The 56,484-nt window shown below is 71.4% G+C and carries 52 protein-coding genes, 4 tRNA genes, 2 pseudogenes and 1 riboswitch (2 of these 59 only partly in view); of the genes and pseudogenes, 31 read left to right on the top strand and 27 right to left on the bottom strand.

From position 1 onward, the window contains the following. Positions 1-1,359, bottom strand: partial view of an LLM class flavin-dependent oxidoreductase gene (locus ABZ807_RS15715; RefSeq protein WP_357157328.1) — the 5' portion only. 210 nt of this gene lie to the left of the window's left edge; only the first 1,359 of its 1,569 coding nucleotides appear in the window; the start codon lies at positions 1,357-1,359; the stop codon falls past the left edge of the window. 361 nt (positions 1,360-1,720) lie between these two features. Here ABZ807_RS15715 and ABZ807_RS15710 point away from each other — a divergent pair, with 361 nt between their 5' ends. From ABZ807_RS15710 to ABZ807_RS15690, 5 genes are read left to right on the top strand one after another with little or no spacing between them, the layout of a single operon-like run. Next, positions 1,721-2,143 carry a transposase gene (locus tag ABZ807_RS15710; protein WP_357157406.1) on the top strand — a complete coding sequence of 141 codons (423 nt, stop codon included), beginning with the start codon at positions 1,721-1,723 and terminating at the stop codon, positions 2,141-2,143. A 9-nt stretch (positions 2,144-2,152) separates the two neighbouring features. Then, on the top strand, positions 2,153-2,575 hold the full coding sequence (locus ABZ807_RS15705) for a TOBE domain-containing protein (RefSeq protein WP_357157325.1): 423 nt from the start codon (positions 2,153-2,155) through the stop codon (positions 2,573-2,575). Then, on the top strand, positions 2,572-3,366 hold the full coding sequence (modA, locus tag ABZ807_RS15700) for a molybdate ABC transporter substrate-binding protein (protein ID WP_357157322.1): 795 nt from the start codon (positions 2,572-2,574) through the stop codon (positions 3,364-3,366). The genes ABZ807_RS15705 and modA overlap by 4 nt, the downstream gene beginning before the upstream one ends. Next, entirely contained in the window at positions 3,363-4,190 is an 828-nt protein-coding gene (locus ABZ807_RS15695; protein WP_357157319.1) for an ABC transporter permease, read from the top strand. Before modA ends, ABZ807_RS15695 begins: the two co-directional genes overlap by 4 nt. After that, a complete protein-coding gene (locus ABZ807_RS15690) occupies positions 4,172-5,257 on the top strand; it encodes an ABC transporter ATP-binding protein (protein WP_357157403.1) in 1,086 nt (361 codons plus the stop codon). The genes ABZ807_RS15695 and ABZ807_RS15690 overlap by 19 nt, the downstream gene beginning before the upstream one ends. A gap of 8 nt (positions 5,258-5,265) precedes the next feature. Here the strand turns inward: ABZ807_RS15690 and nhaA are convergent, their stop codons facing one another. Beyond that, positions 5,266-6,573: a Na+/H+ antiporter NhaA gene (gene nhaA / locus ABZ807_RS15685; protein WP_357157316.1), complete on the bottom strand. Its 1,308-nt coding sequence runs from the start codon at positions 6,571-6,573 to the stop codon at positions 5,266-5,268. A gap of 357 nt (positions 6,574-6,930) precedes the next feature. On the opposite strand from nhaA, the gene ABZ807_RS15680 reads away from it, so the two are divergent. Then, complete coding sequence (locus ABZ807_RS15680; protein WP_357157313.1) at positions 6,931-7,332, top strand: hypothetical protein; 402 nt, start codon at positions 6,931-6,933, stop codon at positions 7,330-7,332. Between the two features lie 94 nt (positions 7,333-7,426). On the opposite strand, the gene ABZ807_RS15675 is transcribed toward ABZ807_RS15680, so the two are convergent. After that, on the bottom strand, positions 7,427-8,203 hold the full coding sequence (locus ABZ807_RS15675; protein ID WP_357157310.1) for an alpha/beta hydrolase: 777 nt from the start codon (positions 8,201-8,203) through the stop codon (positions 7,427-7,429). A gap of 615 nt (positions 8,204-8,818) precedes the next feature. Between ABZ807_RS15675 and ABZ807_RS15670 the strand changes: the two genes are divergently transcribed. The 3 genes from ABZ807_RS15670 to ABZ807_RS15660 all read left to right on the top strand — a co-directional run bounded on the left by ABZ807_RS15670 (position 8,819) and on the right by ABZ807_RS15660 (position 11,793). Next, positions 8,819-9,655: an alpha/beta fold hydrolase gene (locus ABZ807_RS15670; protein ID WP_357157307.1), complete on the top strand. Its 837-nt coding sequence runs from the start codon at positions 8,819-8,821 to the stop codon at positions 9,653-9,655. Between the two features lie 126 nt (positions 9,656-9,781). Continuing rightward, complete coding sequence (locus ABZ807_RS15665; RefSeq protein ID WP_357157298.1) at positions 9,782-10,546, top strand: helix-turn-helix domain-containing protein; 765 nt, start codon at positions 9,782-9,784, stop codon at positions 10,544-10,546. Positions 10,547-10,863: 317 nt separating this feature from the next. Next, on the top strand, positions 10,864-11,793 hold the full coding sequence (locus ABZ807_RS15660) for an alpha/beta hydrolase (RefSeq protein WP_357157295.1): 930 nt from the start codon (positions 10,864-10,866) through the stop codon (positions 11,791-11,793). A gap of 417 nt (positions 11,794-12,210) precedes the next feature. On the opposite strand, the gene ABZ807_RS15655 is transcribed toward ABZ807_RS15660, so the two are convergent. Further along, positions 12,211-12,843: a hypothetical protein gene (locus tag ABZ807_RS15655; RefSeq protein WP_357157292.1), complete on the bottom strand. Its 633-nt coding sequence runs from the start codon at positions 12,841-12,843 to the stop codon at positions 12,211-12,213. 381 nt (positions 12,844-13,224) lie between these two features. Between ABZ807_RS15655 and ABZ807_RS15650 the strand changes: the two genes are divergently transcribed. Genes ABZ807_RS15650 through ABZ807_RS15640 form a run of 3 tightly spaced genes read left to right on the top strand, consistent with a single transcriptional unit; the run spans position 13,225 to position 15,442 of the window. Further along, positions 13,225-13,833, top strand: a complete 609-nt coding sequence (locus ABZ807_RS15650) for a dihydrofolate reductase family protein (protein WP_357157289.1) — start codon at positions 13,225-13,227, stop codon at positions 13,831-13,833. A gap of 53 nt (positions 13,834-13,886) precedes the next feature. Further along, a complete protein-coding gene (locus ABZ807_RS15645) occupies positions 13,887-14,210 on the top strand; it encodes a YciI family protein (protein WP_357157286.1) in 324 nt (107 codons plus the stop codon). After that, the gene (locus ABZ807_RS15640) at positions 14,207-15,442 is read left to right on the top strand and encodes a DUF6596 domain-containing protein (protein WP_357157283.1); all 1,236 of its coding nucleotides are present in this window, start codon (positions 14,207-14,209) and stop codon (positions 15,440-15,442) included. The genes ABZ807_RS15645 and ABZ807_RS15640 overlap by 4 nt, the downstream gene beginning before the upstream one ends. Before the next feature lie 585 nt (positions 15,443-16,027). Here the strand turns inward: ABZ807_RS15640 and ABZ807_RS15635 are convergent. After that, a complete protein-coding gene (locus ABZ807_RS15635; protein WP_357157280.1) occupies positions 16,028-16,705 on the bottom strand; it encodes a transglycosylase family protein in 678 nt (225 codons plus the stop codon). Next, positions 16,705-16,879: riboswitch (cyclic di-AMP (ydaO/yuaA leader) on the bottom strand. Its footprint overlaps the gene before it by 1 nt. A 454-nt stretch (positions 16,880-17,333) precedes the next feature. On the opposite strand from ABZ807_RS15635, the pseudogene ABZ807_RS15630 reads away from it, so the two are divergent. After that, a pseudogene (locus ABZ807_RS15630) lies at positions 17,334-17,513 on the top strand (peptidoglycan-binding domain-containing protein); the annotation flags it as partial. A gap of 84 nt (positions 17,514-17,597) precedes the next feature. On the opposite strand, the gene htpG reads toward ABZ807_RS15630, so the two are convergent. From htpG to ABZ807_RS15610, 4 genes are all read right to left on the bottom strand, one after another. Then, the gene (htpG, locus tag ABZ807_RS15625) at positions 17,598-19,484 is read right to left on the bottom strand and encodes a molecular chaperone HtpG (RefSeq protein WP_357157277.1); all 1,887 of its coding nucleotides are present in this window, start codon (positions 19,482-19,484) and stop codon (positions 17,598-17,600) included. 92 nt (positions 19,485-19,576) lie between these two features. Further along, complete coding sequence (locus tag ABZ807_RS15620; protein WP_357157274.1) at positions 19,577-19,852, bottom strand: (4Fe-4S)-binding protein; 276 nt, start codon at positions 19,850-19,852, stop codon at positions 19,577-19,579. Next, positions 19,852-20,580 (bottom strand): CE1759 family FMN reductase, encoded by a 729-nt coding sequence (locus ABZ807_RS15615; protein ID WP_357157272.1) that lies wholly within the window; start codon positions 20,578-20,580, stop codon positions 19,852-19,854. The genes ABZ807_RS15620 and ABZ807_RS15615 overlap by 1 nt, the downstream gene beginning before the upstream one ends. A 151-nt stretch (positions 20,581-20,731) precedes the next feature. Continuing rightward, positions 20,732-21,919: a CE1758 family FMN-dependent luciferase-like monooxygenase gene (locus ABZ807_RS15610; protein ID WP_357157269.1), complete on the bottom strand. Its 1,188-nt coding sequence runs from the start codon at positions 21,917-21,919 to the stop codon at positions 20,732-20,734. Positions 21,920-22,116: 197 nt separating this feature from the next. Here ABZ807_RS15610 and ABZ807_RS15605 point away from each other — a divergent pair, with 197 nt between their 5' ends. The 6 genes from ABZ807_RS15605 to ABZ807_RS15580 all read left to right on the top strand — a co-directional run bounded on the left by ABZ807_RS15605 (position 22,117) and on the right by ABZ807_RS15580 (position 27,046). After that, positions 22,117-22,620, top strand: coding sequence for a MarR family transcriptional regulator (locus ABZ807_RS15605; protein ID WP_357157265.1), 504 nt, complete (start codon positions 22,117-22,119; stop codon positions 22,618-22,620). Positions 22,621-22,831: 211 nt separating this feature from the next. Beyond that, positions 22,832-23,314 carry an SsrA-binding protein SmpB gene (gene smpB / locus ABZ807_RS15600; RefSeq protein ID WP_357157262.1) on the top strand — a complete coding sequence of 161 codons (483 nt, stop codon included), beginning with the start codon at positions 22,832-22,834 and terminating at the stop codon, positions 23,312-23,314. 78 nt (positions 23,315-23,392) lie between these two features. Beyond that, positions 23,393-23,968: a helix-turn-helix domain-containing protein gene (locus ABZ807_RS15595; protein ID WP_357157260.1), complete on the top strand. Its 576-nt coding sequence runs from the start codon at positions 23,393-23,395 to the stop codon at positions 23,966-23,968. Continuing rightward, complete coding sequence (locus ABZ807_RS15590; protein WP_357157258.1) at positions 23,965-25,236, top strand: MFS transporter; 1,272 nt, start codon at positions 23,965-23,967, stop codon at positions 25,234-25,236. The genes ABZ807_RS15595 and ABZ807_RS15590 overlap by 4 nt, the downstream gene beginning before the upstream one ends. A 257-nt stretch (positions 25,237-25,493) precedes the next feature. Beyond that, a complete protein-coding gene (locus ABZ807_RS15585) occupies positions 25,494-26,087 on the top strand; it encodes an MEDS domain-containing protein (RefSeq protein WP_357157255.1) in 594 nt (197 codons plus the stop codon). Then, positions 26,084-27,046 (top strand): sensor histidine kinase, encoded by a 963-nt coding sequence (locus ABZ807_RS15580; protein ID WP_357157252.1) that lies wholly within the window; start codon positions 26,084-26,086, stop codon positions 27,044-27,046. The genes ABZ807_RS15585 and ABZ807_RS15580 overlap by 4 nt, the downstream gene beginning before the upstream one ends. Before the next feature lie 29 nt (positions 27,047-27,075). On the opposite strand, the gene ABZ807_RS15575 is transcribed toward ABZ807_RS15580, so the two are convergent. After that, positions 27,076-27,489, bottom strand: coding sequence for a type II toxin-antitoxin system Phd/YefM family antitoxin (locus tag ABZ807_RS15575; protein ID WP_357157249.1), 414 nt, complete (start codon positions 27,487-27,489; stop codon positions 27,076-27,078). Positions 27,490-27,610: 121 nt separating this feature from the next. Beyond that, on the bottom strand, positions 27,611-29,341 hold the full coding sequence (locus tag ABZ807_RS15570) for a M28 family peptidase (protein ID WP_357157246.1): 1,731 nt from the start codon (positions 29,339-29,341) through the stop codon (positions 27,611-27,613). Between the two features lie 334 nt (positions 29,342-29,675). Here ABZ807_RS15570 and ABZ807_RS15565 point away from each other — a divergent pair, with 334 nt between their 5' ends. The 5 genes from ABZ807_RS15565 (at position 29,676) to ABZ807_RS15545 (ending at position 33,854) form a co-directional block, all read left to right on the top strand. Beyond that, positions 29,676-30,053: a hypothetical protein gene (locus tag ABZ807_RS15565; protein WP_357157243.1), complete on the top strand. Its 378-nt coding sequence runs from the start codon at positions 29,676-29,678 to the stop codon at positions 30,051-30,053. A 112-nt stretch (positions 30,054-30,165) separates the two neighbouring features. Continuing rightward, positions 30,166-30,756, top strand: a complete 591-nt coding sequence (locus ABZ807_RS15560; protein WP_357157240.1) for a hypothetical protein — start codon at positions 30,166-30,168, stop codon at positions 30,754-30,756. A gap of 99 nt (positions 30,757-30,855) precedes the next feature. Then, a complete protein-coding gene (locus ABZ807_RS15555) occupies positions 30,856-31,536 on the top strand; it encodes a response regulator transcription factor (RefSeq protein WP_357157237.1) in 681 nt (226 codons plus the stop codon). Positions 31,537-31,551: 15 nt separating this feature from the next. Further along, a complete protein-coding gene (locus ABZ807_RS15550; protein ID WP_357157234.1) occupies positions 31,552-32,955 on the top strand; it encodes an ATP-binding protein in 1,404 nt (467 codons plus the stop codon). Continuing rightward, positions 32,952-33,854 carry a Gmad2 immunoglobulin-like domain-containing protein gene (locus tag ABZ807_RS15545; protein ID WP_357157230.1) on the top strand — a complete coding sequence of 301 codons (903 nt, stop codon included), beginning with the start codon at positions 32,952-32,954 and terminating at the stop codon, positions 33,852-33,854. The genes ABZ807_RS15550 and ABZ807_RS15545 overlap by 4 nt, the downstream gene beginning before the upstream one ends. A 160-nt stretch (positions 33,855-34,014) precedes the next feature. Here ABZ807_RS15545 and ABZ807_RS15540 read toward each other — a convergent pair. The 9 genes from ABZ807_RS15540 to ABZ807_RS15500 form a co-directional block, all read right to left on the bottom strand. Further along, positions 34,015-34,087: transfer RNA gene (locus ABZ807_RS15540), tRNA-Arg, on the bottom strand. Positions 34,088-34,128: 41 nt separating this feature from the next. Then, the gene (locus tag ABZ807_RS15535; protein WP_357157228.1) at positions 34,129-35,328 is read right to left on the bottom strand and encodes an RtcB family protein; all 1,200 of its coding nucleotides are present in this window, start codon (positions 35,326-35,328) and stop codon (positions 34,129-34,131) included. A gap of 160 nt (positions 35,329-35,488) precedes the next feature. Continuing rightward, positions 35,489-35,560: transfer RNA gene (locus ABZ807_RS15530), tRNA-Gly, on the bottom strand. A gap of 74 nt (positions 35,561-35,634) precedes the next feature. Further along, a complete protein-coding gene (locus ABZ807_RS15525; RefSeq protein WP_357157225.1) occupies positions 35,635-36,786 on the bottom strand; it encodes a histidine kinase in 1,152 nt (383 codons plus the stop codon). A 71-nt stretch (positions 36,787-36,857) separates the two neighbouring features. Next, entirely contained in the window at positions 36,858-37,604 is a 747-nt protein-coding gene (locus tag ABZ807_RS15520; RefSeq protein WP_357157222.1) for an ABC transporter permease, read from the bottom strand. Beyond that, positions 37,604-38,554, bottom strand: coding sequence for an ABC transporter ATP-binding protein (locus ABZ807_RS15515; protein ID WP_357157219.1), 951 nt, complete (start codon positions 38,552-38,554; stop codon positions 37,604-37,606). The genes ABZ807_RS15520 and ABZ807_RS15515 overlap by 1 nt, the downstream gene beginning before the upstream one ends. Before the next feature lie 98 nt (positions 38,555-38,652). After that, positions 38,653-39,294 (bottom strand): response regulator transcription factor, encoded by a 642-nt coding sequence (locus tag ABZ807_RS15510; protein ID WP_357157216.1) that lies wholly within the window; start codon positions 39,292-39,294, stop codon positions 38,653-38,655. A gap of 83 nt (positions 39,295-39,377) precedes the next feature. Next, positions 39,378-39,454: transfer RNA gene (locus tag ABZ807_RS15505), tRNA-Glu, on the bottom strand. Between the two features lie 133 nt (positions 39,455-39,587). Further along, a tRNA-Trp gene (locus ABZ807_RS15500) sits at positions 39,588-39,660 on the bottom strand. A 463-nt stretch (positions 39,661-40,123) separates the two neighbouring features. On the opposite strand from ABZ807_RS15500, the gene ABZ807_RS15495 reads away from it, so the two are divergent. Both ABZ807_RS15495 and ABZ807_RS15490 read left to right on the top strand, forming a co-directional pair. After that, positions 40,124-40,279 (top strand): hypothetical protein, encoded by a 156-nt coding sequence (locus ABZ807_RS15495; protein ID WP_357157213.1) that lies wholly within the window; start codon positions 40,124-40,126, stop codon positions 40,277-40,279. After that, positions 40,279-41,244, top strand: a complete 966-nt coding sequence (locus ABZ807_RS15490) for an N-acetylmuramoyl-L-alanine amidase (protein WP_357157210.1) — start codon at positions 40,279-40,281, stop codon at positions 41,242-41,244. Before ABZ807_RS15495 ends, ABZ807_RS15490 begins: the two co-directional genes overlap by 1 nt. Before the next feature lie 177 nt (positions 41,245-41,421). Here the strand turns inward: ABZ807_RS15490 and ABZ807_RS15485 are convergent, their stop codons facing one another. The 3 genes from ABZ807_RS15485 to ABZ807_RS15475 form a co-directional block, all read right to left on the bottom strand. Then, entirely contained in the window at positions 41,422-42,006 is a 585-nt protein-coding gene (locus ABZ807_RS15485; RefSeq protein WP_357157207.1) for a TlpA disulfide reductase family protein, read from the bottom strand. Continuing rightward, positions 42,003-42,434 carry a hypothetical protein gene (locus ABZ807_RS15480; RefSeq protein WP_357104052.1) on the bottom strand — a complete coding sequence of 144 codons (432 nt, stop codon included), beginning with the start codon at positions 42,432-42,434 and terminating at the stop codon, positions 42,003-42,005. Before ABZ807_RS15480 ends, ABZ807_RS15485 begins: the two co-directional genes overlap by 4 nt. Positions 42,435-42,505: 71 nt before the next feature. Next, the gene (locus ABZ807_RS15475) at positions 42,506-44,563 is read right to left on the bottom strand and encodes a M6 family metalloprotease domain-containing protein (protein WP_357157204.1); all 2,058 of its coding nucleotides are present in this window, start codon (positions 44,561-44,563) and stop codon (positions 42,506-42,508) included. A gap of 297 nt (positions 44,564-44,860) precedes the next feature. Between ABZ807_RS15475 and ABZ807_RS15470 the strand changes: the two genes are divergently transcribed. After that, the gene (locus ABZ807_RS15470; protein WP_357157201.1) at positions 44,861-46,093 is read left to right on the top strand and encodes a helix-turn-helix domain-containing protein; all 1,233 of its coding nucleotides are present in this window, start codon (positions 44,861-44,863) and stop codon (positions 46,091-46,093) included. Between the two features lie 61 nt (positions 46,094-46,154). Here the strand turns inward: ABZ807_RS15470 and ABZ807_RS15465 are convergent, their stop codons facing one another. Beyond that, the gene (locus ABZ807_RS15465) at positions 46,155-48,074 is read right to left on the bottom strand and encodes a Xaa-Pro dipeptidyl-peptidase (RefSeq protein ID WP_357157198.1); all 1,920 of its coding nucleotides are present in this window, start codon (positions 48,072-48,074) and stop codon (positions 46,155-46,157) included. A 412-nt stretch (positions 48,075-48,486) separates the two neighbouring features. Here ABZ807_RS15465 and ABZ807_RS15460 point away from each other — a divergent pair, with 412 nt between their 5' ends. Beyond that, entirely contained in the window at positions 48,487-50,934 is a 2,448-nt protein-coding gene (locus ABZ807_RS15460) for a M14 family metallopeptidase (RefSeq protein WP_357157195.1), read from the top strand. A gap of 51 nt (positions 50,935-50,985) precedes the next feature. Here ABZ807_RS15460 and ABZ807_RS15455 read toward each other — a convergent pair whose 3' ends face one another. Further along, positions 50,986-51,936: an ion transporter gene (locus tag ABZ807_RS15455; protein ID WP_357157192.1), complete on the bottom strand. Its 951-nt coding sequence runs from the start codon at positions 51,934-51,936 to the stop codon at positions 50,986-50,988. 246 nt (positions 51,937-52,182) lie between these two features. On the opposite strand from ABZ807_RS15455, the pseudogene ABZ807_RS15450 reads away from it, so the two are divergent. Beyond that, positions 52,183-52,342 (top strand): annotated as a pseudogene (locus ABZ807_RS15450) (IS630 family transposase); the annotation flags it as partial. Between the two features lie 113 nt (positions 52,343-52,455). Here the strand turns inward: ABZ807_RS15450 and ABZ807_RS15445 are convergent. Together ABZ807_RS15445 and ABZ807_RS15440 are read right to left on the bottom strand one after the other, a co-directional pair. Next, positions 52,456-53,127, bottom strand: coding sequence for a response regulator transcription factor (locus ABZ807_RS15445; protein WP_357157189.1), 672 nt, complete (start codon positions 53,125-53,127; stop codon positions 52,456-52,458). Between the two features lie 47 nt (positions 53,128-53,174). Then, positions 53,175-53,990, bottom strand: coding sequence for a histidine kinase (locus tag ABZ807_RS15440; protein ID WP_357157186.1), 816 nt, complete (start codon positions 53,988-53,990; stop codon positions 53,175-53,177). Between the two features lie 136 nt (positions 53,991-54,126). On the opposite strand from ABZ807_RS15440, the gene ABZ807_RS15435 reads away from it, so the two are divergent. Continuing rightward, positions 54,127-54,819, top strand: coding sequence for an ABC transporter ATP-binding protein (locus tag ABZ807_RS15435; RefSeq protein WP_357157183.1), 693 nt, complete (start codon positions 54,127-54,129; stop codon positions 54,817-54,819). Further along, on the top strand, positions 54,816-56,484 hold the 5' portion of the coding sequence (locus ABZ807_RS15430; RefSeq protein WP_357157180.1) for an ABC transporter permease. Its footprint extends 701 nt past the window's final position; only the first 1,669 of its 2,370 coding nucleotides appear in the window; it begins with the start codon at positions 54,816-54,818; its stop codon lies beyond the right edge, outside the window. Before ABZ807_RS15435 ends, ABZ807_RS15430 begins: the two co-directional genes overlap by 4 nt.

Genomic DNA, 56,484 nt, shown 5'->3' with positions numbered 1-56,484 from the left:
GTCGAGCACGGGCCCCAGCCCGGCGTCCGAGCGCCGCAGATGCGGGAAGATCGAATTGTCCTCGAGCCCGTGGTGCTGCGTCACCACGGTGCAGTACGCGGCGCAGTACGCCCCGAGCGTCCAGTTGTTCTGCCGCATGGTCATCTCGTTGAGCGCCGCTCGGGCGGCACCGGCCGATACGACGCCCCGCCGGACCTGCTGGAGCAGGTCGCGCACCTGCCCGAGTTCCTGCCGCAGGTGGTCGTGCACGTCGACGAGGTGCGCGCCGACGGCCTGGGCATGCGGGGTGTAGACGTGCCCGGCCGGCGCCGGCGGGGCGACCGGGCGGGTGGACTCGTCCCACAGTCGGTGGCCGGTCAGCCGTACCGCCGGATCGGGGGTGGGGGCGACGGCGAGCGTGGTCGCAGCGCCGGCCTCGACCACCTCGCGCTGTTCCTCGACGGCCTTGGCGCGGGTGCCCGGCTCAGCGCGTTCGGAGGCGACGAGTTCCCGCACCGCGGGCGCGACCTCCTGGGCGAAGATCTGGATCGCGGTGGGGTCGTCGGTGCCGAGGATGAACCCGGACGTGCCGTGCTCCAGGGCCAGACCGGCCACCTCCTCGACCCACTGCTCCGGTGGCCCGGCCAGGAAGCCGGAACGGGCCCGGGTGAACCGTCCGGAGAGGTTGAGCAGCCGTCGCACCGACCGGGGATCCCGCCCGGCCGCCGCGGCCCCCTCGTCGACGAGCGCGTTGAGGTCGACCAGCTCCGCCGGCCCCTTGGGCAGGTACGCCAGCGACGGCAGCCAACCGTCCGCGGCCCGACCGACGAGCCGCAGCATCCGTGGCTTGTACGCGCCGACCCAGATCCCGACCTGGTGCGCGGGCGCGGGTCCCCGCTTCGCGCCGACCACCCGGTAGTGCTCGCCGTCGACGCGGACCATGCCGCGCCGGTCGGCGGCCCACACCTCCCGGATGACCCGGATCGCCTCGTCCAGCGCGTCCACGGCCTGAGCGGGGGTGAGCCGCCGGCCCCCGGACGCCTCGATCGCGTCCCAGAACGCGCCGGCGCCGAGGCCCACCTCGACCCGGCCGCCGGTGAGCCGGTCCAGGCTGGCGACACTGCGCGCCAACACCACCGGCTGGCGCAGCGGCAGGTTCAGCACGTTGCCGGCCAGGCGGATGCGGCTGGTCGCCGCAGCCAGGAACGACATCAGCGTCCAGGTGTCCAGGTAACTCGGCTGGTAGGGGTGGTCCTGGAAGGTGGCGAGGTCGAGGCCCACCTGCTCACAGAGCTTGGCGAGGGCCACCACCTGCTCCGGTCGGTCCGCGGCGGGGGTGAGGAAACTGCCGAAGAGGAGCTCATGCCCGTAGTCGGTCATCTTCGCCCCGCCCCTTCCGCCCGATACCGGGCCGCGTGCCGATGGGCTCACCACCGGACCCCGCCACGCTAGCCCGGGGCGGAAGGGCACGAGCGACGGTCCCGGCGAATCGGCGGCGCTCGTCACAGCTGTACGCCCGCAAACGGGATACGGCCGGGCGCGAAAGCCGTTTGCCGGTGGATCCGGGTCGCTGTCAGGATCGCCCTCAGCGGTAGAGCCGCCGGCCAGGGACCGGCAGGACGCCGGTTCGAGCCCGGTCGACGGATCTCCGCCCTTTCCACCGCCCGACGGGCCTGACCGGTGCTGGCCACGATGGACACCTGCCAGCCGGAACCGGGCCGTTCCGGCCAGGTGAACGGGTATCGACCTCGGCCTGGCGCACTTCGCGGTCCTCTCCGACGGCACTCAGGTGGCCGCGCCGAACTTCCTGCCTCGCGCGGCCCGCGAGCTGCGCCGGCTGCAGCAGGACCTGTCCCGCAAGACAAAGGGATCGGACAACCGCAAGAAAGCCGTCGTCAGGGTGACCCGCGACCATCCTGGTCAGCGGGGTGGAGGACAGCTCGCTGCAGACGTCCCTCGTGGTGGACGACACCTCGCTCACCCTGAGCGGATCCGACCCGTACCACCGGCGGTCGATCGTCGCGTCCCGCGGCGGCCGACCGCCGTCTGCCGGCGACCACCGCCGGGCTCCCGGCCCGTGCCGCAGATGCGGCCGATTCCTCGCCATCCCCCTCTGGTACGCGAGGGAAGCCGTCGCTTTCGCCATGCATCCGCGAAGCGCTAGGGTGACCGGGTGACCGTGTTCCGGATCAGTGAGGCCGCCGAGCTGCTGGGCGTCAGCACCGACACGGTGCGGCGCTGGGTGGACGCCGGGCGGCTGGCGGCGACCCGCGACGAGCACGGCCACCGGCTGGTCGACGGCGTCGAGCTGGCCGGCTTCGTCCGGGCCCAGGCCGCCGAGCCGGACGGGCGGGCCGAGTTCTCCTCGGCCCGCAACCGGCTGCGCGGGATCGTCACCGCCGTCATCCGGGACACGGTGATGGCCCAGGTCGACATCCAGGCCGGCCCGTTCCGGGTGGTCTCGCTGATGAGCCGGGAGGCGGTCGACGAGTTGGGCCTGGAGGTCGGCTCGATCGCCGTCGCCGTGATCAAGTCGACCACCGTCGTGGTGGAGCGGGCCGCGCCAGGCGGCCCCCGAGAAAGGAACAGCCGATGACGAGGATCCGCGCCGCCCTGACCGTCCTGCCGATGGTGGCCGCCCTCGGCCTCGCCGGCTGCGGCAGCAGCACCGACGACGGCGGCAAGGGCGAGACCGGCGGGATCACCGGCACGGTGACCGTCTTCGCCGCCGCGTCCCTGACCGAGTCCTTCACCACCCTCGGCCGGCAGTTCGAAGCCGCGCACCCGGGCGTCCGGGTCACCTTCAACTTCGCCGGCAGCTCCGCCCTGGCCACCCAGATCACCCAGGGCGCCCCGGCGGACGTGTTCGCCTCGGCCGCCCCGAAGAACATGGCCACCGTCACCGACGCGGGCGCCGCCGACGGCTCCCCCACCGTCTTCGCCCGCAACCAACTCGTCATCGCCGTGCCGAAGGGCAACCCCGGCCGGATCACCGGGTTGACCGACCTGACCAGGCCCGGCGCCAAGGTGGCGCTCTGCGCCGAGCAGGTGCCCTGCGGAGCGGCCGCGACCAAGGCTCTCGACGCGGCGGGCGTGAAGCTGACCCCGGTGACCCTGGAGCAGGACGTCAAGGGCGCGCTGTCCAAGGTGACGCTCGGCGAGGTCGACGCCGCGCTGGTCTACCGCACCGACGTCCGGTCCGCCGCCGCCCAGGTCGACGGAGTCGAGTTCCCCGAGTCGGCCGGCGCAATCAACGACTACCCGGTCGTGGTGCTGAAGGACGCGCCGAACCCGACCGCCGCCCGCGCCTTCGTCGAGCACGTCCGCTCCGACCAGGGCCGCGCGGTGCTCACCGGTGCCGGCTTCCAACCGCCGACGGGGTCGTGACCGCCGTACGGGACGCCCCGGCGCCGCGCACCCGGCGGCGGCCCGGTCGGCGGGTGCCGGTCGCGCTGCTCGTACCGGCCGCGCTGGGGCTGCTCTTCCTGGTGCTGCCGCTGGCCGGGCTGCTGGCGCGTACCCCCTGGGCGACGCTGCCGCAGCGGCTGACCGCGCCGGGTCTGCTCACCGCGCTGTGGCTGTCGGTGCAGTGCGCCACCCTGGCCACCCTGCTCTGCCTGGCCTGCGGCGTACCCCTGGCCTGGCTGCTGGCCCGGGTGGAGTTCCCCGGCCGGCGGGTGGTGCGGGCCCTGGTCACCGTCCCGCTGGTGCTGCCCCCGGTGGTCGGCGGCGTGGCGTTGCTGCTGGTCTTCGGCCGTAACGGCCTGCTCGGGCAGTGGCTGGACAGCACCGTCGGCCTCACCCTGCCGTTCACCACCACTGGCGTGGTCCTCGCCGAGGCATTCGTGGCGATGCCGTTCCTCGTCATCGCCGTCGAGGGCGCGCTACGCGGCGCGGACAGCCGCTACGAGGAGGCCGCCGCCACCCTCGGCGCCGGCCGGTGGACCACCTTCACCCACGTCACCCTCCCGCTGATCGCCCCCGGCGTCGCCGCCGGCGCGGTGCTCTGCTGGGCCCGGGCGCTCGGCGAGTTCGGCGCGACCATCACCTTCGCCGGCAACTATCCCGGCCGCACCCAGACCATGCCGCTGGCGGTCTACCTGGCCCTGGAAACCGACCTGGACACGGCGATCGTGCTCAGCCTGATCCTGCTCACCGTCTCGGTGGCGATCCTCGCCGGGCTGCGCGACCGCTGGATCGGCAGCCCGTGAGCGGCCCGCTGCTGGACGGCCACCTGGTCGTCGACCGGGGCGCCTTCCACCTCGACGTCCGGGTACGCGTCGCCGCCGGTGAGGTCGTCGCGCTGCTCGGCCCGAACGGGGCCGGCAAGACCACCGCCCTGCGCGCCCTCGCCGGGCTGCAACCGCTCACCGCCGGACACGTCCTGCTCGACGGCGCCGACCTGGACCGGCCCGACCGGGGACGCTGGGTCCCGCCGGAGCGTCGCCGCGTGGGCGTGGTGTTCCAGGACTACCTGCTCTTCCCCCACCTGAGCGCGCTGGACAACGTCGCGTTCGGCCCGCGCCGGCAGGGCCTCGACCGGCGGGCCGCCCGCGAACAGGCGGCCGGCTGGCTGGACCGGGTCGGGCTGTCCGAGCACGTCCGACGCAGGCCGCGGCAGCTCTCCGGCGGCCAGGCCCAGCGGGTCGCGCTGGCCCGCGCGCTCGCCGTACGCCCGAGGCTGCTCCTGCTCGACGAGCCGCTCGCGGCGCTCGACGCCCGCACCCGGCTGGACACCCGGGCGCACCTGCACCGGCACCTGGCCGACCACGACGGCGCGACCCTGCTGGTCACCCACGATCCGCTGGACGCGCTCGCCCTGGCCGACCGGCTCGTCATCGTCGAGGACGGCCGGGTGGTGCAGGAGGGGGACGCGGCCACCGTCACCGCCCGGCCGCGCACCGACTACGTCGCCCGGCTGGTCGGGCTGAACCTCTACCGGGGCCGCGCCGACGGGCACCGGATCCGCCTCGGTGACGGCTTCGCCCTGGCCACCGCGGACCGGCTCGACGGCGACGCCTTCGTGGTCTTCCCGCCTGCCGCGGTCGCCCTGCACCCGCAGCGGCCCGAGGGCAGCCCCCGCAACACCTGGCCGGCCACGGTCGCCGGGGTGCAGCGGCACGGGGACAACCTGCGGGTGCAGCTCGCCGGCGCGGTCGCGGCCGCCGCCGACGTCACCCCGGCCGCCGCCGCCCAGCTGCGCCTGGTACCCGGGCAGCGGGTGTGGGCGGCGGTCAAGGCCAGCGAGACCCGGGCGTACCCGGCCGGGCCCGCGTAGCCGGGCAGCTATCGGTCCGTTTCCGGCTGGTAGATGTCGGGGACGCCGTCGTGGTCCCGGTCGACGGTCTCGATCTCGTGCACCCGCCGGTAGAGACGGGTCCGCGCCCGCAGGATCACCGTCGCCAGCAGCGCGGAGAGCAGCGAGCCGGTGAGCACGGCGACCTTGACGTGGCCGTCGCGCTCGCTGCCCAGGCCAAAGGCCAGCTCGCCGATCAGCAGCGACACGGTGAAGCCGATCCCGCCGAGCAGCGCCAGGCCGAGCACGTCGAGCCAGCTCAGCCCCTCGTCGAGGTTGGCGCGGGTGAACCGGGACACCAGCCAGGTGGCGGCCAGGATGCCGACCGGCTTGCCGAGCACCAGGCCCACCACGATGCCGACCGCCACCCGATCGGTCAGCGCGGTGGCCAGCCCGGCCAGGCCACCGACGGTGACCCCGGCGGAGAGGAACGCGAAGATCGGCACCGCGACCCCGGCGGAGATCGGCCGGAACCGGTGCTCGAAGTGCTCGGCCAGGCCCGGCCCCGCGTCCGGCCCACCGGCGGCCCTGCTGCGCAGCACCGGGACGGCGAAGGCCAGCAGGACGCCCGCCACCGTGGCGTGCACCCCGGAGGCGTGCACCAGCGCCCAGGTCAGGGCGGCCAGCGGCAGCAGCAGCCACCAGAACCGGACCCGACGCTGCACCAGCACGGCGAAGAGTGCCAGCGGCACCAGCGCGCCCAGCAGCGGCAGCACCGAGAGGCTGGAGGTGTAGAAGACGGCGATGATGATGATGGCGAGCAGGTCGTCGACGACCGCCAGGGTGAGCAGGAAGGTACGCAGCGCCGACGGCAGCAGCCGTCCCACCACCGCGAGCACCGCCAGGGCGAACGCGATGTCGGTGGCGGTGGGGATCGCCCATCCCCGGGCCCCGCCGGCTCCGGCGATCAGGGTGAACAGCACGGCGGGTACGACCACCCCGCCGACCGCCGCCGCCACCGGCACCGCGGCGCGGCGGGGGTCGCGCAGGTCCCCGGCGACGAACTCGCGCTTGAGTTCCAGCCCGGCGACGAAGAAGAAGACTGCAAGCAGCCCGTCGGCGGCCCAGGTCGCGACGCTGAGGTCGAGGTGCAGCGACGCCGGGCCGAAGGTGAAGTCGCGCAGCGAGCGGTAGCTGTCCGCCCAGGGTGAGTTCGACCAGACCAGCGCGAGCAACGCCCCGACGAGCAGCAGCGCCCCACCCACGGTCTCCTTGCGCAGGATGGCGGAGATGCGGCTGGTCTCGCCCCACGAGCGGCGGGCGAACAGGCTGGTACGGCGCCGGGCGGCGTCGGTCACGGGGTCTCCTCGTCGGCAGGAATCGCGTCGTCCATCGCCGACCAGACTTCCCGGCACACCAGGGTCAACCTTATCCTGCTCCCAGGACGGCGGCCCGGTCACCGCGGCGAACGCCCCGGTGAGCTCGGCCTTTCTGCCCCGATCCCGGAATCTGACACATTTTGCAGTCAGGGCCGGACGGCATGCCGGTCGGCTACCCGGGGCATACCCCATGTCCCCCAAACAACCGACATCCACAGGACAGCGTTCGGATCTTGGTGCCCGCGAAGCGTCAGCCGGCCCGACCGCGCACGGTCGGCGGCAGATCCGGATGCCGGCTCGGTTCATTGACTGACCACCGATGGGAGGATCGGCGGTGTGATTGAACTGCCTGGGGGATCTTGGTGGGACTGGGACGTACTGCACTTCGACGGCTCCCAGCTTCGGTTGGCCGCGGGACACGACCTGACCTACCACCACGGTCTCGAGGTGGTGTTCACCGACGTCGCATACCTGGCCTGCCCGACCCCGTTCTGGGATCCTCGGTTCCGAGAACCCACCCTCGAGGAGCGCGCACTGGTGCGTCGGCATGTCGGTGAAGAATCACCAGTGGTCGCTGCCTTCGACGTCGATGCACCGGCCGGAGGCGATCTTCTTTCCTGTCTCGTCGCAGCAGGGTCAGTTGAGGTGATACACGGCCTGGTCTACCGCTACTGGCGTGACAACCTCGCTGCTGGAGAACGATTTGCTCCGCATGTGCGGCCGCCGGAGCCATCCTGAAGTCCGCACTTTGCCGGAGCCGCTGCTGCTACTGACAGCGACGCCCAGCGCGGCGTAGACCGCACGCGCGGCGGCAATAGCGGATGGGCGTCGATCACTCGGTGAGGAATGCGATCAGGGTCTTGAGGTACTCGTCTGGAACGGTCTCGTGAACCAGGTGGCCGGCCGCGATCGTCGTCAGCCGGGCGTCGACCAAGCGATCGGCGAGTTCGGCGAGGTGCTCCTGGGGGATCGGACTCGCTGCCCCGCCCCCGATGAGCAGCGTGGGTGCCGTGATCCGGGCGACGATGTCGGCCCATCCTGGATCTGGATCGTCGATCTCGGGCCGGACCTGCTCCACCATGTGCCAGTCGAAGGGCAGATCCCCCGCGGGACGGTCGGGAAGTCCCGGCGGTCGAGGGTGCGGGTAACCGATGTCCTCAAGCACGAGCTTGCGGACGTGTCCCTGCCGTTCGGCGGCCACCCCGCAGGCCACCAGACCGCCGAGGGAATGGCCGACCAGGTCCACCGCGCCGATGTCCAGCTGGTCCAGGATGCCGATGACGTCTTGCGTGAACAGTTTCAGGCTGTACGTGCCGGGCCAGTCACTGGCACCGTGGCCGCGCAGGTCGACGGCGTACACCGTGCGCTCAGCACGAAGGCCCGAGGCGATCACGCCCCAGTCACGTGCGGTCTTTCCGGTGGCATGGAGCAGCACGGTGGGCGTCTCGCCCTTGTCGACGGCTTGCCATACCCGCAGGGAGAAGTGAAGATCCCCGACCGCGATGTCCATCAGCTCAGGCACACCCGGAGCCTCGCCAACCATCGCCTCCGAATTCAAGACATTCTGCCGTGGGCAGACCCACACGCTGCATCCGGCAGGTCCGCGCACCGGCTGCCCCGCTCGCTACCGTCAGGGTCGAGGGTGCCCGCGGGCGCACCGATCTCGGCACGACAGCGGCTCGGACGTGACCTCCCGACAGCGACGGCACCTCCACGGACGGTGACGGAGCCTCGTCCGCACGGTCCACCCGCTCGGCAGCAGAAGAGGATGTGATGGCGCCGTTGATCTGCTCAGCCTTCCTATATGGCGACCGGGAGCGTCTCGATCCAACAGAGTGCGACCTTTGGAGCCAGCAGAGATTGGGCCTCCTCGGCGTCCGCCCGAGTCAGGAACACTCCGGCGCCGGAACTCTCCGGCCGGTTTTCGCTCGCCCCTCCGAAGGGACGCCGACCATACCAAGATCCGGCACTGCCGCGGTTCCTTCCGGCACGGGAGGGAAAGCATCCTCATCTCGGCAGATCCGCACCGCGAGCCGCGAGCGGTCACGTAACCCTGCGTAGCGCGCGGTTCGCGGCAGATGAGGACGGCGATGGCTTGGGTGGGTGGCCAGCTGGGCCGTAGCGCCTCGCACCAGGTTGCGTTCAGCTCAGGGTCGGCCCCAGCCCACTCCACGACGACATTTGTCCAAGACTGACGGTCGGCAGCCCATGCATCATCCCCTGCATGAGTGAGTACGACGTTGAGCACCCGCATGGGATGCACGTGGTCCACGACGGCCCGCGGCAGGCGCCGCCGCTGTTACTCATCCACGGATCGGGGGCCTCGGGCGCTTCCTGGAGCCCGGTGGTCCCGGCACTGGCCGCCCACCATCACGTCATCCGGGTCGACCTTCCGGGCTGCGGCCAGTCCCCGTCCGCGCTGTCATACGACGTGCCCGTGCAGGCGGGCCGGGTGGCGGCGGTGCTCGACGACCTCGGCCTTCGTCCGGTCACAGCGGTCGGGCACTCCAGCGGCGGCTACGTCGCCACCGCGCTCGCCGAACAGCGCCCCGACCTGGTGAGGTCGCTCGCGTTGATCAGCACCGGCCCGGGCACCGATGCGCTCCTTCCGCAGCCGGTCCTTCTTCGGGTCCTGTTGGCCCCGCCTTTCGGCCCGCTGCTCTGGTCGACGCGTTCGGACGCGATGATCCGCAGGGGGATAAGCGTGACGTGCGCCCGCCCGGTGGAGGTCCCGGACGACTTGGTCGCCGATCTACGGGGCACCACGTACCGCGCGATGAGGACGGTGCTGCGCCGTAACACCGCGTACATCGCCGAGCGGCGGGTGCCCGAGCGTCTCACCGCCCTCGATGTCCCCGTGCTGGTGATCTTCGGCGCTGCCGACCGCCGCTGGGAGCCGTCGTCGGCGCACCAGTACGACGCGGTGCCGAACGCACGGGTCGAGCTGCTGCCCGGCGTCGGGCACATACCCATGCTCGAAGCGCCCGAGACGACCAGCAAACTGCTGCTGGGCTTCACGGCAACAGCCGCTGACACCTTGCCCGTGATCCCTCAGGCATAGACTGGTCACGTGCTGTCGACCGGGACACCACCCGACTGGGCGTCGGTGGAGATCGCAGTCCCGCGCCCGTCAGGTCGGCTGCCGGGGATCAGCATGGCCGGGTTCCGCCACCGTGCCCCCGCACTCGTGGACATCGCCATGGTCGCGCACCCATCCGTCACCCTGCTCGTCGACCTGAGCGAGGGAGAAGGCGCCGCCTACGACACCCATGGCCGGCAGGAACGCGGCAGTGTCGTCGTCGGGCTCCTCCCCGGCGATCTTCGGGCAACTGGCCGGAGGGGCGAGTGCCTCCAGATCCGGCTGGAACCGGTCGCGGCGGTAGCGGTGCTCGGCGCATCGACCGAACTCAGCGGTGCGGTCGTATCCCTCGAAGACGTCTGGGGCCGCGACGCCGGACGAGCCGAGGACAGGCTGCGCGCCGCCGCGTCATGGGACGAACGGTTCACGATCGCGCAGGAAATCCTCGGCCGACGGCTGGGCGCCCGCCCACCGGTCGATCCGGAGGTCGCCTACACCTGGCGGCGGACGCTCACCAGCCGGGGGCGGGTGCGGGTCGACGGCCTGGCGGACGAGGTCGGCTGGAGCCGCAAGCGCCTGTGGTCCCGCTTCCGGTCCCAGCTCGGCATCACCCCCAAACGCGCCGCCCAACTGATGCGGTTCGACCACGCCGCCCACCTTCTCGCCGCGGGCCACGCCGCCGCCAGCGTTGCCACCGAGAGCGGCTACGTCGACCAGTCCCACCTCCACCGCGAGGTCAAGGCGTTCACCGGGCTTACGCCCCCGGCCGTGGCCGTCGCACCATGGCTCGCGATTGACGACGTTGCGTGGCCGGCCTCATCGCCAACCCGGAACCCCGTGACGGGTGGCGAACGCATCCCCGACCTTCGTTGAACAGCCTGCCTGCCACGATCCGGCTCCCACGCGCGCAGATTGAGAAAACCCGCCGCGTCAGGGCGGACTTCGTCCGCGGCCGCTGCAATAGCGACCGCAAGGCGCACTCTCATCGGCCAGTTGCGGATGCCCGCTCGGCTCAGAGGCCATCTACCGATCGTGACCGCTCTTGATCGGTCAGCACGCGCACGGACGGCGGCATGACCGCGCGTCGCGCCGAGCTTGCACCGGCGACCGCGCATCGAGTCGTCCGCGCGGACCCGGGGGCCAGCGTGCTGTGGCGGTCAGACCATGCTCCTCCCGTAGGCTGAGTCGCCGTGGAGTTCGGGCTAGTCCATCTCACTGATCCCCGCCTCGCGGGGTTCGTCGCGGAATCGCGCGCCTTCTACGCTCGGCGGGTCGCGGGTCGTGGTCCGAGCAGTCCCGAGGAGCTGCGGGCGATGCGGGCCATGGCAACCGCTCCCGCCCCGTCGTACCCGCCCGCTGTCGTCGAGGTTGTGTGCACCGGCGGCCGCAGCGCCCCGGTGCGCATCCACATGCCAGCGAGCGGCGAGGTGGCCGGCGTCTTCTTGGAGATCCACGGCGGGGGGTTCTACCTGGGTTCGGCCGCAGGGAGCGACGTCCGCAACCGGAACCTCGCCGATGCTCTCGGGCTCGCGGTCGTCAGCGTGGACTACAGGCTGGCTCCCGAACACCCCTGGCCTGCCGCACCCGATGATTGCGAAACCGCGGCGCTCTGGCTCGCTGACCACGCCGAACACCGCTTCGGCACGACGAAACTCTCCATCGGGGGCTTCTCGGCCGGCGCGACCCTGGCGATGACCGCGCTGCTGCGGCTGCGTGATCGGGGAATCACGGCGTACGGCTCCGCCGTGTTGCAGTTCGGGACCTATGACCTCAGCGCGCAGACTCCGGCTGGGCGCCTGATCGCCGACGAGTACTTCCTCGACGCCTACGCCGGGTCCGTCGAGGACCGCACCCACCCCGACCTCTCGCCGATCTACGCCGACGTCACGGGTCTACCGCCGGTCCTCGTCGTCGTCGGGGCCGACGACGTCCTGCTTGAAGACAACCTGGCGATGGCCGTGCGGCTCTCGGCGGCCGGCGTCGACGTCAACCTCCGCATCTACCCCGCCTCACCTCACGGGTTCACCGGCCATGCGACGCCCATGGCGAGAGCCGCGATGGACGACATCGAGAGCTGGCTTCATCGGCACCTGCAGCTCCAATGCGGATCCACTGGATGATCCGTGCCTCTTTCACGGACCGTCCACATCTCGGCAGATCCGCACCCGCGAGCCCCGAGCGGTCACGTAACCCTCCGTAGCGCGCGGATCGCCAGATGCGTGCACCTGATCTTGGTCCGGCGCGCGGCCATCGGCCAATTGTGCGCCTCCTGGCCTGTGCTTCAACAGATCCAGCAGTAGAGCGAACTCTTCGTTCGTGCTGCGTTCGCTGCCAAAGCAGCGACCTCACCAGGCTGCCCCGTATGACAAGCCCTGTCCACATGCACGCTCATCGGCAACGTCGCCTGTTTGCGGAAGCCATTACCAGCCAGCGGTATCGGCCAGTGCGGGCCTGCCCGGAGGGCATCTTGATCGCTAGGCTTGCGTTGCGCAGAGGCCCACGACGCGCGCCCGGCGAGCCGGAAACGACGGGTAAGCCTAGGCCGGTCGGCCGAAGTCGACGGCTTCGCGGACGAGCCGAGGGGCCTTCTCAGCGAGTTGCTGATCCGGCCGTGCTCCCAGCGCGTCGTTGACTGTGGAGAACGCCAGCCGCAACGCGATGTAGGTTGTCGCCTCGAAGATCTCCAAGTCGTTGAGACCCGCGTCGCGCAAGCGGTCAACGTCGGCGTCGGTCGTGGCGTTCGGATCCTGAACGACCTGACGAGACCAGCCGGCCAGTGCCGCCTCCCGCTCGGACAGCCCACCGTCCAAGCCGTGCAGCACGCCCGCAGCGGTCGCCTCGTCACTAAGTTCGGCCAGCCTCGAGCCCCAGGCCAGCGCACAGTAGGCGTCGCCGCGAGCGGCGGCGGTCGCGACCACCATCACGGCGGCTTCCCGGCCTGACAGGCCCGACCCGACAAGGAGATCCTGGCGCAGCGCCTGAAACGCCGTCAGCACGTCTGGGCGCCAGCACCAGGCCCGAGTCAGGTTGTTGACGTACCCGTCCGCGGTGACATCAGCCTCGTATTCGGCAGCCACCTCCGCACTGAGCGGCGGATCGGCGAGGAACGAACCCGGAGATTCCATGGAATCAGTGTGCGCCACCTGACGACCAGCCAACCCGCCGGTCATCGGACCGATCATGGACACCTCAGGGTCACGGTTGCCAGGCGATGACATGCCGGAGCGAACATCCTGTAATCGGCAGATCCGCACCGCGAGCCGCGAGCGGTCACGTAACCCTGCGTAGCGCGCGGTTCGCGGCATGTGCGGACGACTAGTCAGGATCTTCGTGATCGGTCGATCTGGTCCAGGAGCTTGTCCGCGCTGGGCGTGCTTGAGGAGGCGGAGCGCAGTCGCTGCGAAACTGTCGTGCTGTCGGCGCGATGACGACCGGCGTCCCGGAAAATTCTTCGAAGAAGTCCGGGAGGGGTGTCGGATCGGGGCGGTGGTGTTCGTAGCAGGGGTGAGGCCGCCCACAAGGGGCGGCGCCAAGGCAAAGGAACCGCGATCATGAAGCTGACGACCATGACCCAGATCTCCATTGATGGAGTGATGCAGAACAACGGAGCCCCCACCGACGACCACCCGAATGGGTTCGAGCGCGGCGGATGGGCCCGGGGGGCGGGTGACGACGGGACCAGGACGTTCATCACGCAGACCTACCAGCGCGCCGAGGCGTTCCTGTTCGGCCGGCGGACCTACGAGTTATTCGCCGGCTCCTGGGGATCGATCGACCAGATGCGCGCACATCCCATCGGCGTGGCCTTGAACGTGGCCCCCAAGTACGTTGCCTCGACCACGCTCACCGCGCCGCGTTGGGAGGACACGACTGTTCTCCGCGGTGACCTCGCGGCGGCCATCAGTGAGCTGAAGGCCAAGCCCGGGGGCGAGCTGCAGGTGCACGGGAGCGGCGCCCTGGTCCGGTGGCTGCTGGCCAACGATCTGGTCGACGAGATGACTCTGATCGTGATCCCGGTGATCGTCGGCCTTGGCGCGAGACTGTTCCCGGAGACCGGCCCCGATCTCGCGCTCGACCTGGTCGAGTCGCGGGTCGACTCGAAGGGCGTATCGATCCAGGTCTACCGGCCGGCCGGGCGTCCGCAGTATGCAACGGCCTGAAGTCCCTGACCGCCGAACCACGCTTTCTTGACACCACAGGAGATGATCTTCAGATGCAGTACCTGGTTTCCGTGATCGATGACAAGAGCAATCCCGGCAGCACGGACAGAGGGCCTGCCATCAGCGCGTTCAACGAACGACTGATCGCCGAGGGCTACTGGTTTTTCGCGGGCGGACTCGCGGACACCGACGCGGCCACGGTCATCGACAACCGAGGCGAGCAGGCGGTATTCAGCGACGGGCCTTTCGTGGAGTCGAAGGAGTACCTCGCCGGCGTCTGGGTGTGGGAGGCCCCCGATCTGGATGTGGCGCTCAAGCTCGCCGCTGAGGCGTCGAAGGTCTGCGATCGGAAGATCGAGGTGCGGCCGTTCCAGTGAGCGACGTCGAGGAGGCGGTCACCCGGGCCCACCACGACGAGTGGGCCCGGGTGGTCGCCGCCCTGACCCGGCGTTTCGGTGACCTCGACGTCGCCGAGGAGGCGGCGGCCGAGGCGTTCGCGACCGCCGTCGAGCGGTGGCCGGTGGACGGCGTTCCCCCCAACCCCGGCGCGTGGCTGACCACCACCGCCAACCGCAAGGCCATCGACCGGATCCGGCGCGAGAACAAGCGCGGCGACAAGCAGAAGGAGGCTCAGATGGTGTACGACAACACCCCACCCGAGCCTGTCGGTGCCATCGACGACGACCGGCTGCGGCTGATCTTCACCTGCTGTCACCCGGCGCTGGCGATGGAAGCCCGCGTGGCGCTGACGCTGCGCATGGTCGGCGGTCTGACCGTGCCCGAGATCGCCCGCGCCTTCCTGGTGCGGGAGACCACCTTGGAGCAGCGGATCACCCGCGCGAAGGCCAAGATCAAGGCGGCTCGGATCCCGTATCGGGTGCCGGCCGCGGAGGATCTCCCGGCACGCGTCTCCGGCGTACTCGCCGTGCTGTATCTCGTCTTCAACGAGGGCTACCTGGCGACCGGCCCCGACACCGATCCGATACGTCATGACCTGACCGCCGAGGCGATCCGGCTCACCCGCCTGATCCGCGCTCTGCTGCCGGAGGACGGTGAGGTGGCCGGGCTGCTGGCGCTGATGCTGCTCACCGAGGCCCGCCGCACCGCTCGGGTTTCGGCCAGCGGCGAACTGGTCACCCTCGACGAGCAGGACCGTGGGGCCTGGGACAAGGCGCTGATCGCCGAGGGTCACCGGCTCGTGCGCGAGCGCCTCGCCGCTGCCGCCGCCGGGGTGGCTCCGGGCCGCTACCAGATCCTCGCCGCGATCAACGCCGTGCACACCTCCGCCCGCGACATCCGCGACACCGACTGGTCGCAGGTCGTCGCCCTCTACGACCAACTCGTCCACCTCGACCCCTCCCCGATCATCGCCCTCAACCGGGCCATCGCGGTCGCCGAGCTCGACGGACCGGAGGTGGCGCTGGCGGCCGTCGACCGTCTTGAGGACAAGCTGGCCGGCTATCACGCCTACCACGCCACCCGCGCCGACCTGCTGCGCCGGCTGGGCCAAAGTCAGCAGTCACGCGCGGCCTACGACCGGGCCATCGAGCTGGCCGGCAACACCGCCCAGACCGCCAACCTGATCCGCCGCCGCGACCAACTGCGGTAGCGCCCACGAATCCCGATCGAAACCCCGCGCGCAGCGGCGGCCGGCCCCGACGCAATCAGATCGGCCCGATACCCGCATGAGATCGTCAACGTCTACGGTCGGCACTGCACTGTCATCGGCTAGAAGAGTGAGCGTCCGCGGTGAATCGGCTGTATGACCACGGCCGCGCCGGTCGGATCCGGCGCGGCCGTGGTGCGACCCTGTCGGCCTGGACAAAGCCGCCGGCCACCGGGGTTCCCTTACGGACGGAGCGGGTTCGGCGACCCGACATCGCGTCAGGTTCGCCGTCCAAGGCTGAGCATCGAGCGCCGACCGCGTGGAGGTTGGCCGGCCAGAGGGGATGAATCCGAAGGGACCCCATGCTCGCCGGTCAATTTCTCAAGAGCGCACAAACCCGTCGACACGCCACCTTGACCAGAAAGAGTGCCGGGCATCGTTCGATGATCCTCGATGAAATGCGAAGTAGGCGCAAGCAGTGATACGGCGGTGCGGGCAACTCCATCCCGGGCGGCCCCGAAGGGTCGACCACGCCGGGAAGGCGGCGACGCCCGGCCGGCGGGCCGGCCGGGCGTCGCCGGTGGTACGTCAGAGGCTGAGCTTCTGACCCGGAAAGATCAGACCCGGGTCGGCGCCGACCACGCGCTTGTTGCGCTCGTACAGCGCATGCCAGCCACCGACGAGGTCCCTGGCATCGGCGATCTGCGACAGGGTGTCACCCGGCCGCACCACGTACACCTTGCCGGTGGAGGCCGGCGCGCTGCGCCGCTGGCTGCGGCTGGTGTGCTGCTCGCCGCGCGAGGACCACTGCGGGGAGGTGACCTTCGACGACTTGCGCGACCCGGAGCGCCGCTCCGACTGCTGCGACTTCTCGGACTTGCTGGCGTGGCTCTTGGTGGAGCCGCCCTTCTTGCCGCAGGTCGGCCACGCGCCGATGCCCTGACCGTCGAGCACCTTCTGGGCGATCGCGATCTGCTCGCCCCGGCTGGCCAGGTCGGCGCGGGCGGCGTACTTCTTGCCGCCGTAGCCGGACCAGGTGCTCTGCGAGAACTGCAGGCCACCGTAGTAGCCGTTGCCGGTGTTGATATGCCAGTTGCCGCCGGACTCGCACTGGGCGATCGCGTCCCAGTTGACGCTGGCGGCGCTCGCCGGCGACGCCGGCGCCAGGACGGCGGCGACCCCGGTGACCGCGCCGACGGCGAGCGTGCCGACGGCGACACGGCGCGAGCTGACCCGTCGGTGACGGGCGGTGTATTCAGTTGCCATGGTGGATTCCTCCACGCCGACGAGGTGAGCTGTCGGGTTCGGGCCGAGGAGCCCGGCCGCCGTGGGCGGCTTCACCCCGAGGTGACGTGCACCGAGGAACGTGTGGGTCCCCCGCTCCATGCCCGGGTGACAAGGTCCCACCAGCCGGCGGCATGGATTAGGCGTTACCGGCCGTGGTGTCCGCGATCGCGAACACGGACGACGTTAGGAACTGTTTCGGATGATTGCCCACTTTTTGTGAAGTTCTTCACCCGGCTGAGCGACGGCTTCGTCCTTCGAGTTGCGGACCGGCCGGCGGTGCTCTACAAGGGCCCGTCAGAAACCCGTCACGGCTGGGCCGAAAGCCTGCCCCGAGCGGCGGATCGGGTGCCATCGCATCGCCGTCCCCGCTGGTCGGCGGCCCCGATCGGCGGCGAGCGCCAGCGGACGGCCAGCGTTGCCGCTGATTCGCGACTCATGTCTGGGCAGCCCGGCCGCCGGCTCGGACGGTGGAGCGGAGCGCGGCCCGCGATACCGACGCGGCGAACCTGCCGACCGTCGGGGCCGGGCACCGGCGCTCCTGGCCAGCGCGGTCCGCCGCGGGCCGTGGGGCATCGCCACCGCCAAGTCGGCGCGGCTCGGCGACCGGGTGTTGCGCGACGGCTGCCGGGGCGGCAGCGGCGCGGACGTGGCCTTCGTCCAGCGGTTCGTGGGCGCGAAGCGGTCCGGGCCGGCGAGCGGCACCTTCGACGCGAAGACCGAGGCGGGAGTCCGCTGGTACCAGGGCATGCGGGGGCTCGCCGTGGACGGGATCGTCGGCCCGGCCACCTGGGGCGCGATGGGCGTGGCGGGCCAGCTCCTGAGCCGGCGGCCCCGACCGGGTGCTCCCCACCCGGCCGGGGCCGTCGTCGCGTCAGAGGGTACGGGCCAGCCGGTCGGCGAGAACCCGGGCGAACCGGGCCGGATCGGCCAGGTCGCCGCCCTCGGCGAGCAGCGCCATGCCGTACAGCAGCTCGGCGGTCTCGGTGAGGGCGGCCTCGTCGCCGCCGCGCTCGTGCGCGGCGCGCAGGCCGGTGACCAGCGGGTTGGTCGGGTTGAGTTCGAGGATGCGCAAGACCTTCGGCACCTCCTGCCCCATCGCGCGGTACATCTTCTCCAGCGTCGGGGTGATGTCGTGCGCGTCGCCGACGATGCAGGCCGGCGAGGTGGTCAGGCGGGAGGAGAGCCGCACCTCCTTGACGCTGTCGGCCAGCGCGCCGCCGAGGAAGGCGAGCAGGGCGGCGTACTCCTTGGCCTGCCGCTCCCGCTCCGTCCCGGCCTCTTCGCGCTCCTGCTCGGTGTCCAGGTCCACCTGTCCCTTGGCGATCGAGCGCAGCGGCCGGCCGTCGAACTGCGCGACCCGCTCCACCCAGACCTCGTCGACCGGGTCGGTCAGCAGCAGCACCTCGTAGCCCCTGGCGCGGAACGCCTCCATGTGCGGCGAGTTCTCCAGCATGGCCCGGGTCTCGCCGGTGGCGTAGTAGATCTCCTCCTGGCCATCCTTCATCCGCTCGACGTACTCGCGCAGGGTGGTGAGCTCGGCGGCGTCGTGGGTGGAGGCGACGGAGACGAAGTCGAGGATCGCCTGCTGGTTGTCCGGGTCCTCCAGCAGCCCCTCCTTGACCACCCGGCCAAATTCCGACCAGAACGTCCGGTACCGCTCGGCGTGCTCGGCGCGCATCTCCTTGACGGTGGCGAGGACCTTGCGCACCAGCCGGCGGCGGACGATCTGGATCTGCCGGTCCTGCTGGAGGATCTCCCGGGAGATGTTCAGCGACAGGTCGTGGGCGTCCACCACGCCCTTGACGAATCGCAGGTAGTTGGGCATGAGGGCGGCGCAGTCGTCCATCACGAAGACCCGCTTGACGTACAGCTGCACCCCGCGCCGGCCGTCGGCCAGGTACAGGTCGAACGGGGCGTGCGTGGGGATGAAGAGCAGCGCCTCGTACTCGAAGACGCCCTCGCCCCGCATGTGGATGGTCTCCAGCGGGTCGGTCCAGTCGTGGCTGACGTGCCGGTAGAAGTCGCGGTACTCCTCCTCGGCGACCTCGTCACGCGGCCGGGCCCAGAGCGCCTTCATCGAGTTCAGCGTCGTCGGCTCGGCGTCCGGCGCGACGAGCCGGATCGGCCAGGCGATGAAGTCGGAGTACCGCTTGACGATCTCGCGGATCTTGCCGTGGTCGGTGTAGTCGGCGAGGTTGTCCTCGCTGTCGGCCGGCTTCAGGTGCACGGTGACCGAGGTGCCCTGCGGGGCGTCGTCGACCGTCTCGACGACGTAGGTGCCCTCGCCGGTTGACTCCCAACGGGTACCCTCAGCCTGGCCGGCGCGGCGGGTCAGCAGGGTGACCGTCTCGGCCACCATGAACGTGGCGTAGAAACCGACCCCGAATTGGCCGATCAGGTCCTGGGAGGCGGCCTCCCTGGACTCCTTCAGCTTGCGCAGCAGCTCGGCGGTGCCGGAGCGGGCGATGGTGCCGATCAGCGAGACGACGTCCTCCCGGGACATGCCGATGCCGTTGTCCCGCACGGTCAGGGTGCGGGCCACCGGGTCGGCCTCGATCTCAATGTGCAGGTCGGAGGTGTCGACCTCGAGGTCGGAGTCGACCAGGGACTCCAGCCGCAGCTTGTCCAGCGCGTCAGAGGCGTTGGAGACGAGCTCCCGCAGGAAGACGTCCTTGTGGGAGTAGATCGAGTGCACCATCAACTGCAACAGTTGACGCGTCTCGGCCTGGAACTCCAGCGTCTCGGTCCGGCTGCTCACACCAACCTCCTCGTCGGGTCGTTCACGGGTCCCCGGGACGGGATCCGTGGGACAGGATACGAGCGCGGTGGCCGCCAGGTCACCACCGGTCGTCACGCCGGACGACGGGCCAGCAGGTATGCCTGCGGGGTGCGCTCCGGCCGGCCGTCGTTGGCGCGGTAGCCCAGGGCGTAACTGGGGCAGCGGTCGACCACGTCGATGACGTCGTCCACGGCGGCAGCCTCGGGCGTGATCCAGGGTCGGCGGGTGGGGCCGAAGACCAGCGGCAGTCCGCGGACGCACTGGGTGGCGTGTTGGCAGCGGCTGGCTTCCCAGGTGACGGTGATGCCGGGCGCTGAGTACTCACGCGAGTCGTTCTCGGAAGACATCAGCCGCTCCTGTTGTCATGGGCGTCTTGTGCGTTCCGGGCCGGTTGGCCGCCGGCGGCCAGTCGCATCAGGTCCGTGTCGAAGTCCAAGTCTGCGATGGACCGCTCGGCCCGGGTCGCGTTGCCGTTGAACTGATGCTGGTAGGCACGCCAGTTGTCGTCGGCGATCTCGCGAGGTGCGCCGCTGCGCAAGAGCAGCACGAGTTCGGTGGCTGCTCGGGTGATCCGGTTGCCGAGCTCTGGGGAGGCCCAGTCCTCGGGTGCGGCGTACAAGGAGGTGGGGACCGGGATGGCGCGCAGGAACGCGAACAGCGGGCGCAGCTGCTCGTCGACGACCATGGCGTGGCGATCGGTGCCGCCGGTGGCACCGAGGATGACGGGCTTGGCGATCAGCAGGTCGTTGTCGATGAGGTCGGCGAAGGACTTGAACAGGCCGCTGATCCCGGCCTTGTAGACCGGTGTGCTCGCGATGACCGCCTCGGCGGACGCCAGCCGGTCGATGGCGGCTTGGACGGGTTCGGTGGGGTAGCCGCCGACGATCGATCGGGCAATGTCGATGGCGATCGGCGCCAGGTCGATGATCGTCACCGTGGCCTGGGTGCCCTCGGCACGGAACAGGTCGAGAGTGCGCTGTGCGGCACGCTCGGCAAGCAGCCGGGTCGATGACGGGTCACTGACGCCCGCGCTGACGACGGCGATGGTGACGGCCGAGGTTTGCGGAGTGCTCATGTCAGGCTCCTGCGTGAGCTGGTGTGGTGGTCAGCTGGGCGTCCTCGCTGGCTGCGATCAGTGCCCTCGCGCTCGCGCTCGCGGCTGAGCGTGGCGGAGGTCCGCAGCAGCGCCTCCCAGGCGACGTTGGCCGGCCGGGTGTCGGCGTTCATCAGAACGCCACCGGGAAGCTCGCCTGGACGCTTGGGTCGCTGTCCTGGTACGGCGAGGTGCCGGACAGGTTGTCACCTCGGTTCGGGTTCGGCCGAGGCTGCCGCGGCTCGGCGTCGCCGTACTTCGCGGCAACCAGCGACGCGTGCGTGGGCACGTCGGGAACGCCCGGAGCCCGCCGGGCTTGCATCTCATTGCGTAGCACCGGCACCACTTCGGTGCCTAGTAGCTCGACCTGCTCCAGCGCCACCTCGATCGGCAGGGCCAAGCCGTCGACCGCGAACAGCTGACGCTGGTAGTCGCCGAACCCCTCCTGGAAGGTGAGCACCTTGTCGATCACCTGCTGCGGGCTGCCGACCGTGATCGGGGTGCGTTCCATCTGGTCTTCGAGCCGGGAGCCTCGGAACACCGGGTAGTTCTCGAAGTACGGCCGAAACGCGTCGACCGCGTCCTGGGAGCGCCTGGCGATGAACGACATGCCGCCCAGCCCGACGATCGCCTGCTCGGCGGTGCCGTGGCCGTAGTGCTCGAACCGCTGCCGGTACAAGTCGACCAACGGCTTGAAGTGCAGGTTGGGCGCCAAGATGTGGTTGGCGAAAAAGCCGTTGCCGTAGAAGGCTGCCTGTTCGGCGATCTCCGGTGATCGGATCGACCCATGCCATACGAACGGCGGTACGTCGTCCAGCGGCCGCGGCGTCGAGGTGAACCCCTGCAGCGGAGTCCGGAAACGGCCCTCCCAGTCGACGACGTCCTCGCGCCACAGCCGGTGCAGCAGGTTGTAGTTCTCCAACGCCAGCGCGATCCCCTGGCGGATGTCCTTGCCGAACCACGGGTAGACCGGCACCGTGTTGCCCCGGCCCACCATCAGGTCCAGTCGGCCGCCCGCTACATGCTGGAGCATCGCGTAGTCCTCGGCCAGCTTCACGGGGTCGTTGGTGGTCATCAGCGTGACCGACGTACTCAGGACGATGTTGCGGGTGACCGCCGCGATGTAGCCCAGCAACGTCGTCGGCGACGACGGCACGAACGGTGGGTTGTGGTGCTCACCGAGCGCGAACACGTCGAGCCCGACCTCGTCGGCACGCCGCGCCACCCGGATCATGTTCTGGATCCGCTCGGCCTCGCTGTAGGTGTAGCCCGTCATCGGATCGGGAGCGATGTCTCCGACGGTGAAAATTCCGAACTGCACGACGACCTCCTACGAACCCGTGACGGCCACATCCATGACCCACTGCGCCACCTTGGCCCCGATGCGACCCGGACGAGTACTCCCGAGAACGACACCGATCTTGACGGACATGCTCAACCCCCACCCTGACTTGAACGTTCAAGCGAGAACACTAGCGGTCCGCACTTGAACTTTCAACCCAGTGGTAGGGTGAGCTCGTGGGGCGAACATCTCCGCAGCCGAAGGGTCCAACGCTGACCACCGAACCCCGCTGGCTGGACGATGACCAGCTGGCGTCCTGGCGCGCGCTGGCGACCCTGACCGTCCGGCTGCCATGGGCGTTGGAACGACAACTGCAGCACGATGCCGAACTGAGCTTCATGGAGTACCACGTGCTCGCCCGGCTCTCCGAAGAACCCGACCGCCAACTCCGGATGAGCGTGCTCGCCGAGCTGACCAACTCCTCGCTCTCGCGCCTCTCCCACATGGTCAAGCGCCTGGAGGCGCGGGGCTACGTACACCGCGCACCCGACCAGACCAACGGCCGCTTCACCGTCGCGACGCTCACCGACCTCGGCCACACCAAGCTTGCCGCGACCGCTCCCAGCCATGTGGACGAAGTACGCCGGCTCATCGTCGACCGGCTCAGCGCCGACGAGCTCCGATTGCTCGGCGACCTCGCCGATCGGCTGGTCGAAGGGATCGAGCGGGCTGACCCCTAGCTAGGGCGGTGTCACCGATCCGGGGAAGTCGGGCGCGAATGGGGTGGGACGGGACCTCCTCGTCCGCCTCGCCGGCGCCCCGCCGCCGCACCAGCGGCCCGGGGGCCCCGGGGTGCGGGCCGAGCCCGCCCGACATCCGCCGGCGCCGCCGTCCCGGGCGGCGCGGGCGGGTATTCTGCACCGGGTCCGCAGCTCACCGCAGGAGGTCGTCGTGTCCAGGGACACGGAGCGCAGGCTCATCGCCTCCAACAAGAAGGCCCGGCACGACTACACCGTCCTCAAGACGTACGAGGCGGGGATCGTGCTGGCCGGTACCGAGGTGAAGTCACTGCGTGAGGGGCGGGTGTCGCTGGTCGACGCCTTCGCCCAGGAACGCGACGGCGAGATCATGCTCTACGGCCTGCACATCGCCGAGTACGGCTACGGCACCTGGACCAACCACCAGCCCCGCCGGACGCGCAAGCTGCTGCTGCGCCGGGTGGAGATCGCCCGGATCCTGGAGAAGGTGCGCGACGGGGGCGTGACGCTGGTGCCGCTGTCCATGTACTTCAGCAACGGCTGGGCCAAGGTCGAACTGGGCCTGGCACGCGGCCGCAGGTCGTACGACAAGCGGCAGGCGCTCGCCGAGCGCGACGCCAACCGGGAGATCGCCCGTGAGCTGGGCCGCCGCCTCAAGGGCCGCCGCCCCGCCTGAGCCACCCGTTTGCACCCGCCGCGTCGCCGATCGACAAGACATCTTGTACATCATGTCTTGTGCATCTAGTCTGTCGCCATGCCCGAGGACGAGTCGACACTGCACCTGACCGACCCCCGCGCCATGCGCGCCCTGGCCCACCCCACCCGCCTGCGGCTCCTCGGCGAGCTGCGGGTCCGCGGCCCGCAGAGTGTCGGCATGCTCAGCGAAATCGTCGACGAGGCGGTCGGCTCGGTCAGCTACCACCTGGGCAAGCTCGCCGAGCACGGCTTCATCCGGGAGGCGCCCGAACACGCCCGTAATCGCCGGGAACGCTGGTGGCGGGCGGCGCACACCCGTACCGCCTGGGAGCCGGTCGCGGTGCTGGCCGACCCGGAGCTCAAGCTCGCCTCGGACCTGCTGCGCCGGGCCGCACTCCAGCGGTACGTGGAGAAGTTCCAGGACTACCTTGATGCCGAGGCCACCCTCGACCCCGCCTGGGTACGCGGCACCGCCAGCAGCGACCACTTCCTCCACCTGACACCGGATGAGCTCGTGGAGCTGCGCGGCGACCTGGAGGCACTGTCGGCGCGCTGGGTGGCGCGCAGCGACCCCGGCCGGCCCGACGCCCGCACCGTCACACTGATCTACCAGGCCTTCCGGGGGCCACAGTGAGCGCGGCACCGCGCCGCTGGGGACCGCTGCTCGGCCTGCTCGTCGGCCACACGGTCTCGCTCACCGGCAACATGCTCACCTACATCGCCCTGCCCCTCTACGTGTTGGCCGAGACCGGCTCACCCGCGGCCACCGGCCTGACTGGTGCGTTCGCCACCGCGCCGGTGGTGCTCGGCGGCGCCCTCGGCGGCGTGCTGGTCGACCGGATCGGCTACCGCCGGGCCAGCGTCCTGGCCGACCTGGTGTCCTGCGCGACCGTCGCCGCCGTCCCGCTGCTCGACGCCACCGTCGGCCTGCCGTTCTGGGCGCTGCTGGCGCTGGTCTTCGCCAGCGGGCTGCTCGACACGCCCGGCCAGACCGCGCGGACCGCGCTGCTGCCGGAGGCGGCGACCGCCGCCCGGGTGCCCATCGAGCGGGCGATCGGCTGGTTCGAGGCCACCGAACGCGGCTCCCGGCTGCTCGGCGCACCCGTCGCCGGGCTGCTGGTCGCCGCCATCGGCGCGCTGCCGGTGCTGGCCGTGGACGCCGCCACCTTCGCCGTCTCCGCGCTGGTGGTCGCGCTGCTGGTGCCCCGGAGCATGCGCCCCACCGACCAGGCGCAGGAGGAATCCGGCGGCTACTGGCGCAACTTCGCCACCGGGGTCCGGTTCCTGACCCGGGAGCCACTGCTGCGCGCGGTGGTGCTGCTGGTCCTCGTCACCAACTTCTTCGACGCGGCCAAGAGCAGCGTCCTGCTGCCCGTGGTCGCCGAACGCGACCTCGGCGGGGCCACCGCGTTCGGGCTGCTGGTCGGCGCGATGGGCGGCGGCGCGCTGGTCGGCTCGCTGGTGTTCAGCGCCGTCGGCCACCGGCTACCGCGCCGCGCCACCTTCGTCACCGCCTTCGCGGTGGCCAGCGGCCCGACGTTCTGGGCCCTGGCCGCCGCACCGCCGCTGCCGGTGCTGGTGGCGGTCTTCGCGGTCTCCGGTCTCGCCGCGGGCGCGATCAACCCGCTGATCGGCGCGGTCAAGCTGGAACGGGTGCCCGCGCACATGCGGGCCCGCGTCTACGGGGTCGTCGGCGCCGGCGCCTGGGCCGCCATGCCGCTCGGCGCCCTCGGCGCCGGTCTGGCCGCGGACCGGTTCGGCACCACCGCCACCCTGCTCACGATCGGCACCGCCTACGTCCTGGTCGTGCTCACCCCATTGCTGGGCGGCCCGTGGCGGCGAATGGGCCGACCGGCGGCCGTGGACGAGCAGCACCCGGACCTGGCCGCCACGCCCACCTGAGCTCCGCCGGCCTCGGGCCGGCCGGGCGGGCGGCCAGCGCGGTCAGGCGGCCAGCGCGGCGCTGATCGCGCGCACCTGCTGCGATGGAAGCCCAGAACCGGCCGGCCACCGCGACCCGGCCGGTACGCAGCCCGCGCGACGCCAGCAGGGGCAGGAACTCGTGCCGGCGCGGCCCGGACGCGGGGCACCCGCCGGGGTCGGTCGGACTGCGCCGACCGGCCCGGCCGGGCATAGACTCCCGGCATGAGGCGTCGAGCGTGACCAGCGGATCAGTGGGGTCCGTGCCGCCGGGGCACGTCTGCTGGACCTACGACGACCCAGCGGTCTTCGACGCCCGGGCGCAGCGGTTCCTCCTCGCCGGCCTCGACGCCGGCGAGCGGGTCCGCTACGTCACCGCCGAGCCGGAGGGCATCGCCGCCGCACGGTGGCGGAACGTCCCGCGACTGCGCGAGGCGCTGCGCAGCGGCGCCGCCTGCGGGTACGACCGGCGGGTGCTGGACGACCGGACGATCGAGGAGCTGGCCTGCCTGCACCCGGCGGCCGACCCGGACGCCACCCTGTTCCACCTGTACGTCGGGCCCGCTGATCTGGTCCTCGCCGGCGAGCTCGACAGCTCCAACCACGAGACCTTCGGCGCTGCGCTCACCCGTGCCCACCTCGACGACGCCACCGGCGAACTGGTGGTCCGCGCCGACGAGCTGCGCTTCATCGACTACCGGAGCCTGGTGCACCTGCACCGGCCCGCCAAGCGGCGCGGCGGGACCGTGGTCCTGCGCACCGCGCTGGCGCCCGCTGCCCGGCTAGTCGAGCTGCTGGGACTGTCCCGCATCCGGGTGGCGGTGGCCCGATGAGGACCGGCGCGGCCGCGGGGCACCGCGGGTACTTCCACGAGGCCGTCTGCTACGGCTCCGAGGACGAGCTCCTCGCCGTCGTGCTGCCCTTCCTCGCCGGCGGGGTCGCCGCCGGTGAGCCGACGCTGGTCGCCTTCGGCGAGCGCAACACCGCGCTGGTGCGCGCGGCGCTCGGACCGGACTCCGGGGTGTCGTACCTCGGTGGCGGCGACGTGTACGGCCGGCCGACGGTGGCGATCAGGTCCTACCGGCAGCTGCTGGCCGACCACGTCACCGCCGGGGCGGGGCAGATCCGCATCATCGGTGAGCTGCCTGCGTCCGCGTTCGGCCCGACCTGGGACTGGTGGGCCCGCTACGAGTCGGCGATCAACCACGCCTACGATGACTTTCCACTGTGGAGCATGTGCGCGTACGACACCCGGACCGCCCCGGCCGCGATGCTGGCGGACGTGGCCCGCACCCACCCGCGTACGGCCACGCCGGACGGGCGGCACATGCCGAACGAGGGCTACACCGAGCCCGAGGCGTACCTGCGGGAGAACCGGCCGATGGCGCCCGACCCGTTGCAGGCGGGCACTCCGGCCGTCGAGCTGGGCGACCCGACACCGGCGCGGGCCCGCGAGGCGGTGCAGGAGGCCGGTCGTGGCCGGCTGAAGGTCGACGACGTCGACGACCTGGCGGTGGCGGTGAGCGAGGTGGTGACCAACGCGCTGCGGCACGGTCGGCCGCCGGTGCGGTTCCGGCTCTGGGCCGCCGAGAATCGGATCGTGGTGACCGTCGACGACCGCGGTGACGGGCCGAGCGATCCGTACGCTGGTCTGCTGCCCGCCCAGGGCGCGACGGCGGGCGGTCTCGGGCTGTGGATCACCCACCAGTCCTGCAACCACGTCGCGATGCACCGCGGGGCGGACGCTTTCACGCTGCGCCTGACCGCCGGCAATCCGCACGTCACGCGCTGACGCGCGGCGGGCGGCCCTGCGGGGGCGGGTCAGTCGCGCAGCAGATCGGCGTGCACGGCGCGCAGCCGGTCGAGGGCCCGGTCGCCGCCCGGCGAGACCCGCCGGTCCAGCTCGGCCCAGGCCTCGGCGAGGGCAGCGGTGACCGCGCGCAGCTCGGCGGCGTGCCGGCGGGCGCCCTGCCGGTGCGCCTCCTCCAGGCGGCGGGCCCAGCCGGCGGTGACGGCGGCGAGGCGCTCACCGTCGGCCCGCGCCTGGGCGGCGGTGCGGGCCGCTGCGGCGGGCACGATCGCGGCGACCGGGCGGGTATCACCGTCGCGGGTGACCAGGGTGACGGTGTCGGTCAGCTCGGCCATGGCGATCAGCTGGGTCAGTCGGGTGCGCAGCTCGCGCAGCGGCAGGGAACGGGGTCGACCACTGTGGTGGGTCAGCGCGGGGGCAGCCATGCTCCCATGCTGGGACCGGGGTACGACATTTACCGACGTGACGGTCCGGCGGGGTCGGCACCGCCGGCCGGATGGCACCGTGGGGGGCGGGGTGGGCGGGGGCCCACCCCGCCCCGGCCAATCAGCTCGCCTGCAGGGTCACGTCGTCGATGACGAAGCTGGTCTGCAGGGACACGTCCTCGGTCCCGGTGAACTTGAGGGTGACGGTCTGACCGGCGTACGCGCCCACGTTGAACGAGCGCAGCATGTAGCCGCTGGCGGCGTTGAGGTTGGAGTATGTCGCCAGGGTGGTGGTGCCGACCTGGACGGTCAGCTTGTCGTACGCGGTGCTTGTGGTGGTCTCGGCGGTGTCGATGTGCAGGTAGAAGGCGAGGGTGTACGTCGCGCACCCAGCCGGCACGGTCACCGTCTGCGACAGCGTGTCGGTGTGGGTGCTGCCGTAGCCGTCGAGCCACGCCTTGTACGAACCGGTCCGGGCCGGCTGGCTGGCCGAGTTGGTGATCACGCCCGAGCTGGCGGTCCACGGGGTGGTGCCGGACTCGAAGCCGCCGTTGCCGATCACCTGGGCGCCGGCGCACCCGCCGGTGCCGGTCACGGTGAGACTGTAGGTGGCGGTGCGGGTGACCGACCCGGTGCCGGTGACCGTGATGGTGAAGGTGCCGGTGGTGGCGGTCGACGAGGCGGTGACAGTCATCGTGGCGGAACCGCCGGAGGTGACCGACGACGGGCTGAACGACACGGTCACGCCGCTGGGCGCGCCGGAGGCGGTGAGCGTCACTGTCTGCGCGCTGCCGGCGGTGGTGGCGGTGGCGACGGTGGCGGTGGTGGCGCTGCCCTGGGCCACGCTGCCGGAGGTCGGGCTCACCGAGACCGAGAAGTCGTTGGTCGGGGTGCCGCCGACCGCGAGCTGCCAGATGGCGTACGCGACGCCGTCGGCGCTGCGGTTGAGCACGGTCGCGTTGACGTTGCTGGTGGTGTCGCAGGAACGGTGGTAGCAGCCGTCGTACGCCGCGCCGGCAGTGCCGCCCCACTTGCTGGCCTGCGCGGAGGTCTTGGTGGCGCTGGCGCCGGCGGCGTAGCCGGAGGTGGGGATGCCGGCCTGCTGGAAGGAGTAGTCGTCGGAGCGGCCCTGGCCCTCGACGTTCTCCTCGGGCAGGAGGTTGAGCGAGTCCCAGTAGGCCTTGAGCGGCGCGGCGGTGGTGGAGGTGACCCGGTTGATGAAGTAGCCGCCGTTGGGCGAGCCGACCATGTCGAAGTTGTAGTAGCCCTTGAGGTAGCCCTTCTGGGTGGCGGTGAGCGAGTTGACGTAGAACTTCGAGCCCTGCAGGCCCTGCTCCTCGCCGTTCCACCAGGCGAAGCGGACCCGCTTGGTCATGGACGGGTTCTGCTCGGCCAGCACCAGCGCGTTCTCCAGCAGGGTGGCCGAGCCGGAGCCGTTGTCGTTGATGCCCGGGCCGGCGGAGACGCTGTCCAGGTGCGCGCCGAACATGACGACCTGGTCGGCGGGGCCCTGCGGCCACTCGGCGATCAGGTTGTTGCCGGGGTAGGTGCAGTTCGAGCAGTACTGCTCGCTGACCGTGTAGCCGGCGGCCTGGAGCTTGGTCTTGAGGTAGCTGACCGACGCGGTGTAGCCGGCCGAGCCGGCTCGCCGGGTGCCGCCGTTGTTGGTGGCGATGGTGTTGAGCTGGGTCAGGTGGGCCTGGACGTTGGTCACCGAGATGTCCGGCGCCGCGAGGGCGGCGAGCGGGGCGGCGGCCGGCGGGGCCGCCGTGGCCGGTTGCGCGGACAGGGTCATCGTCACGGCGGCGAACACGGCGAGGGCGAGGCCCTTCGTCGGCGTGCTACGTCTCATGCGAACTCCTCGTGGGGGTCTGCGGGCGTGGCCGGATCCCTGGCGGGGTCAGGTCGGGGTGGACGGGATCTCGTGGCCCGGGGGTCAGGCCACGGCGGTCACACCAGGGAATGAAACACTGACATGTATCGATCTCACGGTCAACCGGCCGAACGGTGTCACAATCCCGCCGTCCTGCATCCGGACGCGGTGCCCGCCCCGCCCGCCGGCACGGTGGCCCGGGTGGCCTGACGGGCCCGGCGAGCCCGCCGCGCCGGCCGCCCGGTCAGCCCGCCCCGGCGAGCAGCGCCTCCGCCGAGGTAGTCCGCGCGTAGAGCAGGAACCGGCCGACCCGGTGCGTGCCCACCCGGCGCTCTGGCTGGCCGGGTTCGGCTGGCTGGCCATGGCCTGGCGCACCGGTATCGGCAACGTCATCGGGGTGAGCCTGCGCCAGCGCGCCACCCCGGACGCGCTGCTCGGGCGGATGAACGCGGTGTTCCGCTTCCTGCTGTTCGGCGCGACCGCGGTCGGCGCCGCGCTCTCCGGCCTGCTCGGCCAGTACGCGAGCGTCCACACCGCGCTCTGGATCGGCGCCGCGGGCGCCGCGCTGACCTGGCTGCCGATCTTCTGCTCCCCGCTGCGCGCCCTCGCCGAGCCGCCGACGGTGTCGCCACCGCGGGAGGCGGCGACGGTCGCGGACGCCTCCGGACCAGCGGCCCGCACCTCCCGCTGAGGACTGTTACTCCGCTGTTACGCCCCGGTGGGACGGCTGTGGCGTACCCGCCCGACCGTCGAACTCCACCGGCCCACCGAACGGGCCGGACGGAATCGGCAGGGAGGACCCGATGCGATCGAAGAGGACACTGGGGGCGGTGGCGGCGGTCATGCTCGCCGTCCTGCTCACCGCCACCACGGCGGCCACCGCGGCAGCGCGGCCCACGACGCCCGGCGCGCAGGCCGCGCCGCGAGCGGTCACCGGCGCGCCATACTGCGGGATCACCTGGGGCAGCACCGAGAAGTCGGGCGGCGACCTGCGCACCGCCTCGCTGCTGAGCACCCGCACCGGCCAGCACGACTGCTGGGACCGGCTGGTGTTCGAGTTCGACGGCCCGGCCGACGGCTTCTCCGTCGCGTACGGCGAGACCTGGACCGAGGGGCAGGGGCTGGCGCTGTCGCCGTACACGGCGGGCGGGGCGCTGCTGCGGGTGCAGCTGCGCGAGCCGGCGATCGGCTACCCGTACCGGGCCGGCGACCACGTGGCGACCGTGCTGGGCTACCGGACGCTGCGCGACGTGGTGTACGGCGGCACGTTCGAGGGCTACAGCACCTTCGCCGTCGGCGTACGGGCGCAGCTGCCCTTCCGGGTGCTGGTGCTCGCCGGCCCCGGCGCGCACAGCCGGATCGTGCTGGACGTCGCCCACCAGTGGCAGGAGTGACCAGCCGTCGGGGCGGGGGCCGGGCGTCGACCGGACCCCCGCCACCGGCCGTTGCGCCAGGGCCGTCCGATGACGTCACGGGGCTACCCTGGGGACGTCATGGACGGCCGCGTGCTGCTGGTCGAGGACGATGCCTCCATCAGGGAGGTCACCGCCCTCGGTCTGCGGCGGGCCGGCTTCCGGGTCGCCACCGCCGTCGACGGCCGCGCCGCGCTGGCCGCCTGGCGGGCCCAGCCGATCGACCTGGTCGTCCTCGACGTGATGCTGCCCGGCCTCGACGGACTGGAGGTGTGCCGCGAGATCCGGCGCACCAGCTCGGTGCCGATCCTGATGCTCACCGCACGCACCGACACCATCGACGTGGTCGTCGGGCTGGAGTGCGGCGCGGACGACTACCTGCGCAAGCCGTTCGACCTGCCGGAGCTGGTGGCACGGGTCCGCGCGGGGCTGCGCCGGGCCACCGCCGTCGTCGAGGAGACCATCCTGACGGTGGGTGGGCTGGAGATCGACCCGAACCGCTTCGTCGTCCGCAAGGCCGGTCGGGAGCTGACCCTGACCGCCACCGAGTTCCGGCTGCTGCTGGAGCTGGCCCGCCGGCCGGGCCAGGTGTTCACCCGCGAGCTGCTGCTGGACCGGGTGTGGAACCACTCCCACCTCGGCGACTCCCGACTGGTCGACGTGGCGGTGCAGCGGCTGCGCGCCAAGGTCGAGGACGACCCCGCCGAGCCCCGGCTGGTCCGGACGGTGCGCGGCGTCGGCTACAAGCTCGCCACGGCCTGACAGGAGGGTGGCGCGATGGCCCCGGGCACCGTACCGCCGGGTCGGCTCCGCCGCCGGTTGACGGTGGCGTTCGTTCTCGTCGCCGGAGTCTCCGCCGGGGTGCTCGCCGGCGGGTCGTACCTGATGCTGCGCCAGGCCCGGCTGGACGGCTCGGTGCAGCGGGCGGCGGCCGACGCCCGCTACCAGCTCGTCCTGGCCGGACAGTTCGTGCCGCTGACCGACGCCCGCCGCACCGAACTGCTCACCAGCTTCGAGGGCAGCGGCCGGCACGTCCTGCTGGTCGCCGGCGACACCCACGCCTCCCACCCCTCGTACGCCCCGACCCCCGGCCCGCAGCTGCGAGCCGCCGTCGCCGACGGACAGCTCGGGTACGAACGCCTCGACGGCACCACCGGGCGGCACCTGCTCGTGGTCGGCGGGCGGATCCCCGGCTCCACCGCCGAGCTGTACGCGGTCACCGACGAGACCGACCTGATCGGCGGGCTGGACCAGTTACGCACCGCGCTCGCGGTCGGCTGGCTGACGGTGGTGGCGCTCGCGGCAGGGGTCGGGCACTCCCTGGCCCGGCGCACCCTCGAACCGGTGGGCCGGGCCAGCCGGGCCGCCCGGGCGGTGGCCGAGGGGCTGCTGGCGACCCGGCTGCCGGTGCGCGGCCGGGACGAGTTCAGCGACTGGGCCGCAGCGTTCAACGAGATGACGCAGGCGCTCCAGACGAAGATCGACGACCTGTCCCGGGCCGAGGCCCGCGAGCGGCGGTTCACCGCCGACGTCGCGCACGAGCTGCGTACCCCCGTCACCGCCCTGGTGGCGGCGGCCTCGCTGCTGGCCGACCAGCTCGACGCGCTGCCCGACGACGCCCGCCGGGCCGCCGAACTGCTGGTCGCCGACGTGGTACGGCTGCGCACCCTGGTCGAGGAGCTGATGGAGATCTCCCGGCTGGACGCCGGGCGGGAGGCGGTCAGCCTGACACCGGTCCACGCCCTCACCCCGCTCCGCGACCTGGTCGCGGCGCACGGCTGGGCCGGCCGGGTCGTCGTCACCGGCGACGGAGCCGTCCTGCGCACCGACCCGCGCCGGCTGGAACGGGTACTGGCCAACCTGGTCGGCAACGCCGTCACGCACGGCCAGGGCGAGGTCCGCGCGTGCGCCGCCCGCGCCGGCCCGCTGCTGGTGTACGAGGTCAGCGACCAGGGGCCGGGCATCGCCGCCGAACACCTGCCGCACCTGTTCGACCGCTTCTACAAGGCCGACCCGGCCCGCTCCGGTCCCGGCAGCGGGCTCGGCCTGGCCATCGCCCGGGAGAACACCCGACTGCTCGGCGGCCGGCTCACCGTGCGCAGCACGCCCGGCGTCGGGACCACGTTCCGGCTGGCGCTGCCCCTGACCCCGCCCGACACCAACCAGGGAGCAGAGCCGTGAACCGGCTGCCCGCCCTTCTCGCCGCGCTCGCCCTGCTGCTCGCCGGCTGCGCCGACGCCCGCTCCGGCACCCTCGGGCCGGCCCCCCGCGCCGCCGCGCCCAGCACCGCCACGCCGCCCGTGGCCGCCCCTCCGGCCACCACCGGTCGCATCCCGGAGGGCACCGCCACGCCGCCACCCGTGCCGGTCACCCCGCCCCGGACCGGGACACCGACCCCGTCCGGCACGGGAAGCGTGACCGTGCAGCTCTGGTTCACCCGGGCCGGGGAGGTGGTGCCGACCCGGCGTACCCGACCCACCACCGTCGCCACCTCCCGCCTGGCACTGACCGAACTGGCCGCCGGGCCCACCCCGGCGGAGACCGCCGCCGGCCTGGCCACCCTGGTTCCCGACGGCGTCGAGATGGTACGGATCGCCGACGGCACCGCCACCGTGTCCGCTCCCCCGTCGTTCGCCGATACCGACGCCCCTACGCTGCGGCTGCGGCGGGCCCAGGTGGTCTGGACCCTCACCCAGTTCCCCACCGTGCGGCGGGTGGCCTTCGCCGGGACCGGCGTCGTGCTGGCCCGGACCGACCTGGCCGACCTGCTGCCACCGATCGTGGTCACCGAGCCGGCGATCGGCCAGCGGATCGCCGGGCCGGTCAGCGTCGCCGGCACCGCCGACGTGTACGAGGCGACCGTCTCGATCCGGGTCCTCGACTCCGCCGGGCGGGTGGTCGGCACCGGCTTCACCACCGCCACCTGCGGCAGCGGCTGCAGGGGCGACTACCGGGGCGCGGTCGCCTACCGGCTGGCGACCGCCGGCCCCGGCACGGTCGAGGTGTACGAGGTGTCGCCCCGCGACGGCTCCCGGACGCACGTGGTGACCGTCCCGGTCGTCCTGGCCGCCACCGCCTGACCGATCGGCAGTGTGGGTGAGGTCGCCGGACCCGGGGTCGAACCGGGCGGGCCACCGTTATGAGCAGCGGCTGGACCCACGTCCTCCGGCGGCACCACAGTGGATGGCATCGGTGGAGACCGAGGCGGGAATGAACCCACGTGTACGGCTTTGCGGACCGTGCCCCGACCAGGATTCGAACCTGGGCTCTCCGGTTTCGTAGACCGGCGCTCTCTCCGCTGAGCCACCGGGGCGTACGACCGGCGCCCGCCCCCCCACGGACGCCGGTCGTGGTCTAACCCTTCACGCAGACCACCTGCTTGAGGTGCGCCATCACCTCGACCAGGTCGTCCTGCTGCGCCATCACCTTGGTGATGTCCTTGTACGCGCCGGGAATCTCGTCGACCACCCCGGCGTCCTTGCGGCACTCCACCCCGGCGGTCTGCCGGACCAGGTCGGCGGTGCTGTACGTGCGCTTGGCCTGCCCCCGCGACATCCGCCGCCCCGCGCCGTGCGACGCCGAGCAGTACGCGTCCGGGTTCCCCTTGCCCCGCACGATGTACGAGCCGGTGCCCATCGACCCCGGGATGATGCCCAGGTCCCCCCGACCGGCCCGGATCGCGCCCTTGCGGGTCACCAGCACGTCCACCCCGTCGTAGCTCTCCTCCGCCACATAGTTGTGGTGACACGAGATCGGCTCCCCGTACGCCACGTGCGGGAACTGCTCGCGGACCACGCCGCAGAGCAGCGCCAGCATGACCGCCCGGTTACGCCGCGCGTACTCCTGCGCCCACCACAGGTCCCGGCGGTACGCGTCCATCTCGGGCGTGCCGGCGAGGAACACCGCCAGGTCCCGGTCGGGCAGGTCGGTGTTGTGCGGCAGCTGCCGGGCCACCCCGATGTGCCGCTCGGCCAGTTCCTTGCCGATGTTGCGGGAGCCGGAGTGCAGCATCAGCCAGACCTGGCCGGCGTCCGGGCCGCCCTGCTCGACGCAGACCTCGATGAAGTGGTTGCCCCCACCGAGGGTGCCCATCTGGTGCTGGGCCCGGCTCTCCAGCTGGGACACCCGCCGGTCCAGGGCGCCGAACCGGCCCCAGAAGTCGTCCCAGCCGGCCTGCTCCAGGCCACGGATGCGGCGCGGGTTGACCGGGTCGTCGCGCTTGGCGAAGCCGACCGGGATGGTGGCCTCGATCGCCGCACGCAGTGGCGCCAGACTGTCGGGCAGGTCGGCCGCGGTGAGCGAGGTACGCACCGCGGACATCCCGCAGCCGATGTCCACCCCGACCGCGGCGGGCGAGACGGCCTGCCGCATCGCGATGACGGAGCCGACCGTGGCACCCTTGCCGAAGTGCACGTCCGGCATGACCGCGACGCCCTGCACCCAGGGCAGCGCGCCGATGTTGCGCAGTTGCTGTGCGGCCTGCGGCTCGATGCCGTACGGGTCGGTCCAGACCCGTACCGGCGCCCTGGTGCCCGGCAGCGGGGTGAATGCCATCGTCGTCTCCTGGTGTCGTGGGGTGCCGCCCCGGGCGGGGCGGCGGATGTCTCGTGGACCGCCCGGGAGTCGAACCCGGCGGGAGTGGCTTGCAAGGCCTCTCTGCGCCCCAGCGCGCAGCCCGTGCCCGTGCCCGTGCCCGTGGGACGAGCGTGTTCCGAGCGGCTGGCCGGATTCGAACCGGCGACCTTCGCCATGGCAGGGCGACGCGCTACCACTGCGCCACAACCGCGTGTCGTCACTACGCCGGGCGGTCGAGCCGGTCTCGGGCAGCCTGCGGGTCGCGGCCGGCGTGACCAGCACCGGTCACATCGGTTTCGGCAGCTCGGCGATCGCCTGGAAACCGCCCTGTGGTCCGACCTGGGCCACCAACGATCCGCCCGCCTCGGCGAGGCGTTCCGCCAAGCCTTTCAACCCGTTACCGGACGTCGTATCAGGCGTGCCCGCCGGATGGGACGACGGCCGGTTGGTGCCGTTGTCCGTGATTTCCAGTCGGACCTGTTGCGGGGTGTGCACCATGACGATCTCGACATGGGTGGCGTTGCTGTGCCGGATGATGTTCGTCGCCGCTTCCCGTAGCACCCAACCGAGCACCGCCTCGGTCTCCGGATCGAGTGGTGGACCGGCGAGCTGGACGTCCTGCGTTACCCCCGCCGTGCTCAGGGCCGACCGGGCCCGGTCCAGTTCGGTGGCCAGGTTGCTCACTCGATAACCCGAGACGGCTTCCCGGATCTCGGTCAGGGCCTGTCGGCCGACGGTCTCGATGTCGGACGCCTGGGCGGCTGCCTGCGCCGGGCTACGCTCCATCAGCCGTCGCACCGCCTCGGCCTTCACCACGATGACCGACATGCTGTGTCCGAGCAGGTCGTGCAGGTCGCGGGCGAAGCGCAGACGTTCCCGATCCACCGCAGACCGGGCCAGTTCCTCCCGGGTCCGGCGGAGTTCCGCCGTCGTCGCGGCCAGACCGAGGATGGCGGCCGTCACCAGGCCGGAGATGAAGGTGCCGTAGCCGTTGATCATCGCGGCCAACGGGTCGTGGTCCCGCTCCCCGGAGATCAAGCCGGCCGACCCGCCCAGGACGGTCAGCGCCACGACGAGGTGCTGACCACGGAGTACGGCACCGCAGACCAGCGCCAACGGTATGAACAACTGGATCCAGTTCCCGCCGTACCCCAGGGCGAGCGGGTAGGTGACAGCGGTCTGGGCGGCGAGCAGGCCCAGCGTGGTCCGGTTCGCGCGGCGACTGGGGTCGAACGCCCGGTACGCCACCGTGACGTAGAGGGCGACGAAGGCCAACAGGCCGGCACCGCCCAGCCAGGGCAGGGACATCTCACCCCGGACGAGGTCTGCGACGGCACCGGCGGTCAGCATCAGCCATGGAAGGAAGGCGGTCCCGCTGGTCAGTTCCGGCAGTTTGTCGACGTCTACGTTCGAGGTCGGCCACCAGCGCTTCTTCATGCCTGTCCCTCCTGACTCAGGTTTGCTTGCCCCACCCTGGCGGCAGAAGTGGTCGCCAGCCCTGGTCACCGCTAGGCGCGGCGGCCGGCCCGACGGTACGCGTAGCCGGCGTACGCGCCGAACACCACCAGCCAGCTGACCAGCACCAGGACCGTGTCCAGACCCGGCGCGGCACCCTGCACGGTGTCCCAGCCCAGCTGCCCGAAGCGGTGGGCCGGAGTCCACCGGGCAACGGCGGCCAGCCAGCCGGGGAACTCCGACACCGGGAACCACAGACCGCCGAGGAAAGCGAGGAACAGGTTGGTCACCACGTTGGTCACGTTGGTGGTCTGGGCGGAGAGGGCGTAGCCGTTGGCGAGACCAAGCATGGTGAAGGGCAGGGAGCCAATCCACAGCAGGAGGATCAGCGCGACCCACTGACCGAGCCCGAGCCGTACGCCGTTGACGATCGCGCCGGTGAGCAGCACCACCATGATCGCCGGTAGGACCATCAGCGAACCGGTCACGGCCCGCCCGACGACCGCCTGGGCCGGGGTCAGCGGGGTGATCCGCAACTGCCGGAGCCAGCCCACGGCCTTGTCCTCGGCGACCGCCGTCCCGACGGTCAGGCCGGCGCTCAGCGCACCGTACGCGGCCAGTCCCACCATCGCGGTGACCGCCCAGCCGGAGAAACCGTCGGCCTTCCCACCGACGTTGGTGAACATCAGGTACATGAGCACGGGGGTGCCAATGCCGAAGATGACGAACCCGGTGTCCCGGAATGTCCGACGAAGCTCCAGCTTGACGTACTGGTTGACCGGGGCGATCTGGCCGAACATCACGAACCTGCCTTCTGGGTCGGCGCGGAGGAGACGGAAGCGGAGGTGGTGGCGGGCGAGGTGAGGGTCAGGAAGGCGTCCTCCAGTCCGGCGGAGGTCACTTCGAGTCCCCGTACCGGACCGAGCTGGGCGAGGGCGTAGACGGTCGCGTCGGAGTCGGCGGTCCGTAGCTGCACCCGGCCGTCGCGCGTTGCCACGGAGAGCACGCCGGGCAGCGACGCCAGGCCGGCGGGCGCCGAACGGCCCTGGAGGTCGAAGGAGACGAGGCTGGCTCCGACCGCCTGCTTGATATCGGTGTTGCTGCCGTCGGCGATGACCCGTCCCCGGTCGATGACGACGACCCGGTCGGCGTTCTGGTCCGCCTCCTCCAGGTAGTGCGTGGAGAAGAGCACGGTCTTGCCCCGCTCGGTGAACGCGTGCATCGACTGCCAGAACGAGCGGCGGGCCGCCACGTCGAGCGCGGCGGTCGGCTCGTCGAGGACCAGCAGGTCCGGGTCACCGACGAGGGCGACGGCGAAGTTGACCCGCTGCGCCTGGCCGCCGGAGAGGCGGTCCGCCCGCCGGCCGGCGAGTTCACCGAGCCCGGCCAGTTCCAGGGCCTCGTCGACCGGCATGGGATTCGGGTAGCTGCTGGCCACGAAGGTCACCAACTCCCGCACCGTGACGCGGGGTACGGGCTTGGTGCCCTGGAGCATCGCACCGACCCGACCGGCGCGTACCGCGTGCTGCGGGGTCTCCCCGAACAGCCGTACCTCGCCGGCGGTCGGCTCGTCCAGGCCCAGCAGCAGGCTGATCGAGGTCGACTTGCCCGCGCCGTTGCGGCCGAGCAGCGCGACCCGCTCGCCCCGCCCGATCGTGAGGTCGAGACCGGCGACAGCTCGCACTTCCCCGAACGTCCGGACCGCGCCGGCAAAGGCCACCACCGGTGCCGCCTCGTGTGTCTTCGTCATGCCGAGAACACTACGAATGCAGGGCGGACCCCTTGTAGAAGAAGATATCCGGACTCCGGCAGGACAAATGTCACTGCCGACGGCCAGCCGTCAGCTGGTCAGAGCCAGCCCCGTTCGTCGGCGATCCGTGCGGCTTCCGTACGGTTGCGGGCGCCGGTCTTGCCGATGGCCGACGACAGGTAGTTGCGGATGGTGCTCTCCGACAGCCACAGCTTCGCCGCGATGTCCGCCACTGTCGCGCCGCCCAGCCCTGCCACCAGCACCTCCCGTTCCCGGGCCGTCAGGGGGCTCGGTCCCGCACTGAGCGCGGCAGCCGCCAGCGAGGGGTCGATCACCGACTCACCGTTGAGCACCCGCCGGATCGACGCGGCCAACTGGTCGACCGGGCCGTCCTTGGACAGGAACCCCATCGCACCGACCTCCATCGCCCGGCGCAGATAGCCGGGACGGCTGAACGTGGTAACGATGAGCACCTTGCAGTCGGGCAGTTGGGTACGCAGCTCGGCGGCGGCGTCCAGCCCACTACGATGGGGCAGCTCGATGTCCAGCACCGCGACGTCGGGCCGGATCTTCAGTGCGACCGGCACGATCTCGTCGCCCTCGGCCACCTGGGCCACGACCTCCATGTCCTCTTCGAGGTCCAGCAGTAGGGCGAGCGCCCCGCGCATCATCCCCTGGTCCTCGGCCAGCAGGATCTTGATGGGTGCCGCAGAACCGGCTCCGACCAGGGCAGCTGTCATGGCGACCACAGTACGGGGGCGGCCGTCAGGAGCTGCATGCCGAGCACTCCCGGCGCAGCGGGGCGGTTCGCGTACCGCCACATTGGTGGGCCGTACGGGGCTCGAACCCGTGACCTCCCGGCTGAGAACCGGGTGAGCTGCCAGCTTGCTCCAACGGCCCGTGCGTGGGTGGTGATTCCACCCCGTGTCGTACCCCCGGCCGACGCGCCTGCGGCGCCGGCCGGGATCGTGTTCATGCCATCCACTGTGGAGTTGAGAAGAAGCGACGTCGCCGGCGGTGCCGGGACATGACGCAGGGGTGACAGGACTCGAACCTGCAACCGTCGGGTTTGGAATCCGGTGCTCTGCCAGTTGAGCTACACCCCTCGGGCGGGTGCCGGGCGACGAAAAAGCCGCCCGTACCCCGGTGGGGTGGGCGGCTGCGCGTGTCGCGCTGGCGCTATCCGCGCCGCCACCCTCGTCGCCAGCCACACCGGCCCTGGAGCTGGCCCCGGGCTCGTTCGCCGGCGGGCAGCATGGCACCGCCGCGCGGCGTGGACCGCATGGTCTCGGTGCTGGCGTGCTGCTGCACGGCGGGCTCCCCGGGTTGATCGGCGTGACGTTGCGCATTGACGGTAGGCGAGGCCTCCGGGGGCCGCAACGAATATTCGACGATCAACGCCGGCGGGCAAGTCCGTGGCCCTTGGGCCAGTCTGGCCTGAGATGCCAAATTCCTTCAGCAACAACATCGATGACGAAAGGTATCGACATCGACGGCTGTAACGATATAGCCTGCCCGTCATCGCGATCATCAATCCCTCGTCCCCTCTGCCACAGCTGAAGGAGCGCCATGGCAACATCACGATCCATCCGTCTGCGGCGTCGAGGCGTGCTCGGCATCCCTGCACTGCTGACCGCCGCCGCCCTGACCACCGCCGTCCGACCGGCCCCGGCCGACGCCGCGCCCAAGGTCGAGTGCCTGGCCGATCTGCTCGGACCGTCCTGATGGCGACCGTCCCCTGGCTGGTGGACGTCCTGCGGGCCGCCGGCGTCCAGGTCGTCGTCGAGGGCGACTGGCTCAACCGGATGCGCCCCGGTTCCTTCGATCCCATCGGCGTCTTGTGGCACCACACCGCGGCAACCTCCAGCGCCAGCAACCCGCACCCGGCACTCAACATCTGCATCAACGGCCGCTCCGACCTGCCCGGGCCGCTCTGCCAGGCCCTCGTCGACTATCACGGGGTCTTCCACGTCATTTCGGCCGGCCGGTGCAACCATGCCGGCACCAGCGGCGGCAGCGGGCCGATCCCGGCCGGCGACGGTAACACCCTGATGATCGGTTGGGAGATCGACTACAACGGGGTGAATCAGGAGATGACGGCGGCGCAGTACAACGCGTCCATCGCCGCCACCGCCGCCGTGCTCACCCGGCTCGGCAAGGACGCCAGCTACGCCCGGGGCCACCGGGAGACGAGCACCACCGGCAAGATCGACCCGTCTTTCATCGACCTGAACGTGATGCGGGCCGACGTCGCCGCGAAGATGGCCGGCGGCGGGACGGCATGGAGTTCGGTGGTGGACAACGCCACCGCGGGCCGGTTCACCGCCAGCGCCAACTGGGGTGTCTCGTCGTACTCCGGACAGCGCTACGGGGCGGACTACCGCTACGCGGACCCGGTCGCCGCCAGCGACGCCGCCTGGTACAAGTTCAACGTCCCGGCGACAGGCAACTACCGGGTCGACGCCTGGTGGCCGGCCAACTCCGGCTACAACGGCGCGACCCCGTACATCGTCGCCACCACGACCGGCAACCAGACGGTCTACGTGGACCAGCGGGCAGCCGGTGGACAGTGGCGCTCCCTCGGCACGTTCGCGCTCCCCGCCGGCGATGCCAACCGGGTGGCCGTGAGCCGGTGGAGTTCGGCCAGCGGACTGATCATCGCCGACGCCGTTCGACTCACCCGGGTCTGACCCGGGCCAGCGGCCGGCTCTACCAAAAGGTCGGGAGGGGCATGGCCAGGTCCTGGCCATGCCCCTCCCGACGCGCCCCTCACGATCTTCGGCAGCAAGCATCTGGCCCGCATGGCACGCGGGGACGTTTCCCGCGTCCTGTTACAGGGAGAGCGATCGCGGTGATCTGAGGCCCGGTCACGGAGCCAGCACCAGCTCCTTGAGCTTGGCGTCGAGGGTCGCCGCGTCCACCCCGCCGGTCCACCCGCGCAGCAGCGTCCCGCCCTTGGCGACCAGCACCACCGCCGGTGGCTCCCGGACGGCGTACGACATGGCGATCCGGCCGTCGTCGTCGAGCACCACCGGATGCTCCACCCGGTGCGCTTGCAGGTAGCGCTGCACGTCCGCGGGCTTGTCCTCGCCGGCGACCCCGACGAAGACCACCCGGTCGTGGTGGTCGCGGGCAAGCTGGCTCAACGCGTCCTGGCGCTGCTCGCAGGGGCTGCACCAGGAGCTGAAGAACACCAGCACCACCGGCCGGTCCGCCCACAGCTCGGCGAGGTCGACCGGGCTGCCGTCGGTGAGTCTGCCGCTCGAGGCGGGCGCGGCGGGCACACCGGACGGGGCTGGTCGCAGCGCCAGGCCGGCCGGCACCGGACCGGGCAGCGCCGCGGCCCCACCAGCGACCGGCTCGGGCCGCGACGGCTCCTCCGGCGTGGAGCAGCCGGTGACGGCCAGCACGGCGGCCACGGCCAGGGCGGCCAGGCGTACGCCGGTGATCATGACGGCACCACCGCGACCAGCGCGGGCCCCTCGCTGGTGTTGGGGGTAAGCGCGATCGGCGCCCGGTCGTCGACGACGAGCCGGTACGCGTCCCGCCGCGCCACCTCGACCGGCATGCGGAACTCGCAGTACGTCGGCACCTTCTGCACCTCCAGGTCCTCCTCGAACGCCGGCACCGACCGGCCGCCGGTCAACGCGCCCTCGGCCAGGGTGCGGCCGTCCGGGTCCACCACCCGGAACGGCGCCCGGTTGTGAAAGTGGGTGTACGGGCCGGTGCCGGCACAGTCGACGCCCACCGGCCGGATGTTGATGTCGCGCACGAGCACCCGCACGGTCATCGCCGACCGGGCCTCCTCCGCGTCGCCGCAGCCGGTCAGCGCACCGGCCAGCAACGACGGTATGCACAGCGCCGCCAGCATCCGCCGCATGCGTCCTCCCAGAATGGACCGGGGCCCGGGGCGGTGACGTCGCACCGCCCCGGGCCGTGTGGTGTACGTGCTCAGCCGAGCAGCGCGCGGGGCCGCTCGACCCGGCACTGGCTGGTCACGGTCTTGGTCGGGTCGCTCTCCGACGTGGCGGTGAGCTGCACCAGGGTCGTCGCGGTCGCGTTGGCGGTGGCGCCGACCGACACGTCGACCGGGATGGACTTCCCGAACTCGGCCGTGGCCAGCTCGTTGGGCAGCTCCACCCGCCAGCCGTCGCCGCCGACGGTGGCGGAGAGGCGGTAGACGTCGGACTTCAGGTTGTCGGTGACGTCCTCCGGATGCTGCTGCTCGGCGGCGGCGTACTCGCCGGTGTTGGTCAGGTCGAAGGTGCAGGTCGCGCCCCCGTTGGCGGGCTTGCCGCGGGTGATCAGCGAACCCTTCGACAGGGCGACCCCGCGCGTGCTGGGGCCGGCGCCGTCCAGGGAGCGCACCGCCACCGTGTACGACAGCACCTCGTCGCCGTCGCGGCGGAGGTTGAGCACGTAGAAGTGCAGCCGGTTGGCCTCGTCGACGTACTCGTACTCGCTGTCGGAGTTGGCGCCGGCGTGGAACAGCGCGTCGGACAGCTGCCGGTAGTCGCCCATGGTGATCTTCTGCGGGGTGCCGTCCGGCCGGTAGAAGTCGACCATGTCGATGTCCTGCGGGTTGGCGTCGATCACCCACTGGAAGGGCGCGCTGTCGGTGTTCTTGGTCTTGCTGATCAGCACGCCGTTGTCCGGGGTGAACGAGTCGGCGCCCAGCCGGTCCACCACCTCGACGGTGTAGTTGTTGAACCGGCCCCCGTCGCAGAGCGGGTCGGTGCTGGTGCTGCACGCCGGCGAGCGGTCCTGGTTCATCGCGATGTTGATGCCGGTCAGGCCGCCGGGGCCGGCGTCCACCGCCCGGGCGGTGACGTCGGCGACCACCAGGCCGGAGGAGCCCAGCGTCTCCCGGGACAGCCGCAGCACGTGCTCCTCGCCGAGCAGACCGATCTTCAGCTTGTCCCGCACGGTGTGCAGGGAGCCCATCGAACCGCCGTTGACCGGCGGGATCTGCCAGCGGGTGTGCGGGCCGCCCGGACCGTTGAACGAGCCGCGCGACATCATGCTCCAGATGCCGGTGTACGCCCGGCGCAGCGGCACCCCGTAGGGGTTGTTGTAGTTGTCGCCGATGCTCAGCAGGTGGCTGAGCTCGTGGGCGTACACGCCCATGCCGGAGCTCTCCGCCTGGGTGGAGGAGCCGCCGCCGGCGTTCGGCCAGATCGTCGCCGCCGCCTTCCACGAGGTCCAGTCGACGTAGCGGGTACGGGCGTAGTTGGGCATGTTGGGGTCCGGCGGACCCCAGGCGTCCGGCACGTCCTCCTTGTTCTGGAACATCATCTGGCCGAACTCCTGCCAGGTCGACGACTCGTCCTGGCCGGCGGAGAGGATGAACACCAGTTCGTACGAGTTTGCCACCTCCTCGCCCACGGCGGCCCGCCAGGCGCCCAGCCCGTCGGTGCGGATGTTGCGGGCGCAGGTCTCCCCGGTCGGGCAGGCGCCGGGGTTGAAGCCGTTGTCGATGCCGTACTGGTAGGACTTCGACGGCATCTTGTACGGGCCGAACCCGGTCAGGTCGACGCCGTAGCGGCCGTTGGAGTCCTGCATCCAGTACTCGTGCAGGGTGTGGCCCCGGTTGAGGTCTCCGGGCTTGTTGAGGAAGTCGGTGTAGAACCCGCCGACGTTCTCCCGGGGGATGTTCGCCGCGCTGGCCTGCGGGTTGCCGAAGACCGACGACCCGGCCGGCTTGGTGATCTCGAACGGCTGGTCCGCGTAGTCCAGCGTGACCAGAGCGATCTTGAAGTTGCGGACCGAACCCTTGACGGTCGGGTCGGCCCAGTTACGGTTCGGCACCGGACGGTAGTCGTCCCAGGTCATCGTGTCCGGGTTCTGCCAGCGCTGCGGGTCGAGCACCTGGAACGGTGCGCTACCGCCGGTCGTTCCGCCGGGGGCGGCGACGGCTGGGCCGGCCGCCGTGGACGCGACCAGTGTGGTGGCGAACGCGGCGGCCAGCACCGATCGCCGCACCGCACGTCTGGTGGGCAGAAGGCGCATCGAGTCACCTCTCATCGTGAGGGGAGGGGGTGGGGAAGCGCAGTCAGCGGGCTGCCGGCCGTGCGTGATCACTCCCCGGTCCGAATCTAGGAGCGGCCCCGACGCCGGTCACCGTGCAGATGTCGGCACGTCCACCGGCGCTTTCCGACACGTGCAGGAGGAGATCTCCACCCGGCCGGCCGGTTGCGCACCGGCCAACATCATCAGAAGGTAAGCGAACGGTCCTGCCGAACCCGCGAGCCGGACCCGATCTCCAACGATGCTGCGGGGGGCATCGGGATGACCGGGAGAATTCACGTGCACACAGAGTTGCAGCGCATCGTCGACACGGTGGCGGCCCGGGTCAACCGGCCGGCGCTGATCGAGGATCGGCGGCAGCGCGTCGTCGTCTACAGCGAACACACCGGGCTCCTCGACGACGTGCGCCGTACGTCGATCCTGCGCCGGCACACCACGCCCGAGGTCATCGCCTGGTTCCGCGACGCCGGCATCATGGAGGCCCGGGCCCCGGTGCGCACCGCGGCCTGCCCCGAGCTGGACCTGCTCCCCCGGGTCTGCGTGCCGATCCGGCACCAGGACCTGCTGCTGGGCTTCGTCTGGTTCATCGACGCGAGCGGCGGGATGACCGACGCCGACATCGCGACCGTCACCGAGGCCATGCCCGATCTGTCCCTGGCCCTCTACCGGGAGAACCTGCTCGGCGAGCTGACGTCGCAGCGGGAGGCGGAGGCGGCCCGTACCCTCCTGGCGGACGCCCCGGAGACCCGCTGCGAGGCCGTCCGGTCGCTGCTCAGCGACGGGGTCATCGCCGGCGACGGCGAGGTCACCGCCCTGGTCGCCAAGCTGGTCGGCACCGGCGGGCAGCCGGTCGACGAACCGGCCCGGATCGCGCTGGAGCACACCCTCGTCGCCACCCGCCGCTGGGTGGGGCCGCGCGAGGCGCTGCACCTGGTCCGCCACAACCACGGCGTGCTGCTGCTGTGCTGCGGGCGCGGCAGTGGTCGGGTCTCCGCCGACGCTGCCGCCCGCCGCCTCGGCCAGACGTTGAGCAGTGCCAGCCAGGGCCTGGCGTCGGTGGCCCGGACCGTGGTCGGCGTCGGCGCACCCCGGCCCCGGCTGTACGACACCGTCGCCTCCTACGAGGAGGCCCTCCAGGCCGCCCGGGTCGGCGCCCAACTGCCCGCCCTCGGTTCGGTGGTTGCCTGGGCCGACCTGGGCATCTACCGGGTGCTGTCCCGGATGGACGCCCAGCAGTTGGGCGTGGCCGGGGTGCACCCCGGCCTGGAGCGGCTGCTGCGCGACGAGACCAACCAGGTGCTGCTGGAAACCCTGGAAACCTACCTTGACCTGGCCGGCAACGCCCACGCCACCGCCAGCCAGCTCCGATTGCACCGCACCACCCTCTACTACCGGCTGCAACGGGTGGAGCAACTCGCCGATACCGACCTGAAGGACGGCAACGAGCGGCTCTGCCTGCACCTGGCGTTGAAGCTGGGTCGGCTGACCGGCCACTACCGGCCGGAACGCTGACCGGCCGCCCGGAGACGCGGGTGGGGCGCCCGGTTCCGGGCGCCCCACCCCGTGCCCTGCCTTACAGGCCCGCCGCCACGGCCGCGGTACGGCCGCCGACGACCGGCAGCTGGATCCGGCTGCGGTCGAAGTGAACCGTGATGTCAGCCCGGCTCTGCTTCGCCCGGCTGCTGTAGCCGGAGTACGAGCCGAGCAGCACCACCCCGATCTGGTGGCCGGCGTCGAACACGTAGTCCTCGGGCAGCAGCGCCACGTCGACCTCGTTCTTCGCGCCGGGCACCAGCGGCGTCGACACGCGCAGCGAGTCGAGGTTGAGCCCGTCGACGATGCCCTTGGTCACCAGCTCCTGCGGGTTGCTGGCGACGTTCTTCGCGACCTGCCGGTAGCAGGCATCCTCGGCGTGCCCGCCCCAGTTGGTCTCCGCGCCCCAGCAGTCCTCGGTGGTCAGGGTCCGGACGCCGTCACCGGCGGTGCTGAACCGCTCGCGGGTGCCGTAGTCGACCAGCAGGCCGGCGAAGCTGGTGTCCGCACCGTTCACCGTGGCGTTGATCTTCACGATCGGCGTGCCGGAGATGTGCAGCGGCGCCTGCAGCGGCTTCGACAGGAACACCAGCCGGTTCGCCGTGTTCGCCAGCGGGTCCGACGGGTGCCGGATCGCGTTGGCCTGGGTCATCGTCGGGGTGTCCTGGAACGTCGCCGACCTGTTGCCGGGACCGGGCTTCACCGACAGCGCGCCCGGGCCGCCGTCGGTCGCCGGCTGCAGCCACACCTGGGTCGGCTGGGTGCCGGGCAGCGGCCACGTCCGCGCGGTCTCCCACACGTCCGGCAGCCGCTCGAGGTCGGCCATCGGCTCGTTCATGATCCCGTTGTCGACGCCCTGCAGCCAGTGGTCCAGCCAGCGGTGCAGCGTGTCGACCCACTCCGTCCGGCGGAAGTCGAACGGATCGATGTGCCCGGTGCCGGTCAGCCACAGCTTCCGCGGCACGTTCCGCTCGGCCAGCGCCGCCCACCACTTGCTGAAGTGGTCGGCCCGGACGTTGTCGTCGTTGATGCCGTGCACCACGAAGACGCTCGCCTTGACCTTGCCGGCGTCCGGCAGGTAGTCCCGCTCGGCCCAGAAGTCGTTGTAGTCGCCGGTGGCGTCGTCACCGTCCTGCCCGAGCTGGGCCCGCACCGGCGCGCAGTACGCCCGCCGCGCCGGGTTGGTGACCGTGTTCGCCAGGCTGCCCGAGTAGTTGTTCGCCCGGGTGACCAGGCCGTTGCTGCGGGAGTAGTCGTACCAGCTGGAGATCGCCGAGATCGGCACGATCGTGCTCAGCCCGTCCACTCCGCTCGCCGCCGCCGCGTTGGCCAGCGTGCCGTCGTACGACTTGCCGATCATGCCGGTGTGGCCGTTGTGCCAGTCGGCGGCCACCTCACCTCCGGCGGCGTCGAAGCCCTTCCGGCGGCCGTTGAGCCAGTCGATCGCGGTCGGGGCGCTGATGTTGTCCGCCCGACCACCGGTCACCGGACAACCGGTCGAATTGTTCGTGCCGATCATGTCGAGCAGAATCACCGCGTACCCGCGGGGAACGAAATAGTTGTCATAGAACAGCGGCCATTTGTCGTTCAGGCCGTCGCCGTCGAGGTCCGCCTTGCACTCGCTCTCATTGCCCCGACAAACCGTCGAATAGTACGGGCTGGCGTCCATCAGCACCGGCACCCGCAACCCCTGGTCGCTGGCCGCCGGACGGATGATGTCCATGGCGACCTTGTCGAGCTCCCCGTCGCCGTCGGTGTCGACGTCGGAGGTCACGAAGACCCGCTGTCGGACGGCGTCGGCGTAGCCGAACACCGGCTGCGTCACCCCGCCCGCCACGACCACCGAGGTCGGTGACCCGCTGCTCGTGGGCTGCGCCAGCGCGCCGGTCGCCGGCACGCTGGCAACCAGGGTCACCGCGGCCACCACCGCCGCCCGCCAGCCCATCCTCGATCCGTGCATCTGCGGCTCCTCCTCCCCGCACCGGCCATGGAACGCCACGCCCCGGCGTGGACCGGGAAGAACGTGCGCCGCCGGTGCGGCAGTTGGAACGAAACCTACGAACCGGACCGGGGCCGGTCATCGGACACCTGTGGGAGATGCACGCGGCCCGCTCCTACGCCTGTCGCAACCGCTCAGTCACCCATTTCCGCACCCCGGCCGATCATTGACAGACCAGATGAGCCCAGTTCAGGATGGGCCAACCGGTAGCTCGGGCCGCACCGGAATCCATTTCGGACGCATTTGCGGCCACCCATCACGTCTCCGTCACCGTCTACCGGGAACACCGCCACGCCCGATCGTTCCGGCGCCCTCCCCTGTCCGCGCCGCCCGCACCTTCTGGCAATTCCCGCACCGCCGAGAAAGGGCCACCATGCCAATGCCCCATCTGCCCAACCGGCGCTGGCGACGGCGAGTACCCGCCGCCGTCGCCGCCGCCGTCTCCACCGTCCTGCTGGTCAGTCCCGCCTCCGCGGTCACCCCGCAGGCCGCCGCGCCCGCCGGGTCTGCCGGCCAGGCCGCCGACCTCGGCCGGCTCGCCGGCGAGGAGACCAGCGTGGTGGAGGTACTGCTCGCCGACACCGCCGAGCTGGACCGGCTCGTCGCCACCGGCGTCGACCTGGACCACGAGGTCTCCCGTAGGGAGAACGGGATCGTCGCGCACGCCGTGGTCACCCCGAACGAGGCCGCCAGCCTCGAGGCCATGGGGTACCGGCTGGGCGAGGTCCTGTTCAGCCCGGAGGACTCCGCCAACCGGGTCGCCGAACGCGAGGCGACGATCACCCAACACGTCGCCGAGAACCGCGCCTTCACCGCCACCCTGGCCGCCGACTCCGACGCCAGCGACGTGAAGATCATCCGGGCCGACTACTACACCTCCGGCACCAGCCAGATCCTCTCCGTCGAGGCCAAGTGGGCGCAGGGGCAGACCTCGACCAGCGCGCTCACCGTCGCGCGCGACAGCGGCCCCGGCACCGCGATCGGCTCCGGCGGCACCCAGACCATCAGCCGCTTCGTCGACGCCGGCGTCTACCTCTACCACCGGGGCGCCTCGACGGTGACCACCCGGCCCGACCGGATCCAGATCACCAGCCCCACCGGCGACGTCGCCACCGTCACCGTCAAGGAATGGCTGCCGATCCCCGCCGACGACCCCGAGGGTGCCGGCTACCAGAAGGACTTCGTCGCCAGCTACCTCACCCCCACCGACCTGTACGCCCGGATCCGGCAGCTCGCCGCCGCGTACCCGAGCCTCGCCGAGATCGTCGAGCTGCCATACAAGACCAACGGCTACCGGCGCAAGGCGCAGACCGTCCTCGGCACCGCCAACGCCAGCCGCGTCGCGATCGACTCACGGGCCTGGGGGCATGAGGGCGGCAACGACATCGCCGTCACGCTGGCCGACCCGGGCGCGGCCAACCGGCCGCTGGCGGTCACCGTGACCGGGACGGAGATCCGCGTCGACCTGGCCACCAACGCGGCCGGCACGGCCACCAGCACCGCCACCCAGGTCGTCGCCGCACTCAACGCCGCAGCCGGATCGCTGGTCCAGGCCTACACCTACCGCGGCAGCACCGGCACCGGCGTGGTCGCGCCGGCCGCACGCACCGCCCTCACCGACGGCCTGAAGGCGCCGGCCAGCGTCTCCCGCGACCCCCACCCGGTGTACGCCATCCGGATCGGCAAGACGCGCGACGGGTCGAAGCCCGGCGTCCTCGCCTACGCCCAGGAGCACGCCCGCGAGTGGGTGCCGCCACTGGTCACCGTCGAGACCGCCGAGCGGCTGCTGCGCAACTACGCCCACGATGGCCGCACCAAGCAGCTGCTCAACAACCTCGACATCTGGATCGCCCCGTCGATCAACCCGGACGGCGGCCACTACTCCTTCTACGACTTCAACTCGCAGCGCAAGAACATGACCAACCACTGCCCGCTGACCGGGTCGGCCGATGCGCTGTCGCGCAACTCGTGGGGCGTGGACAACAACCGCAACTACACCGAGTACAGCCTCTTCGACGGGTACTCTGGCGCCTCGGACAACTGCACCAGCGGCACCTACGCCGGGCCGAGCGAACTGTCCGAGCCGGAGAACAAGAACCTCGACTGGCTGGCCTCCCGGCCGAACATCAAGTTCTCGATGAACCTGCACTCCTCCGGCAACTACTTCATGTGGTCGCCCGGGGCGTACGCCGACGCCGGCCGGGTCTCCGCGCCGCGGCCGACGCTGGCCGAGGAGTCGTTCTTCTGGGGCGCCTCGTCGCGGATCCTCACCGCGATCAAGCGGCACCGCAACATGGCCGTCACCCCGGCCCGCACCGGACCGATCTCCGACGTGCTCTACTCGGCGGCCGGCAACTCCGGTGACATGCTCTGGTACAAGTACGGCATCTACGCCTGGAACTTCGAGGTCGGCACCTCCTTCCAGCCCACCTGGGACGAGGCGCACGCCGAGACGATGGAGTTCTCCAACGGCCTGGTCGAGCTCATGCGGGTGGCCCACGACTTCGCCAACGACCACCAGCGGCCGAAGAGCAGCCTCGCGGTGAAGCCCAGCTCCACCCCCGGCATGGTGAACGTGACCTTTGAGGTCAACGAGCCCGCCGCCGTCTTCTACACCCTCGGCGGCACCGCACCCACCTACTCGTCCACCCTCTACGCCTCCGCCGGCATCCGGGAGGGCGGAGAGACGCTGACCGTACCGGTCGGCACCACCGTCCACTGGTTCTCCGTCGACGCCGCCGGCAACGTCGAGAACAACTACACCCCCAACGGCACGGCCAAGAACTTCCTCAAGGGCAGCGCCGTCCTGCCCACCAGCTGACCCACCACGCGGCGTGGCCGCGGTGCCCACGGGCACCGCGGCCACGCCAGGTCAGCCCGGCTCGGAGACCCGGCGCCGGTGCTGCCCGCGGGCGGGCCCCTCGTCCCGGTCGATCCGCAACTCCCGCTCCAACTCGGCCAGCACGGCCCGCAGGTCGTCCAACCGCTGACTGATCGCGATGCGGTCCACCTCGTCGGGTACGCCGTCACCGTCCTCGTCGTAGTCCGGCGCGAGCCGCTCGGTCATCTCCAGCCGCCGCGCCTCCTCCATCGAGTTCACGATGACCGCGATCAGGATGTTGAGCAGCAGGTTCACCGTGATCAGCACATAGCTGACGTAGTAGACGAGGGTCCACGGCGACACCGCCATGCCCTGCTCGATCAGATCCGGGAGCGTCTCCAGCGACAGCAGCACGAACAGCGTCAGCAGCGACCGGCCGATGTCACCGTACTGCTCCGGGTAGATCTTGCCGAAGATCAACCAGCCCGCCATGCCGTAGACGTACAGGGTCACCGCCGCCAACGCGAGGAAACCACCGACGCCTGGCAGGCTGCGCAGCAGCGCGGTCACGATCGTGCGCAACCCCGGGGAGAACCGCACCAGCCGCAGCACCCGGGCGACCCGCACCACGCGCAGCAGGGCCGAATCGCCGTGCAGGCCGGGCAGGAAGATCGCCACGGTCACCGCCAGGTCGAAGACGTTCCAGCCGTGCCGGAAGAAGTCCTGCGGCCGACGGCCGTACGCGAGCACCCGGACAGCGATCTCCACCACGAACGCCGCCCGGAAGCTCCACTCCAGCCAGCGCAGCACCGGCCCGGCCGCACCCAGGTGGGGGTACGTCTCGATGCCGAGCATCAGGGCGTTGGCCCCGATCACGACGATGATGAGGATCTCGAAGGGGCGTGACTCGGCGACCCGGGCGCACCAGCCGGCCACGCCGCGCGACTCCGGGCCGTCGGCCGGGGCAGCCCGCTGGCGAGGCACCACCGGCCCGCTCACCACGCGCCAGGCCCCTCCCCCGCGAGCCCGCCTGCGAGGACGCCGGCCGATCGGTCACGACGGGGCAAGGATCCGGCGAGCATGTAATTAGCCTAACCACCGCTCGCGGTCCGGCCGGGACGTCCTCGGCGCCCGGTCACCCTCGTACCCGGCCGAAAGCTGTTCGAGGCAACACCGCTGACCTGTCACCCTGGCGGGATGCCGCTCCAGCTGACCGGATCGAGTTGTTCGGGCCTGGGCCGCCTGGCACAGGTGTGGGGCGTCACCCGACGGCGAACACCCTCGCCACACTCAAGTCGATCCGGGCCGCCCGGACGGCGCCCCGATCTACATCATCCTGGACAACCTCTCCGCCCATAAGGGCGTCAAGATCCGGCAGTGGGCGGCGCGGAACAAGGTCGAGCTGTGCGTTGCGACCGCCCATGCCGTGGTACCAGGCGATGGTGCGCTCGATCACCCACCGGGTGTCCCAGCCGGGTGTCGAGGTAGGACTGCTCGCGCCCGCACATCCATCGGGTGCGATCAGGCGTCGCCGGGCGTGACGAGGCCCGTCTCGTACGCCAGGACGACCGCCTGCGCACGGTCGCGGAGGGCGAGCTTGGCGAAGATCCGCGCCACGTGGGTCTTCACCGTCGCCTCGCTCAGGGTCAGCGACTGGGCCAGCTCGGTGTTGGAGAGGCCGCGGCCGAGGAGCGTCAGCACCTCCAGTTCGCGCGGAGTCAGCGCGGCGAGATCTCGGTGGACGGCGAGCGGCGATCCGTCGCCGGCAGGCTGGTCTTCGGTGGCGAAGCGCTGGACGAGGCGCCGGGTGATCGAGGGCGCGAGGAGCGCGTCGCCGGTGTCGACGAGGCGTACCGCCGCGGCGAGGTGGTCTGCGGTGACGTCCTTGAGGAGGAAGCCGCTCGCGCCGAGCGCCAAGGCGGCGTAGACGTACCGGTCGAGGTCAAACGTGGTCAGCATGAGCACCCGGCAGCGGGGGCTGTGCTCCAGAATGCGCCGGGTCGCCTCAAGCCCGTCCATCGCCGGCATGCGGATGTCCATGAGCACGACGTCGGGACGCAGCCGCCGCTCGGCCGCCACCGCCTCGGCCCCGTCGGCGGCCTCGCCGACCACGTCGATGCCTCGGGCGGTGAGGATCAGCCGGAAGCCGGTGCGGATCAGCTCCTGGTCGTCGACGATCAGCACACGAGGCAATGACGGAGGCGCGGATTCGGGCGGGCTGAAAGGGCTGGGCTGAGCCGTCACGGGTGCTCCACCGGGATGCGGGCGCGGACCCGGTACCCGCCGCCGAGCCGCCGGCGGGCGTCGAGATCGCCACCGTAGACGGCGATTCGCTGCCGCAGCCCCAGCAATCCCCGCCCGGCGCCGTCTCCGCCGCGCGGCGCAGGCTGGTCGCCCGTCAGCACGCTGGGACCGCTGGTGAGCACCTCCACCCGCAGTGAGTGCTCGGCGTAGCGGATCGTCACCTCCGCCTTCCCGCCGGCGCCGTGCTTCAGCGCGTTCGTCAGCGCCTCCTGCACGATCCGGTACGCGGTGACATCGATCCCGGACGACAGCGGCCGCGGCTCACCAGAGATCCGTACCTCCACCGGCAGGCCGGCGAACGCGATCCGGTCGATCAACGGACTGAGCCTGCTCAGGCTGGGCTGCGGCGCCAGGTCGGCCCCATCCGTGCCGTCCGCCGCGGGCGCCAGCAGGCCGAGCAGGTGCCGCAACTCGGTCATCGTGGTCCGTCCGGCGCCCTCCACGGCCGACAGCGCCACCGCAGCCTCGTCGGGCATGGTCGCGAGCACCTCGCGCGCGGCGGCGGCCTGCACGATCATGAGGCTCACGTTGTGGCTGACGATGTCGTGCAGCTCCCGGGCGATTCGGGCACGTTCGGCTTCCACGGCGGTCCGGGCCGCGCTCTCATGCTCCCGCTCGAGGAGCCAACCGCGCTCCTCCAGCGCCCGATGGTGCCGGCGTCGCGCCCGGACGAGCGCGACACCGAGCCACGCCGCGGTCGCGCACGCGGCGACGAGCGCGCTGACCAGCCACACCGCCCCCGATCCCACCACATCACTTTCGCAGACACGGGATCGGTGCCACATCATCCCCCGTGTCCAGCCGGCGTACATCCCTGGGATGACGGCTCCGGCGGGTTACATCCCAGGACCGATGACCGAGCGGTACCGGCGACCGTAGCTTGCTGTCATGACCACTGACACCTACGTCGTGCGGCTGGACAACGTCCGCAAAGAGTACGGCGACACGACCGCCTTGGACGGCGTGTCGCTCGAGATCCGCACCGGCGAGGCGGTGGCGGTGATGGGCCCGTCGGGCTGCGGCAAGTCCACCATGCTGAACATGATCGCCGGGCTGGACCGGCCGACATCCGGGTCGGTGCGCGTCCACGACAAGGAGCTGGGCCAGCTGGACGAAACGAAGCTGGCCCTGTTCCGGCGGCACCGGATCGGCATGATCTTCCAGTTCTTCAACCTGCTCGACGACCTGCCGGCGCTGGACAACGTGGCGCTCGCCGCCCAGTTGACCGGCACCAAGGCAGGCCCGGCACGTAAGCGGGCCATGGAACTGCTCGACGAACTCGGCATCGCCGACCGGCGCAACGCGTATCCGGCGGCCCTCAGTGGCGGCGAGCGCCAGCGCGTCGCGGTGGCCCGGGCCCTCATGAACCGTCCGGCACTGCTGCTCGCCGACGAGCCGACCGGCGCCCTGGACAGCCGCTCCGGCGAGCAGGTGATGGACCTGCTGCTGGACCTCAACCAGATCGGACAGACTTTGCTCATCGTCACCCACGACGAGCGGCTCGCGACGCGGTGCGCGAGCCGCGTGGTCGAGCTGGCCGACGGCCGGATCACCCGCGAACGCAGTCTGGAACGCGCATGAGCGCCGTGTGGCGGGCCTCGCGGGCCGCGGTCCGGCGACGCCGGGTGCAGACGTTCGTCATCGGCCTGGTCGTCCTGCTCTCCACCACGACGATCGTCGTGGCGCTGGCCCTGCTGGAGGCGACCTCGGCGCCATTCGACCACGCCTTCGCCAAGCAGCACGGCCCGCACGCGATCGCCGTGTACGACCCGGCCAAGGTCACCGACGCACAGCTCGCCGGCCAGCGGACCGGCGTGGCGGCGGCGGCGGGACCGTTCGGGCAGGTCACGCTCGACCTCACCGACGGCGGCGGGCCGGGCCCACGGGGTCCGCTGACCGTCGTGGGGCGCGCCGATCCGGGCGGCTCGGTGGACCGTCTCAACCTCTGGCAGGGGCGCTGGCCCACGGCCCCCGGCGAGATCGTCCTCAACCAGCCACCACCCGGCCCGGACTCGAATGGGTTCCCACCTGGCAGCGGAGAGGTGACCCTCAGCGGCAAGCAGTTCACCGTCGTCGGCCGGGCCCACAGTCTCAGCCAGACCGCCGACGCCTGGGTGTCACCGGAACAGATGACCGCGCTGCACCCCACGTCGGTTCAGATGCTCTACCGGTTCACCGGTGACGTGTCTACGAAGCCCGCGGTCCACGCCGACCTGGCCGCCGTCACGGCCGGCCTGCCGGCGGGCGCGCTGATCGCCGCGCAGCCGTACCTCGCCGTCAAGGAGAAGGTCGCCTCGGACATCGGCGTGTACGTGCCGCTCCTCGCCACGTTCGGCATGCTCGGACTGATCGTCGCGGTCGTCATCGTGGGCAACGTGGTCAGCGGCGCGGTCGTCTCCGGCTTCCGGCACATCGGGATCCTCAAGGCACTCGGGTTCACACCGCGTCAGGTGGTCGCCGTCTACCTCGTCATGGTGTCGATTCCCGCCCTCGCCGGCTGCGTCCTCGGCACCGTTTCAGGCACCCTCGCCGCCCAGCCGCTGCTGAGCGACGGGTTCGCGGGTCTCGGGCTCGACGTCGGCATCAGCGTCGGCGTCTGGATCTGGGTCGCCGGGTTCATCGGCGTGCCGATGCTCGTCGCCCTCGCGGCGTTCGTGCCCGCCGTCCGGGCACGCCGGCTGTCGGCCGCCGAGGCGATCAGCGCCGGCAGCGCCCCACGGACCGGGCATGGGACCCGAATTCAGCGCCGGCTTGCCGGTGTCAGGCTGTCGCGTCCGGTCACCCTCGGGCTGGGCCTGCCGTTCGCGCGACCGGGTCGAACCGCCTTCACCGTCGCGGCCGTCCTGCTCGGTGTGACCACCGTGACGTTCGCGACCGGGCTGGCCGACACCCTGACCCGGATCTCCACGATCGAGGACCGGGCCTCGGGGCAGATCGGGGTCCAGCCGTCCGACGGCCGGACGCGGATCGCCCCCGAAGGTCAGCTGCCGCCCACAGGGCCGCAGGCCACCACCACCCGGACCGACGCCCAGGTCGAGCAGCTGCTGCGCGGGCTGCCGGATGTCGCCCGGGTGACCCCCATCTTCAAGCTGCTGGTCCCTACCGTCGGGCAGACCCAGCCGCTGACCGTCAACTTCGTCCGCGGCGACTTCTCGTCGATGGGCTACCAGGACGAGCTCACCGCCGGACGCTGGATGACGCGGGTGCACGAGACAGTCGTGCCGTCGGAACTCATGCGTGAGCGCG

The organism is Micromonospora sp. NPDC047548 (assembly GCF_040642975.1).
In the GTDB taxonomy this organism is placed as follows: domain Bacteria; phylum Actinomycetota; class Actinomycetes; order Mycobacteriales; family Micromonosporaceae; genus Micromonospora.
The sequence above is the reverse complement of the archived record's forward strand: the minus strand, read 5'-3'. Positions and strand labels throughout refer to the sequence as shown.

Bases quoted from the DNA above. Each gene is read 5' to 3' on its own strand.
- ABZ807_RS15650 (WP_357157289.1), top strand. From the start codon at position 13,225: ATGAAGCTGACGACCATGACCCAGATCTCCATTGATGGAGTGATGCAG.
- ABZ807_RS15485 (WP_357157207.1), bottom strand. From the start codon at position 42,006: ATGATCACCGGCGTACGCCTGGCCGCCCTGGCCGTGGCCGCCGTGCTG.
- ABZ807_RS15635 (WP_357157280.1), bottom strand. From the start codon at position 16,705: ATGGCAACTGAATACACCGCCCGTCACCGACGGGTCAGCTCGCGCCGT.
- ABZ807_RS15510 (WP_357157216.1), bottom strand. From the start codon at position 39,294: ATGACAGCTGCCCTGGTCGGAGCCGGTTCTGCGGCACCCATCAAGATC.
- ABZ807_RS15520 (WP_357157222.1), bottom strand. From the start codon at position 37,604: ATGTTCGGCCAGATCGCCCCGGTCAACCAGTACGTCAAGCTGGAGCTT.
- ABZ807_RS15570 (WP_357157246.1), bottom strand. From the start codon at position 29,341: ATGAGACGTAGCACGCCGACGAAGGGCCTCGCCCTCGCCGTGTTCGCC.
- ABZ807_RS15460 (WP_357157195.1), top strand. From the start codon at position 48,487: ATGCCAATGCCCCATCTGCCCAACCGGCGCTGGCGACGGCGAGTACCC.
- ABZ807_RS15560 (WP_357157240.1), top strand. From the start codon at position 30,166: ATGCGATCGAAGAGGACACTGGGGGCGGTGGCGGCGGTCATGCTCGCC.
- ABZ807_RS15670 (WP_357157307.1), top strand. From the start codon at position 8,819: ATGAGTGAGTACGACGTTGAGCACCCGCATGGGATGCACGTGGTCCAC.
- ABZ807_RS15580 (WP_357157252.1), top strand. From the start codon at position 26,084: ATGAGGACCGGCGCGGCCGCGGGGCACCGCGGGTACTTCCACGAGGCC.
- ABZ807_RS15490 (WP_357157210.1), top strand. From the start codon at position 40,279: ATGGCGACCGTCCCCTGGCTGGTGGACGTCCTGCGGGCCGCCGGCGTC.
- ABZ807_RS15495 (WP_357157213.1), top strand. From the start codon at position 40,124: ATGGCAACATCACGATCCATCCGTCTGCGGCGTCGAGGCGTGCTCGGC.
- ABZ807_RS15555 (WP_357157237.1), top strand. From the start codon at position 30,856: ATGGACGGCCGCGTGCTGCTGGTCGAGGACGATGCCTCCATCAGGGAG.
- ABZ807_RS15615 (WP_357157272.1), bottom strand. From the start codon at position 20,580: ATGAGCACTCCGCAAACCTCGGCCGTCACCATCGCCGTCGTCAGCGCG.
- ABZ807_RS15595 (WP_357157260.1), top strand. From the start codon at position 23,393: ATGCCCGAGGACGAGTCGACACTGCACCTGACCGACCCCCGCGCCATG.
- ABZ807_RS15645 (WP_357157286.1), top strand. From the start codon at position 13,887: ATGCAGTACCTGGTTTCCGTGATCGATGACAAGAGCAATCCCGGCAGC.
- ABZ807_RS15620 (WP_357157274.1), bottom strand. From the start codon at position 19,852: ATGTCTTCCGAGAACGACTCGCGTGAGTACTCAGCGCCCGGCATCACC.
- modA (WP_357157322.1), top strand. From the start codon at position 2,572: ATGACGAGGATCCGCGCCGCCCTGACCGTCCTGCCGATGGTGGCCGCC.
- ABZ807_RS15480 (WP_357104052.1), bottom strand. From the start codon at position 42,434: ATGCGGCGGATGCTGGCGGCGCTGTGCATACCGTCGTTGCTGGCCGGT.
- ABZ807_RS15575 (WP_357157249.1), bottom strand. From the start codon at position 27,489: ATGGCTGCCCCCGCGCTGACCCACCACAGTGGTCGACCCCGTTCCCTG.
- ABZ807_RS15550 (WP_357157234.1), top strand. From the start codon at position 31,552: ATGGCCCCGGGCACCGTACCGCCGGGTCGGCTCCGCCGCCGGTTGACG.
- ABZ807_RS15465 (WP_357157198.1), bottom strand. From the start codon at position 48,074: ATGCACGGATCGAGGATGGGCTGGCGGGCGGCGGTGGTGGCCGCGGTG.
- ABZ807_RS15515 (WP_357157219.1), bottom strand. From the start codon at position 38,554: ATGACGAAGACACACGAGGCGGCACCGGTGGTGGCCTTTGCCGGCGCG.
- ABZ807_RS15435 (WP_357157183.1), top strand. From the start codon at position 54,127: ATGACCACTGACACCTACGTCGTGCGGCTGGACAACGTCCGCAAAGAG.
- ABZ807_RS15535 (WP_357157228.1), bottom strand. From the start codon at position 35,328: ATGGCATTCACCCCGCTGCCGGGCACCAGGGCGCCGGTACGGGTCTGG.
- ABZ807_RS15525 (WP_357157225.1), bottom strand. From the start codon at position 36,786: ATGAAGAAGCGCTGGTGGCCGACCTCGAACGTAGACGTCGACAAACTG.
- ABZ807_RS15655 (WP_357157292.1), bottom strand. From the start codon at position 12,843: ATGACCGGCGGGTTGGCTGGTCGTCAGGTGGCGCACACTGATTCCATG.
- ABZ807_RS15475 (WP_357157204.1), bottom strand. From the start codon at position 44,563: ATGCGCCTTCTGCCCACCAGACGTGCGGTGCGGCGATCGGTGCTGGCC.